The organism is Nocardioides taihuensis (assembly GCF_042657275.1).
In the GTDB taxonomy this organism is placed as follows: Bacteria; Actinomycetota; Actinomycetes; order Propionibacteriales; family Nocardioidaceae; genus Nocardioides; species Nocardioides taihuensis.
The window spans coordinates 224,448-280,067 of record NZ_JBHSKD010000007.1; the positions used below are offsets into that span (position 1 = coordinate 224,448).

Annotated in this window: 55 protein-coding genes (3 of these 55 only partly in view); 25 read left to right on the plus strand and 30 right to left on the minus strand. The window is 74.0% G+C overall.

All coding sequences use genetic code 11. The annotated features are described in order from the left end of the window. The 5 genes from ACFPGP_RS07070 to ACFPGP_RS07090 all read right to left on the minus strand — a co-directional run. A protein-coding gene (locus tag ACFPGP_RS07070; RefSeq protein ID WP_378588744.1) for an FAD-dependent oxidoreductase crosses the window boundary here: on the minus strand, positions 1-1,537 show its 5' portion. The gene continues 458 nt to the left of window position 1, outside the view; 1,537 of the gene's 1,995 nt are visible here — the first part of the coding sequence; it begins with the start codon at positions 1,535-1,537; the stop codon falls past the left edge of the window. Beyond that, positions 1,537-2,283 (minus strand): anti-sigma factor, encoded by a 747-nt coding sequence (locus tag ACFPGP_RS07075; RefSeq protein ID WP_378588746.1) that lies wholly within the window; start codon positions 2,281-2,283, stop codon positions 1,537-1,539. Before ACFPGP_RS07075 ends, ACFPGP_RS07070 begins: the two co-directional genes overlap by 1 nt. Continuing rightward, a complete protein-coding gene (sigK, locus tag ACFPGP_RS07080) occupies positions 2,280-2,882 on the minus strand; it encodes an ECF RNA polymerase sigma factor SigK (RefSeq protein ID WP_378588748.1) in 603 nt (200 codons plus the stop codon). Before sigK ends, ACFPGP_RS07075 begins: the two co-directional genes overlap by 4 nt. 42 nt (positions 2,883-2,924) lie before the next feature. Next, complete coding sequence (locus ACFPGP_RS07085) at positions 2,925-3,584, minus strand: fasciclin domain-containing protein (RefSeq protein WP_378588750.1); 660 nt, start codon at positions 3,582-3,584, stop codon at positions 2,925-2,927. 108 nt (positions 3,585-3,692) lie between these two features. Next, positions 3,693-5,228 (minus strand): molybdopterin-dependent oxidoreductase, encoded by a 1,536-nt coding sequence (locus ACFPGP_RS07090; protein WP_378588752.1) that lies wholly within the window; start codon positions 5,226-5,228, stop codon positions 3,693-3,695. 69 nt (positions 5,229-5,297) lie between these two features. On the opposite strand from ACFPGP_RS07090, the gene ACFPGP_RS07095 reads away from it, so the two are divergent. From ACFPGP_RS07095 to ACFPGP_RS07110, 4 genes are all read left to right on the plus strand, one after another. Then, complete coding sequence (locus ACFPGP_RS07095) at positions 5,298-6,065, plus strand: enoyl-CoA hydratase-related protein (protein WP_378588754.1); 768 nt, start codon at positions 5,298-5,300, stop codon at positions 6,063-6,065. Positions 6,066-6,162: 97 nt separating this feature from the next. After that, a complete protein-coding gene (locus ACFPGP_RS07100; protein WP_378588756.1) occupies positions 6,163-6,681 on the plus strand; it encodes a SigE family RNA polymerase sigma factor in 519 nt (172 codons plus the stop codon). Further along, entirely contained in the window at positions 6,678-7,949 is a 1,272-nt protein-coding gene (locus ACFPGP_RS07105) for a hypothetical protein (protein ID WP_378588758.1), read from the plus strand. Before ACFPGP_RS07100 ends, ACFPGP_RS07105 begins: the two co-directional genes overlap by 4 nt. A gap of 152 nt (positions 7,950-8,101) precedes the next feature. Further along, on the plus strand, positions 8,102-10,243 hold the full coding sequence (locus ACFPGP_RS07110) for a HelD family protein (RefSeq protein WP_378588760.1): 2,142 nt from the start codon (positions 8,102-8,104) through the stop codon (positions 10,241-10,243). Positions 10,244-10,469: 226 nt separating this feature from the next. Here the strand turns inward: ACFPGP_RS07110 and ACFPGP_RS07115 are convergent, their stop codons facing one another. Both ACFPGP_RS07115 and ACFPGP_RS07120 read right to left on the minus strand, forming a co-directional pair. Further along, entirely contained in the window at positions 10,470-10,883 is a 414-nt protein-coding gene (locus ACFPGP_RS07115) for a hypothetical protein (RefSeq protein WP_378588762.1), read from the minus strand. Continuing rightward, entirely contained in the window at positions 10,880-11,230 is a 351-nt protein-coding gene (locus tag ACFPGP_RS07120) for a VOC family protein (protein WP_378588764.1), read from the minus strand. Before ACFPGP_RS07120 ends, ACFPGP_RS07115 begins: the two co-directional genes overlap by 4 nt. 66 nt (positions 11,231-11,296) lie before the next feature. Here ACFPGP_RS07120 and ACFPGP_RS07125 point away from each other — a divergent pair, with 66 nt between their 5' ends. Genes ACFPGP_RS07125 through ACFPGP_RS07135 form a run of 3 tightly spaced genes read left to right on the plus strand, consistent with a single transcriptional unit; the run spans position 11,297 to position 15,324 of the window. Further along, entirely contained in the window at positions 11,297-12,889 is a 1,593-nt protein-coding gene (locus ACFPGP_RS07125; RefSeq protein WP_378588766.1) for a glycoside hydrolase family 5 protein, read from the plus strand. Positions 12,890-12,905: 16 nt separating this feature from the next. After that, positions 12,906-14,813, plus strand: coding sequence for an anthranilate synthase family protein (locus tag ACFPGP_RS07130; RefSeq protein WP_378588768.1), 1,908 nt, complete (start codon positions 12,906-12,908; stop codon positions 14,811-14,813). Between the two features lies 1 nt (position 14,814). Next, a complete protein-coding gene (locus ACFPGP_RS07135) occupies positions 14,815-15,324 on the plus strand; it encodes a GNAT family N-acetyltransferase (RefSeq protein WP_378588769.1) in 510 nt (169 codons plus the stop codon). Here ACFPGP_RS07135 and ACFPGP_RS07140 read toward each other — a convergent pair. The 3 genes from ACFPGP_RS07140 to ACFPGP_RS07150 are packed head-to-tail and all read right to left on the minus strand — an operon-like array spanning position 15,302 to position 17,449. Then, positions 15,302-15,814, minus strand: coding sequence for a GNAT family N-acetyltransferase (locus ACFPGP_RS07140; protein ID WP_378588771.1), 513 nt, complete (start codon positions 15,812-15,814; stop codon positions 15,302-15,304). The two genes, ACFPGP_RS07135 and ACFPGP_RS07140, sit on opposite strands and share 23 nt — an antisense overlap. A gap of 9 nt (positions 15,815-15,823) precedes the next feature. After that, positions 15,824-17,257 (minus strand): flavin monoamine oxidase family protein, encoded by a 1,434-nt coding sequence (locus ACFPGP_RS07145; protein WP_378588773.1) that lies wholly within the window; start codon positions 17,255-17,257, stop codon positions 15,824-15,826. A 60-nt stretch (positions 17,258-17,317) separates the two neighbouring features. Beyond that, positions 17,318-17,449: a hypothetical protein gene (locus ACFPGP_RS07150; protein ID WP_378588775.1), complete on the minus strand. Its 132-nt coding sequence runs from the start codon at positions 17,447-17,449 to the stop codon at positions 17,318-17,320. Positions 17,450-17,620: 171 nt separating this feature from the next. Between ACFPGP_RS07150 and ACFPGP_RS07155 the strand changes: the two genes are divergently transcribed. Further along, a complete protein-coding gene (locus ACFPGP_RS07155; protein ID WP_378588777.1) occupies positions 17,621-18,208 on the plus strand; it encodes an anthranilate synthase component II in 588 nt (195 codons plus the stop codon). Further along, positions 18,205-19,521 (plus strand): anthranilate synthase component I family protein, encoded by a 1,317-nt coding sequence (locus ACFPGP_RS07160; RefSeq protein ID WP_378588779.1) that lies wholly within the window; start codon positions 18,205-18,207, stop codon positions 19,519-19,521. The genes ACFPGP_RS07155 and ACFPGP_RS07160 overlap by 4 nt, the downstream gene beginning before the upstream one ends. On the opposite strand, the gene ACFPGP_RS07165 is transcribed toward ACFPGP_RS07160, so the two are convergent. The 6 genes from ACFPGP_RS07165 to ACFPGP_RS07190 all read right to left on the minus strand — a co-directional run bounded on the left by ACFPGP_RS07165 (position 19,514) and on the right by ACFPGP_RS07190 (position 25,017). Then, positions 19,514-20,926, minus strand: a complete 1,413-nt coding sequence (locus tag ACFPGP_RS07165) for a HAMP domain-containing sensor histidine kinase (RefSeq protein ID WP_378588780.1) — start codon at positions 20,924-20,926, stop codon at positions 19,514-19,516. The two genes, ACFPGP_RS07160 and ACFPGP_RS07165, sit on opposite strands and share 8 nt — an antisense overlap. Beyond that, entirely contained in the window at positions 20,923-21,642 is a 720-nt protein-coding gene (locus ACFPGP_RS07170) for a response regulator transcription factor (RefSeq protein WP_378588782.1), read from the minus strand. Before ACFPGP_RS07170 ends, ACFPGP_RS07165 begins: the two co-directional genes overlap by 4 nt. A 61-nt stretch (positions 21,643-21,703) precedes the next feature. Continuing rightward, entirely contained in the window at positions 21,704-22,570 is an 867-nt protein-coding gene (locus ACFPGP_RS07175; RefSeq protein WP_378588784.1) for a fructosamine kinase family protein, read from the minus strand. Beyond that, positions 22,567-23,082 carry a low molecular weight protein-tyrosine-phosphatase gene (locus ACFPGP_RS07180; protein WP_378588786.1) on the minus strand — a complete coding sequence of 172 codons (516 nt, stop codon included), beginning with the start codon at positions 23,080-23,082 and terminating at the stop codon, positions 22,567-22,569. Before ACFPGP_RS07180 ends, ACFPGP_RS07175 begins: the two co-directional genes overlap by 4 nt. A gap of 11 nt (positions 23,083-23,093) precedes the next feature. After that, a complete protein-coding gene (locus tag ACFPGP_RS07185) occupies positions 23,094-23,483 on the minus strand; it encodes a phage holin family protein (protein WP_378588788.1) in 390 nt (129 codons plus the stop codon). Positions 23,484-23,547: 64 nt separating this feature from the next. Further along, entirely contained in the window at positions 23,548-25,017 is a 1,470-nt protein-coding gene (locus ACFPGP_RS07190; protein ID WP_378588789.1) for a carotenoid oxygenase family protein, read from the minus strand. Positions 25,018-25,079: 62 nt separating this feature from the next. Here ACFPGP_RS07190 and ACFPGP_RS07195 point away from each other — a divergent pair, with 62 nt between their 5' ends. From ACFPGP_RS07195 to hisC, 3 genes are all read left to right on the plus strand, one after another. After that, entirely contained in the window at positions 25,080-25,712 is a 633-nt protein-coding gene (locus ACFPGP_RS07195; protein WP_378588791.1) for a TetR/AcrR family transcriptional regulator, read from the plus strand. Positions 25,713-25,778: 66 nt separating this feature from the next. Beyond that, positions 25,779-26,345 (plus strand): VanZ family protein, encoded by a 567-nt coding sequence (locus ACFPGP_RS07200; RefSeq protein ID WP_378588793.1) that lies wholly within the window; start codon positions 25,779-25,781, stop codon positions 26,343-26,345. A 55-nt stretch (positions 26,346-26,400) separates the two neighbouring features. Further along, positions 26,401-27,468: a histidinol-phosphate transaminase gene (hisC, locus tag ACFPGP_RS07205; RefSeq protein ID WP_378588795.1), complete on the plus strand. Its 1,068-nt coding sequence runs from the start codon at positions 26,401-26,403 to the stop codon at positions 27,466-27,468. Here hisC and ACFPGP_RS07210 read toward each other — a convergent pair. After that, the gene (locus ACFPGP_RS07210; protein ID WP_378588796.1) at positions 27,440-28,744 is read right to left on the minus strand and encodes an MFS transporter; all 1,305 of its coding nucleotides are present in this window, start codon (positions 28,742-28,744) and stop codon (positions 27,440-27,442) included. The genes hisC and ACFPGP_RS07210 overlap by 29 nt on opposite strands. After that, a complete protein-coding gene (locus ACFPGP_RS07215) occupies positions 28,741-29,313 on the minus strand; it encodes an ArsR/SmtB family transcription factor (protein ID WP_378588798.1) in 573 nt (190 codons plus the stop codon). The genes ACFPGP_RS07210 and ACFPGP_RS07215 overlap by 4 nt, the downstream gene beginning before the upstream one ends. Here ACFPGP_RS07215 and ACFPGP_RS07220 point away from each other — a divergent pair. Further along, positions 29,312-29,560 carry a hypothetical protein gene (locus ACFPGP_RS07220; protein ID WP_378588800.1) on the plus strand — a complete coding sequence of 83 codons (249 nt, stop codon included), beginning with the start codon at positions 29,312-29,314 and terminating at the stop codon, positions 29,558-29,560. The two genes, ACFPGP_RS07215 and ACFPGP_RS07220, sit on opposite strands and share 2 nt — an antisense overlap. 7 nt (positions 29,561-29,567) lie before the next feature. Here ACFPGP_RS07220 and ACFPGP_RS07225 read toward each other — a convergent pair whose 3' ends face one another. Next, positions 29,568-30,023, minus strand: a complete 456-nt coding sequence (locus ACFPGP_RS07225) for a DUF4383 domain-containing protein (RefSeq protein ID WP_378588802.1) — start codon at positions 30,021-30,023, stop codon at positions 29,568-29,570. 102 nt (positions 30,024-30,125) lie between these two features. On the opposite strand from ACFPGP_RS07225, the gene ACFPGP_RS07230 reads away from it, so the two are divergent. Together ACFPGP_RS07230 and ACFPGP_RS07235 are read left to right on the plus strand one after the other, a co-directional pair. Further along, entirely contained in the window at positions 30,126-31,052 is a 927-nt protein-coding gene (locus ACFPGP_RS07230) for a cation diffusion facilitator family transporter (protein ID WP_378588804.1), read from the plus strand. A 66-nt stretch (positions 31,053-31,118) separates the two neighbouring features. Then, positions 31,119-31,742, plus strand: coding sequence for a DUF6318 family protein (locus tag ACFPGP_RS07235; protein WP_378588806.1), 624 nt, complete (start codon positions 31,119-31,121; stop codon positions 31,740-31,742). A gap of 61 nt (positions 31,743-31,803) precedes the next feature. Here ACFPGP_RS07235 and ACFPGP_RS07240 read toward each other — a convergent pair whose 3' ends face one another. Beyond that, on the minus strand, positions 31,804-32,289 hold the full coding sequence (locus tag ACFPGP_RS07240) for an SRPBCC family protein (protein ID WP_378588807.1): 486 nt from the start codon (positions 32,287-32,289) through the stop codon (positions 31,804-31,806). Between the two features lie 237 nt (positions 32,290-32,526). On the opposite strand from ACFPGP_RS07240, the gene pdhA reads away from it, so the two are divergent. From pdhA to ACFPGP_RS07260, 4 genes are read left to right on the plus strand one after another with little or no spacing between them, the layout of a single operon-like run. Continuing rightward, positions 32,527-33,660, plus strand: a complete 1,134-nt coding sequence (gene pdhA / locus ACFPGP_RS07245; protein WP_465263252.1) for a pyruvate dehydrogenase (acetyl-transferring) E1 component subunit alpha — start codon at positions 32,527-32,529, stop codon at positions 33,658-33,660. After that, positions 33,660-34,640 (plus strand): alpha-ketoacid dehydrogenase subunit beta, encoded by a 981-nt coding sequence (locus tag ACFPGP_RS07250; protein ID WP_378588810.1) that lies wholly within the window; start codon positions 33,660-33,662, stop codon positions 34,638-34,640. The genes pdhA and ACFPGP_RS07250 overlap by 1 nt, the downstream gene beginning before the upstream one ends. Positions 34,641-34,651: 11 nt before the next feature. After that, positions 34,652-36,094, plus strand: coding sequence for a dihydrolipoamide acetyltransferase family protein (locus ACFPGP_RS07255; protein ID WP_378588812.1), 1,443 nt, complete (start codon positions 34,652-34,654; stop codon positions 36,092-36,094). A gap of 44 nt (positions 36,095-36,138) precedes the next feature. After that, positions 36,139-37,353 (plus strand): serine/threonine-protein kinase, encoded by a 1,215-nt coding sequence (locus ACFPGP_RS07260; RefSeq protein ID WP_378588814.1) that lies wholly within the window; start codon positions 36,139-36,141, stop codon positions 37,351-37,353. Here the strand turns inward: ACFPGP_RS07260 and ACFPGP_RS07265 are convergent. Together ACFPGP_RS07265 and ACFPGP_RS07270 are read right to left on the minus strand one after the other, a co-directional pair. Further along, entirely contained in the window at positions 37,319-38,182 is an 864-nt protein-coding gene (locus tag ACFPGP_RS07265; RefSeq protein WP_378588816.1) for an SDR family oxidoreductase, read from the minus strand. The two genes, ACFPGP_RS07260 and ACFPGP_RS07265, sit on opposite strands and share 35 nt — an antisense overlap. 150 nt (positions 38,183-38,332) lie before the next feature. Further along, positions 38,333-39,832, minus strand: coding sequence for a carboxyl transferase domain-containing protein (locus ACFPGP_RS07270; RefSeq protein ID WP_378588817.1), 1,500 nt, complete (start codon positions 39,830-39,832; stop codon positions 38,333-38,335). 130 nt (positions 39,833-39,962) lie between these two features. Between ACFPGP_RS07270 and ACFPGP_RS07275 the strand changes: the two genes are divergently transcribed. Further along, positions 39,963-41,501 carry an OFA family MFS transporter gene (locus ACFPGP_RS07275; RefSeq protein WP_378588819.1) on the plus strand — a complete coding sequence of 513 codons (1,539 nt, stop codon included), beginning with the start codon at positions 39,963-39,965 and terminating at the stop codon, positions 41,499-41,501. 3 nt (positions 41,502-41,504) lie between these two features. Here ACFPGP_RS07275 and ACFPGP_RS07280 read toward each other — a convergent pair whose 3' ends face one another. The 5 genes from ACFPGP_RS07280 to ACFPGP_RS07300 form a co-directional block, all read right to left on the minus strand. Beyond that, entirely contained in the window at positions 41,505-42,509 is a 1,005-nt protein-coding gene (locus ACFPGP_RS07280; protein ID WP_378588820.1) for an NAD-dependent epimerase/dehydratase family protein, read from the minus strand. 195 nt (positions 42,510-42,704) lie between these two features. Further along, entirely contained in the window at positions 42,705-44,219 is a 1,515-nt protein-coding gene (locus ACFPGP_RS07285) for a M1 family metallopeptidase (RefSeq protein ID WP_378588822.1), read from the minus strand. 10 nt (positions 44,220-44,229) lie between these two features. Beyond that, the gene (locus ACFPGP_RS07290; RefSeq protein ID WP_378588824.1) at positions 44,230-44,799 is read right to left on the minus strand and encodes an RNA polymerase sigma factor; all 570 of its coding nucleotides are present in this window, start codon (positions 44,797-44,799) and stop codon (positions 44,230-44,232) included. Positions 44,800-44,885: 86 nt separating this feature from the next. Continuing rightward, positions 44,886-45,695, minus strand: coding sequence for an ABC transporter permease (locus tag ACFPGP_RS07295; RefSeq protein ID WP_378588826.1), 810 nt, complete (start codon positions 45,693-45,695; stop codon positions 44,886-44,888). Continuing rightward, on the minus strand, positions 45,692-46,597 hold the full coding sequence (locus ACFPGP_RS07300; RefSeq protein WP_378588827.1) for an ABC transporter ATP-binding protein: 906 nt from the start codon (positions 46,595-46,597) through the stop codon (positions 45,692-45,694). Before ACFPGP_RS07300 ends, ACFPGP_RS07295 begins: the two co-directional genes overlap by 4 nt. A 126-nt stretch (positions 46,598-46,723) precedes the next feature. Between ACFPGP_RS07300 and ACFPGP_RS07305 the strand changes: the two genes are divergently transcribed. Next, entirely contained in the window at positions 46,724-48,214 is a 1,491-nt protein-coding gene (locus ACFPGP_RS07305; RefSeq protein WP_378588828.1) for a serine/threonine-protein kinase, read from the plus strand. A gap of 9 nt (positions 48,215-48,223) precedes the next feature. Here the strand turns inward: ACFPGP_RS07305 and ACFPGP_RS07310 are convergent, their stop codons facing one another. Then, a complete protein-coding gene (locus ACFPGP_RS07310; RefSeq protein ID WP_378588829.1) occupies positions 48,224-48,868 on the minus strand; it encodes a hypothetical protein in 645 nt (214 codons plus the stop codon). 59 nt (positions 48,869-48,927) lie between these two features. Here ACFPGP_RS07310 and paaN point away from each other — a divergent pair, with 59 nt between their 5' ends. From paaN to ACFPGP_RS07325, 3 genes are all read left to right on the plus strand, one after another. Then, positions 48,928-50,643: a phenylacetic acid degradation protein PaaN gene (gene paaN, locus ACFPGP_RS07315; RefSeq protein ID WP_378588831.1), complete on the plus strand. Its 1,716-nt coding sequence runs from the start codon at positions 48,928-48,930 to the stop codon at positions 50,641-50,643. 222 nt (positions 50,644-50,865) lie between these two features. Further along, on the plus strand, positions 50,866-52,350 hold the full coding sequence (locus ACFPGP_RS07320) for a DHA2 family efflux MFS transporter permease subunit (protein ID WP_378588832.1): 1,485 nt from the start codon (positions 50,866-50,868) through the stop codon (positions 52,348-52,350). 102 nt (positions 52,351-52,452) lie between these two features. Then, positions 52,453-53,943: an amidohydrolase gene (locus ACFPGP_RS07325; RefSeq protein WP_378588833.1), complete on the plus strand. Its 1,491-nt coding sequence runs from the start codon at positions 52,453-52,455 to the stop codon at positions 53,941-53,943. A 74-nt stretch (positions 53,944-54,017) separates the two neighbouring features. On the opposite strand, the gene ACFPGP_RS07330 is transcribed toward ACFPGP_RS07325, so the two are convergent. Further along, on the minus strand, positions 54,018-54,677 hold the full coding sequence (locus ACFPGP_RS07330; RefSeq protein WP_378588834.1) for a fasciclin domain-containing protein: 660 nt from the start codon (positions 54,675-54,677) through the stop codon (positions 54,018-54,020). A 154-nt stretch (positions 54,678-54,831) separates the two neighbouring features. Between ACFPGP_RS07330 and ACFPGP_RS07335 the strand changes: the two genes are divergently transcribed. After that, positions 54,832-55,620: the 5' portion of a DUF72 domain-containing protein gene (locus tag ACFPGP_RS07335; RefSeq protein ID WP_378588835.1), read on the plus strand. It continues 30 nt past the right edge of the window; only the first 789 of its 819 coding nucleotides appear in the window; the start codon lies at positions 54,832-54,834; its stop codon lies off the right edge, out of view. Continuing rightward, positions 55,611-55,620: the 3' end of a PucR family transcriptional regulator gene (locus ACFPGP_RS07340; protein ID WP_378588837.1), read on the minus strand. It continues 1,217 nt past the right edge of the window; 10 of the gene's 1,227 nt are visible here — the last part of the coding sequence; the start codon falls outside the window, past its right edge; it ends in the stop codon at positions 55,611-55,613. The two genes, ACFPGP_RS07335 and ACFPGP_RS07340, sit on opposite strands and share 40 nt — an antisense overlap.

The window sequence follows — 55,620 nt, forward strand, 5'->3', positions numbered from 1 at the left end:
CCCCGTCGAGGTCGATGTCGTGCCGGGCAAGGAAGGCCTCGACGTTGGCGCGGATGCTGCGCCCGGGGTCACCGAGGTGGTCGCGCGCCTCGAACCGGGCGAGCACGCCGTGGTCGGGCAGGTCGTCGAGGTCGACCAGCCAGGTGTGCGAGCGGTGGGTGAAGCTGCGCCGGAACGGCGTGCGGCGGGTGTGGCGGATCGTCGTCTCGTAGACGCCGGTCTCCGCCTCGACCGGGGGTGCCGGCCGCGCGGGGTCGTCGTCCCAGCCGAAGCCCAGCCGCTCGACGGCCGCCAGCCCCGAGCGCGCGCCGTCCTCGTGGAAGCCCCAGCCGTGGTAGGCGCCGGCGAAGGCGACGCGGTCGGTCGAGATCTCCGGCAGCCGCGCCTGCGCGGCGACCGACGCCGGGGTGTAGAGCGGGTGCTCGTACTCGCGCCGCGCGATGACGGTCGCGGGGTCGACGAGGTGCTCGCCGCCGAGGGTGACCAGGTAGTGGGTGTCGGTGCGGAGCCGCTGCAGCCGGGTCAGGTCGTAGGTGACGGTGACCTCGCCGGCGCGGGCGCGGACCGGGCGCCGGAAGTTCCAGGACGCCCAGGTGTTGCGGTTGCGCGGCAGCAGCGAGGTGTCGGTGTGCAGCAGCGCTGTGTTGGCCGAGTAGGGCAGCGCGGCCAGCACCTCCCGCTGCAGCGGCGTCGGCTCGGCGAGCAGCGCCAGGGCCTGGCCGGGGTGGGTGGCGACGACCACCCCGTCGTACACCTCCGTGGCGCCGTTGCCGTCGGTGACCTCGACGCCGTCGGGGGTCTCGACGACCGAGGTGACCTTGGTGCCCGGACGCGGGTCGGCGATGCCGGCGACGACGCGGCGCACGTACTCGTGCGAGCCGCCGGTCACCGTGCGCCAGGTCGGCGAGCCGAAGACCTGCAGCATCCCGTGGTGCTCGAGGAACGAGAACAGGTAGCGGGCGGGGTAGTCGAGCGCCACCGCCGGGTCGCACGACCACACCGCGGCCACGAGCGGCTCCATGAAGTGGCGCTCGAAGTACGGCGTGAACCCGCCGGCGCGCAGGAACTCGCGCAGGGTCTGGTCGTCGCTGGGGCCGGTCGAGCCGGCGCCGTCGGCGAGCAGCGCCCGCGCGCGGCGGTGGAACCGCGGGACCTCGGTCAGCATCCGCAGGTACGCCGGGTCGAGGAGGTGGCGTCGCGACGGGAAGACGCCGCGCCGGCCGAGCGCGCCGGCCCACTCGAGCCCGGTGCCCTCGTCGCTGGTCGACATCGACATCTCCGACTCCTGGGTCGGGACGCCGAGCTCGGCGAAGAGCCGCAGCAGGGTCGGGTAGGTGCGCCGGTTGTGCACGATGAACCCGGTGTCGATCGCCAGTGTGCGCCCGCCCTCGTCGACGAGGTGGGTGTCGGCGTGGCCGCCGAAGCGGTCGTCGGCCTCGTAGAGCGTCACGCCGGCCTGACGCCCGGCCACGTGGGCGGCCGTCAGCCCGGCGACGCCGGAGCCGATCACGGCCACCCGGCGGTGGTCGCCGCCCATCAGGCGTTCTCGAACGCGATCAGGGCGACGGTCTCACCCGTCGGCTTCTCCGATCCCCCGGCCGGCTCGACGGTGATCCCGGCCCCCGTCGCGGTGGCGGGGTCCCCCTCCAGCACCACGACGGCGTCCGGGTCGACCGGCATCAGCCCGGCGGGCACCATCCCCACCCCCTCGTGGTCGAGCCACAGCTCGTACACCTTGCCCTCCGGCGGCGGTGCCATGTCGCTGGTCTCGAGGACCGCCTGGTTGAGCGACTTCGACCGGACGAGGACGGCCTTCGAGCCGTCGGGGAACCGCTGCACGTACCGTTCGGCGTCCTGCGCCTGCAGGACCCGGTCGACGGCGCTCAGGACCGGCGCCTGCGAGGTCTCGTCCTGCCAGGGCTCCCAGACCGCTGCGCCGGCCGCGACGACGACCACGGCAGCAGCCGCGGCCACCAGGGCGGCGGGGCGAAACCTCGCGCGTCGCGGGGCCGCGGTCGTGGCCGTGGCCGTCACCGGCGGCGCCTCGGGCGGCAGCGGCCGCACGGTGGCGATGTCGGCGAGCACCCGGTCGCGCAGCCGCGCGGAGGGCTCGGTCGCGGTGATCTCGGCGAGCAGCGCAGTGGCCTCGCGGAGGCTGTCCACCTCGGCGCGGCAGTCGGTGCACCCGGCGAGGTGCTGCTCGAAGCGCGCGCGCTCGAGCTCGTCGAGCGCGTCGACGGCGTAGGCGCCGGTGAGGGCGTGGAGGTCGATCGGGGTGTTCACTGGCCCACTCCCATCGCGTCTCGCAGCCTGATGAGCCCGTCCCGGATACGGGTCTTGGCGGTGCCGACCGGTAGGTCCAGCATGCTCGCCACCTCCGTGTGTGTGTATCCCCCGAAGTAAGCCAGCTGCAGCGCCTCGCGCTGCACCGACGTGAGTGTCTCGAGCGCTCCGCGCACGCGCCGGGCCTCGAACGAGGCCTGGACTGCCTCCGCGGTCGCGTCGTGTGCGACCTGCTGGTTCTGCTGGTGGTAGGACACGTCCCGCCGCGAGGCAGCCTCGGCCGAGCGGACCCGGTCGACCGCCCGGCGGTGGGCGATCGTCAGGATCCACGACACCGCACTGCCCCGGTCGGGGTCGAAGCGGCTGGCCGTGCGCCAGACCTCGAGGAACGCCTCCTGGGCGACCTCCTCGGCCTGGGCCGGGTCACGCACGACCCGCAGCGCGAGCCCGAAGACCCGCGCCGTGGTCGCGTCGTACAGCTGGGCGAAGGCCTCCTGGTCGCCCAGCGCCGAGCGCTTGAGCAGACCGGCGAGGTCGGGCGCCGGCGACGCCCCCTCCTCCGAGGGGGCGCCGTCGGGCACGGGCCGGATGGGATCCACGGTCTTGATCCTTGCCGATGACCAGAACAGGTGACCAGCAGGTCACATGTTCGGCATCATCACCTTGTCGATGACGTAGACGGTGGCGTTGGCCGTCGGGATGTTGCCGCAGAGCACGGTCGCCTTCTCGTCGTCGATGGTCGCGGCCTCGCCGGAGCCGTTGATGACGAGCTTGTCGCCGGCCAGGGTCTCGAACTCACCGGAGAGCTGGTCGGGTGAGATCTGCTCGGGGACGACGTGGTGGGTCAGCACCGTTGACAGCGTCTTCTTGTCCTTGAGCAGCGCCTTGAGGTCGGCCGGGTCGATCTCGTCGAAGGCACCGTTGTAGGGCGCGAACACGGTCAGCGCCGGCGCCGAGTTGAGCGGCTCGACCAGGTCGGCGGCCGTGACGGCCTTGACCAGCGTGGCGAGCAGCGGGTTCGCCGAGGCGGCCGAGGCCACCGGGGCGGTCGCCATGCCGTCGAACGAGCCGTCACCGCTCGTGGGCACCTCGCCGCAGGCGTCGCCGTAGGTCTGGGCGGCCGGGGCCATCGCGTCGTCGGACGAGCCCGCGTCGTCGCTCATCCCGGCGTCGGACGAGGAGGTGTCCTCGTTGGCGCTCGAGGTCGGCTCGTCGTCGCCCCCGCAGGCGGCGAGACCGAGGGACAGGGTCAGCGCGAGGGCGGCGAGGCCGCCGGTGCGGGTGAGGGTCTTCGTCTTCATCGGAGGGAGCCTTCCGTCGTGGTGCATGTCGTGGAGCTTCAACAGGTGTTCGGGGCGGGTGCGGAGGCGGATTGGCCTGCGGCGCCAGAAATTTCCGGAGTCCCGGTCTCAGGAGACCCGGACGATGATGTCCTGCAGGCCGCTGGCGCCGTCCGGGAACGGCAGGGCGCGGGCCTCGGTCTGCGTGTAGCCGTCCTGCGTGGTCGCGCGCACGCTGAGGGTGTGCTCGCCGGGCTCGGCGCGCCACGGCAGGTACCACTGCTGCCAGTAGTCGTCGCCAACCGACGGGCCGAGCCGGGCCTCCTGCCAGGCGTCGCCGTCGACGCGCACCTCGACCTTGGCGATGCCGCGGTGCTGCGCCCACGCGACACCGCCGACGAAGGTGTCCCCGGCGTCGATCTCCTGGAACGACCTCGGGGTGTCGATCCGGCTGGCCGGCTTGATCGGCGCGTCCACGGCCCAGTCGCGGTCCGTCCAGTACGCCGTCGCCTCGTCGTAGGTCGTCAGCGTCATGTGGGTCATCCACTTGCAGGCGCTGATGAACCCGTAGAGCCCGGGCACCACCATCCGCACGGGGAAGCCGTGCTCGCGCGGCAGTGGTCCGCCGTTCATGCCGATCGCGACCATCGCGTCGCGCCCGTCGGCGGCCAGCTCCAGCGGCACGCTGATGGTCATGCCGTCCACGTCGGTGCAGTAGATCTGGTCGGCCCGGTCGCCGACGCCCGCCTGGTCGAGCAGGTCGGTGAGGCGGACGCCGAGCCAGCGGGCGCTGCCGACGTAGGGTCCGCCGACGTCGTTGGAGACACAGGTCAGCGTGATGTCGCGCTCGATGAGGGGCATCGCCGCGAGCTCGTCGAAGGTGAAGGTGAGCTCCCGGTCCACGTCGCCGTCGATGGCCAGGGTGTAGCCGTCGACGTCGACCACGGGCAGCGTCAGCCGGGTGTCGACGCGGTAGAAGTCGTCGACCGGGGTGCGGAACGCGCTGATCCCGGCGACCTTCTCCTCCAGGCCGGCGGGGAAGGGCCCGGCCGGGTCCTGTGCCGCCGGGAGCACCACGTCGGAGATCGCGGTGCGGGCGCGGGTGATGAGGCGCCCGGCGGCGCCCATCGCGACCGCGCCGGCCGCGAGGGAGCCCGCGGCCACGAGCACGCCGCGGCGGGTCGGCGACCCGGCGGCCCCATGCCCCGCCGGGTCGCCGACCTCCGCCCCGTCCCCTCGGGGTGTGGCCGCGCGGGCCAGACAGGTCAGCGCGCCCACCCCTGCCACGGCCGTCGCCAACGCCGGCACGACGTCGACGGGGCCGGTCGCGGGCTGGGTGAGGGCGGCCGCCGCGGCCGCCGCCACGAGCACGAGCAGCAGCCCCGCACCCAGCGCGAGGCGCCGCCGGGCGAGCAGCCCCGCCGCGGCAGCGAGCACGAGGGTCCCGACCAGCACCGAGCCGGTCAGCACCGCCTTGTCGTTGCTCCCGAACTGACGGATCGCCCACTCCTTGAGCGGCGTCGGGGTCAGGTCGATCACCGTCGAGCCCACCGCGAGCACCGGCGAGGAGGCCGGGTCGAGCAGCGAGGCGACGAGGTGTCCGGCGGCCATCCCGACAACCGTCGCGAGGACGCCGAACCCGGCCCACATCAGTCGGTTGCGCATGGGGGTGGTTCGGAACGGAGGCCGGATCGGATCGTGGGTCGACCCGGAGGTTGCGGCAGGATGACGCCCATGAGCACGTCCTCCGACGCCCCCGCCGAGCTGGTCCACCACGAGGTGGAGGGCCCGGTCGCCACGATCACCCTCGACTCCCCGCACAACCGCAACGCGCTGTCGCGCCAGCTGGTCACCGAGCTCTTCGAGCGGCTCGAGCGGGCCGCGGCCGACGACGCCGTGCGGGTGCTGCGGCTCACCTCGGCCGACCGGGTCTTCTGCTCCGGGGCCGACCTCTCCGAGGCCACCACGGTCGGCATGGAGGAGGGGGCCCGGCGGATCGTCGAGCTCCAGCGACTGATCTGCACGCTGCCCAAGCCGGTGGTGGTCGAGCTCAAGGGCGCCGTCCGCGCGGGCGGGATCGGCATCGTGGCCGCGGCCGACGTCGCGATCGCCGCCGAGGAGGCGACCTTCGCGCTCACCGAGGTGAAGCTCGGCCTGGCCGCCGCGATCATCTCGCTGACCGTGCACCACCGGATGGACCCGCGCTCGGCGGCCCTGACCACGCTCGGCGGCGAGGTCTTCTCCGGCGCCGACGCGGCGTCGTACGGCCTGGTGACGCGGGCGGTGCCGGCGAGCGACCTGGCTGCCGAGGTGGACCGGGTCTGCGCCTCGCTGGCGACCGGCGCGCCGCAGGGTCTCCGTGAGTCGAAGGCGATCCTCAACCGCGAGCTGGTGGCCCGGATCGACGCGCACGGCGAGGAGATGGCGGCGCTGAGCGCCCGGTTGTTCGCCTCCGACGAGGCGCGGGAGGCGATGACCGCCTTCCTGAGCCGCGGGAAGTAGGCGGAGCTGCCCCCGCCGGGCAACCTTCCCCGGTCACCGGGTGGTCCGTACGGGCGTGACCACCTTGCTGGATCCGGCTGCCCATGTGGGGGGACGTGTGACCTTGTCTGACGACACCGCCGGGCGGTCGACGTTCGACGACTTCGTGGCCACGCGCTCCAGCAGCCTCCTGCGCACCGCCTACCTGCTGACCCGCGACCACGCCCTGGCCGAGGACCTCCTGCAGACGGCGCTGACCAAGGCGTGGTTCGCCTGGAGCCGGATCGAGGGCCACCCGGACCCCTACGTCCGCAAGATCCTGGTCAACACCTACGCCTCGTGGTGGCGGCGGAAGTGGAACGGCGAGCGCCCCACCGAGGACCTCCCGGAGGTGGTGCACTCCCACGTGGACCTCGACGCCGCGGCGAGCGACACCGCCCACGACCTGTGGGACGCGATGGGGCGCCTGCCCCGGCGGCAGCGCGCGGTGGTCGTGCTGCGCTACTTCGAGGACCTCACCGAGGTCGAGACGGCGGCACTGCTCGGGATCAGCATCGGCACCGTCAAGAGCCAGGCCAGCAAGGCCCTCGCCAAGCTGCGCATCGATCCCGCCCTGAGCGAGGAGGACGCCCGATGAGCACGATCAGCGACCTGCGCGAGACCCTGGACCGGCACGCCGAGGACCTCGTCGACACCGGACTGACCGGACGTGCGGGCGCGGTGCGCCGGCAGGTCCGCGTGGCGCGGCGCCGCCGGGCCGCGACCGCGATCGTCGCTGCTGCGGTCGCGCTCGGCGGCACCGTCACGGCGGTCGGCCTCGCGGAGGGCCGGAGCAGCACGCCGCAGCCGGCCAGCGAGCTCGGCGGGCACGCCGTACCCGCGCAGCTCACCTCGCTGGGCTACACCTACGCCTACACCGACGGCGTCGCCGGCGCTGAGAGTGCGACCCTGAGCCTGCCCGCGACCAACGCCCCGCGACTCGTCTCCTGGGCCGCGTCGGGCGACGGGCTCGAGCTCACCGGCCCCCGGCACGACGCGTGGAGCTCGGGCGCGACCCACTTCGACGACTTCGCGTTCGTGGCGGCAGGTGACCACCCGACGTTCACGGCGTCCGGCGACGACGTCGCGCTCGCGGTCTACGAGCTGACCGACGCCGCCCCGGAGGGCGTGACGCGCGACGGGATCACGTTCCGCCAGCAGGTCGCCGGGCAGTCGCTGCTCGACGCGGCCGTCGCAGACTCGGGAGCCGCCCGTGCCTCGGCCGACATCGAGGGGGCCGGGGCCGGGCGGTTGACCGTCGCCTACTTCTGCACGGGCGGTGGCGACGGGACGACCGTCCACGTGTCGGTGGCCGGGATGCCGGCAGCCTCGACGGCCGGCTGCACGGACGACACCTTCGACCCGGGTGGGATCGACGGACGGCGTTCCCTGTCCTGGACCCCGCCGCCGGGTGGCACGGGGCAGGTCCGGGTCTGGGCCACGCGGGGACCCGACGGTCCCGAGGTCGTCGACCCCGACCTGCGGCTCGGCGTCGGGATCTACGGTCCCGCCGAGTCCACGGAGCGGACGGCGGGGGTGTCGCTGCCGGCGCTCACCGAGCGCGACGGCCACGTCTGGCAGCTGGTCGACGTCGAGACGTCCGCGCCGGGCGCCCGGAAACTTGCCGTCACCGCGCCCGGGCAGGACGTCGTGGCGCAGGCCCTGCTCACCGGCGTGCCCGTGGGCACCCACGGTCAGCTGCACTCGGGCAGCCGGCGACTCTCGTGGGTGCTGGCGGACGACGAGCAGACCGGACGGGTCCCCGGCGTGCTGCGTGCGGACGACCCTGCGCTGAGGCTCGAGCTCGTCGGACCCGCTGGTCCCGACGCCCGGATGGCGTTCGCGCTCTACTCCCAGCTCGGATAGGGCCCGGAAAGGGGCAGTACTGGTCCTCCGGCCCACCACTCCGGGGTAGGCTTGAGGACTTGTCTGTCCGTCGGGGGAAGCTGGGAAGGCAGTTGTCAGAGCCGTTGTCTGAGGGAGTCGCCGAGCGCGAGGTCGCTCGGGAGCAGCAGTTCGTGGATCGGGTCTACCGCCAGCTGGAGCGGTCGGCCACGGCCGCGCAGGCGATCGCCCGGGAGGGGCACGCGCGCGGGGGGCTGGGCCACGAGGGTGGCCTCGTGGAGCGCGACGCGATGGTCTTCCAGGCCGCGCGCCGGATCGCGCAGCTCGACGCCGCGCACGAGGGGCTGGTCTTCGGCCGTCTCGACCTGCGCGAGGAGGTCGACCCGGAGCCGCGCTACGTGGGCCGGATCGGGCTGCGCGACGAGCACCGCGACGCCCTGCTGATCGACTGGCGGGCGCCCGCGGCCGCGGTCTTCTACCAGGCCACGGCGGCCGAGCCCCACGACGTCGTACGGCGCCGCGTGCTGCGCTGCACCGGCCCCCAGGTCGTGGGGGTCGAGGACGAGCTGCTCGACGCCACGGTCGAGACCGACCTGCCGGTGGTGGGCGAGGGCGCGCTGATGGCGCAGCTCTCGCGGGCCCGCGACCGCTCGATGCACTCGATCGTGGCCACGATCCAGGCCGAGCAGGACCGGGCGATCCGCGCGCCCGGCAAGGGCGTCACCTCGATCAGCGGCGGTCCCGGCACCGGCAAGACGGTGGTGGCGCTGCACCGCGCGGCGTACCTGCTCTACACCGACCGCCGTCGCTACGAGGGTGGCGGCGTGCTCGTGGTCGGTCCGAGCGGCGTCTTCATGCGCTACATCGAGCGCGTCCTGCCGTCGCTCGGCGAGACCGCGGTCGCGCTGCGCTCGCTCGGCGAGGTCGTCGACGGCGTGCGCGCCACGCGTCACGACGAGCCGGCGGTCGCCGACGTCAAGGGCTCGGCCCGCATGGCCGAGGTGCTGCGGCGCACGGCGCGCCAGCAGGCGCCGGGCAGCCCGTCGTCCTTCCGCATCTTCTGGCGCGACGACGTGATCGTGCTCGACCGGGGTGTGCTCGGGCGCCTGCGCCGCCAGCTGATGTCGCAGGGCCGCCGCAACCGCCAGCTGACCCGGGTCGCGCCGACGCTGCTCGACGCGATGTGGCGCCAGGTGCGTGGTGAGCGGGGCCGCGAGCGCGGGCGCGAGGCGTTCGACGACGAGATGCTGTCGAACCAGGACTTCGTCGACTTCGCGGTCTCCTGGTGGCCGCCGCTCGACGCGCTCACCGTGCTCGGCTGGCTGCGCGACCCCGAGCTGCTGGCCCGCGTCGCCGACGGCGTGCTCAGCGCCGAGGACCAGCGGCTGATCGGCAAGTCGTGGGGCGACGACACCGGCGCACCGCTGGCGCTCTCGGTCGAGGACGTCGCGCTGCTCGACGAGCTGCGCTACGCGCTCGGGGACGTGCCCGTCCAGCAGGACGACTCGCTGCACGACCCGCTCGCGGCGCTCGAGGGTGCCGTCGACCTGCAGGAGCTGACCACGGCCTCCGACCGCGAGTACGCACCGACCGGGCGCGCGTGGACCCCGCCCACCCACCGGATCGAGGACGACGGCTTCGCGCACGTGCTCATCGACGAGGCGCAGGACCTCACGCCCATGCAGTGGCGGATGGTGGGCCGGCGCGGCCGCACCGCGTCGTGGACGATCGTCGGTGACCCCGCCCAGTCGTCGTGGCCGGTGCCCGAGGAGGCTGCCGCCGCGCGGGCCGAGGCGCTCGAGGGCAAGCCGCTGCACGAGTTCCACCTCTCGACCAACTACCGCAACTCCTCCGAGATCTACGCCCACGCCGCGGCGTACGCCGAGCGGGCCGGCCTCGACGCCGACCTGCCGACCGCCGTGCGCTCGACCGGCGTCGAGCCGATCGAGGTCACCGACGTGACCGACCTCGAGGCCGCGACCCGCGAGGCCGTGGTGTCGATCGCGGGCCAGGTGCGCGGCACGGTCGGGATCGTGGTGCCGGTGGCCCGCCGCTCCGAGGTGAACGCCTGGCTGGCCTCGTGGCCCGAGCTCGCCGACGACGCCCCCGGCGCCCGCGAGGCGGTCGACTCCTCGACGAGTCCGTCGGGCGACGACCGCGTCGTCGTGCTCACCGGCGTCGACACCAAGGGCCTCGAGTTCGACGGCATCGTGGTCGTGCGCCCGCAGGAGATCGAGGACGAGTCGGCCACCGGCCGCGCCACGCTCTACGTCGTGCTGACCCGTGCCACGCAGCTGCTGACGACGATCAGCTGACGGCCGTGAGATTCGCCGCCCAGGCGGTGAATCTCACGGTTGTGAAGCGAAGCTTCGCTCGGGAACCGTGAATTTCGTACGCCGCGACCGCGTTGCTGCTGCTCCATCACGGGATGCAGGCGGAGCCTCGCGTCCCTCGCCGAGCTCGGCACGGGGAGTGCAGGTCGACCTGCACACCGTGGTGGAACAGCACTCCGACGAGACAGCCTCCGACCCGGCCCACCGATCAGCTGACCGCGGCGTCGCGCACCGCGCGCAGCATCCGTCGTACGGCGACCACGTGCGCGCGGCTGGAGATCACCAGCAGCCGGTACGCCGCGCCCGCCGGGCCCGGGAAGTCGGCCCAGGTCTGCGCCGCGAGCACGGTGAGGTCGGGGCCCGCGGGGCGCACCTCGAAGACCAGCCGGTAGCGCGAGAACCGGTGCCGCCCGGCGAGCACGAGACGGGAGCCGGGCTCCTCCTCGACCACCGCGAAGCCGCCGGGAGGGTGGGTCCCGAGCACCCGCGTGAGCCGCGAGGCGTGGCCACCTGCGAGCCGGTCCGCGTAGCGCCGGAGCGAGACCCAGACCCGGTCGGGCGGTGCGGCGACCACGGTCCGGTGCTCGTCGACGAACGCGGGGAGGTCGGCGTCCGGGCTCATGCGAGGTGCTGCGTGACGTTGACGACCGTGCCGCTGGGGTCGCGCACGAAGAACCGTCGCAGTCCCCACTCCTCGGTCGTCAGCGGGTGCACGATCTCGAGGCCGGCGGCGACCGCCCGGGCGTGCACCTCGTCGACGTCGTCCACCTCGATCGAGACGTCCGGGTGCTCCGGAGCCGTCGCGTCGGGGCCCATCACGCTGAGCTGCACCGCGCGGTCGTCGGTGCCGAAGAAGAGGATCCAGTCGAGGCCGGGGCTCTCCTCGAGACCGATCACCCCGGCGTAGAACGCCCGGCTGGCCGCGAAGTCATCGGAGCGGATGTTGGGCTTGATGCGCCTGACCCCCATGGAGCGACTCTAGGCCCCGTCGGCGTCCTCAGGCTGTTGACAGGAACACGTTCTAGGATGCGGCCCGTGTCCCGCGCCCTCGCCGTCGTCGTCGCGCTCGTCGCGACCCTGCTGACCCTGACCGAGCCACCCGCCGCGACCGCCGCGCCGGCCGCGAGCGGCCCGGCCGCCGCCACCAGCACCGCCACCGGCACCGCCGCCCCGGCCGCGACCGCCCCCACCCGGACGAACCGGCCGCACCGGCTGCAGCGGCTGCACACCACGCACGGCGAGCACGCCGCGATCGTGAACGAGAAGGGCGCGCAGGTGCTGCTGCGCGGGGTGAACGTCAACCAGCTCGGTGAGTACTTCCAGGCCAACCCCGACCTCGCGCCGACGATCCCGCTCACCCGGCGCGACTTCCACGACATCGCGGCCGTCGGCTTCAACAGCGTGCGGCTGCTGGTGAGCTGGTCGCGGCTGGAGCCGACGCCGGGCGCGTACGACACGGCCTACGTGGCCGAGATCCGCCAGGCGGTCCGCTGGGCAGCCGAGCGCGGCCTCTACGTCGTGCTCGACATGCACCAGGACGCCTACGGCATCGCCGTGGACACCCCGCTCGGCGAGACCTGCCCGTCCGGCACGCACCCCGCCAACGGCTGGGACGGCGCGCCGGCCTGGGCGACGATCACCGACGGCGCCTCGACCTGCACCCCGTCCCAGCGCGAGCTGGCACCTGCGGTGATGCACGCGTGGCAGAACTTCTACGACGACACCGACGGCGTTCAGACCCACCTGGTGCAGACGTGGGGCCGGCTGGCGCAGGACTTCGCGCGCAACAGCACGGTGGCCGGCTTCGACCTGCTCAACGAGCCCGGGTTCGGGCTCGACACGGCCGCGAACGCCACCACCGACCTCGGCCGGTTCTACCACCGCGCGATCCGGGCGGTCCGCCAGGGCGAGCGCGCGGGCGGCGGCTACTCGCACCCGATCTTCTTCGAGCCGAACGTCATGTGGTCGGCCTTCGGCAGCTGGGGCACGCCGGCGCCGGGCTTCACCCGCGACCGCAACATCGTCTTCGCACCTCACATCTACGCCGAGTCGCTGTCGCCCAACTCCATCGAGAGCGGCTTCTCCTCCGCGGCGACCGCGGCGGCCAGGTACGACGCACCCGTGTGGTCGGGGGAGTGGGGGTTCTTCCCCGACCAGCCGGCGGACGCCGCGGACCAGATCCGGAGGTACGCCAGGTCCGAGGACGCGCGCGGCGTCGGCGGCGCCTGGTGGAGCTGGAAGCAGGCGTGCGGCGACCCGCACGTCGTCAGCCAGCCGGGGGGCGAGCCGGCCGCGATCTCCCCGAGCCTCAACCGCTACTCCTGCCCCGAGCAGGTCGTCTCCCCGATCGACCCGGCGTTCGGCGACGTGCTCTCGCGTCCGACGGCGCGCGCGGTGCCCGGACGGATCGACCTGCTCGCGACCGGCGGCCGGCACGGGGCGCTCGACCTGCGCGGCACCCGCACCCGCGACGCGGCCCGGTGCTCGCTGCGCGTGTTCGTGCCCGCCCGCCTCGCCGACGAGAAGGTCACCGTCGACGGGGTACGGCGCCTCGACCGCCAGCACCGGTCGGGCAACGTCGTGCTGCGCGGCTGCGTCGCGGACAAGTTCCGGCTGCGGATCGGCTGACAACTAGGCTCTGCGCATGGCGACGCCCTCCTCTGCCCGGGACGCGATCGAGGCGGTCCAGGCGCACGAGGCGTGGGCGATCATCCGGCGCTCCACCCGCGCGGGCGACCGCGACACCGTCGGCCTGGTCGGCGGCCGGCGGCGCGTCGTGGAGTCGCTGCTCGACGTCCCGCTCGAGGAGGGCCGACCCGAGGCCGGCCACATCGCCGACCGCCTGCTGGCGGTGCCGTTCCGGCAGGTACGCGAACGCGGCTTCGAGGCGCACGACGACGGCACGCCGCTGGTGGTCGTGGAGGTCGAGACCGAGCAGGAGTTCACCGTCGCCGAGGTGGTCGACGCGATCGACGACGACGGCGTCGAGCTGGCCGACCGCGGCGGCTTCGAGACCGACGACGAGGAGTACGGCAAGCTCGTCGCGTCGGTGATCAGCGACGAGATCGGGCACGGCGAGGGCGCCAACCTGGTGATCGGGCGGCACTACCGCGCGCAGGTCGCGGACTGGGGTGCGGACAAGGCGCTGGCCGTCTTCAAGCGGCTGCTCGAGCGCGAGCGCGGCGCCTACTGGACCTACGTCTTCTTCACCGGTGACCGCTACCTGATCGGCGCCAGCCCCGAGCGGCACGTGTCGATCCACGGCGGCGACGTGCGGATGAACCCGATCAGCGGCACCTTCCGGATCCCGCGCGAGGGCGCGGTGAAGCCGCGGCTGCTGGAGTTCCTCTCCGACGAGAAGGAGATCTACGAGCTCTTCATGGTGGTCGACGAGGAGCTCAAGATGATGTGCGACATCTGCACCGAGGGCGGCCAGGTGCTCGGCCCGTTCCTCAAGCCGATGAGCCACCTCGTGCACACCGAGTACCTGCTCGCCGGCCGCACCACCCGCGACCCGCGCGAGGTCCTGCGCGACACGATGTACGCCGCGACCGTCACCGGCAGCCCGGTCGAGAACGCCTGCCGGCTGATCAAGCGGTACGAGCCCACCGGCCGCGGCTACTACGGCGCGGCGCTCGCGGTGCTCGGCCGCGACGACGAGGGCCAGCCGGTGCTCGACAGCCCGATCGTGATCCGCACCGCCGACGTCGACCTCGACGGTCGGCTCACCGTGACCGCCGGGGCCACCCTGGTGCGCGACAGCGACCCGGCGTACGAGGTGGCCGAGACGCACGCCAAGGCAGGCGGGATCCTGAGCGCCTTCGGGCTGGTGCCGCTCGCGCCCGCGCCGACCACCGACGTCGCCGAGCTGGTGACCGACGAGGACGTGCTGATCGCGCTCAACGCCCGCAACCGCCGGCTCTCGACGTTCTGGCTGACCGACCAGGGCGGCTCGCCGCCCGACCCGTCGCTGGCGGGCAAGCGCGTCGTCGTGCTCGACGGCGAGGACGACTTCGTCAACATGCTGTGCCACGTGCTGCGCGTGCTCGGCATGGAGAGCGACGTCGTGCGCCACGACGACTACGTCGACGGCTGCCTCGACGGCTACGACCTCGTGGTCGTCGGCCCCGGCCCGGGCGACCCGCGCGACGGCGACGACCCGAAGATGCAGGTGCTGCGCCGGGTGGTCGGGCAGCTGCTCGCGGAGGAGCGGCCGTTCCTCGCGGTGTGCCTGGGGCACCAGGCGCTGTGCCACGCGCTCGGGGTGCCGCTGGCCTTCAAGGACATCGTCTTCCAGGGCACGCAGTCGCCGGTGTCGATCGGGGGCCGCACCGAGCGGGTCGGCTTCTACAACACCTTCGTCGGCCGGGTCGGCGACGGCGAGGCACTGCCCGACGGGGTCACCGTCGAGGCGGATCCCGCCACCGGTGACGTGCACCTGCTGCGCGGGCCGCACTACCGCGGCATCCAGTTCCACGCCGAGTCGATCCTCACCGAGCGCGGCCAGGACCTCGTGCACGACCTGGTGCGCGACCTGCTGGCGGGCGGCTGACGTGGCCGAGACCTCGATCCGGCTGCGCCCGGCCACGACCGACGACGTCGGGCTGCTGCGCCGGATGCTGACCGAGCCGGACTTCTTGGGCCCCGACTGGTCGGGCTTCTCCGACGCCGGACGGCTCGAGCGCCGTCTGGCGACCGAGGGGCTGCTCGCCGACGACGGCGGGATGCTGGTGGTCGAGGTGGACGGCGTCGCGGTCGGCCAGGTGTCGTGGCACGCGGTGAGCCACGGTGGCCCGGCGACCGTGTGGAACATCGGGGTCGCGCTCGCCCCCGAGGCCCGCGGTCGCGGCACCGGGACCCGGGCCCAGGCCATGATCGCCGAGTACCTGTTCGCGCACACGACGGCGCCGCGCGTCGAGGCGGGCGCCCGCGCCGACAACGTCGCGGAGTGCCGGGCGCTGGAGAAGGCCGGCTTCACCCGCGAGGGCACGCTCCGCTCGGCGCAGTTCAAGGACGGCGCCTGGCGCGACGTCGCGGTCTTCAGCCGGATCCGCGACGACTGAGCGGGAGCTCGTAGCGCAGCAGCACGGGGCGGGGCGGGAACGTGCTGCGGCTGCGTTCGCCGGTCGCGACCCAGCCGAGCCGCTCGTAGAACCGGCGGCCGCGGGCGTTGCCCTCGAACACCCGCAGCCACGCGACCTCCACGCCCGCGTCGCGCATCCGGGCGAGCAGGGCGTCGTGCGCCGCCTGCGCCACCCCGCTGCCCCAGCGCTCGACCGCGACGCCGAGGTGGAACAGCTCGTCGCCGCGCGACGCGGCGAACCCGACCAGCGCGCCGTCCTCCTCGACGACGGAGCAGTCGATGCCCGGTGTACCGAGCTCCTCGACCCAGCGCCGCGCCACCTCGTCGCGCGGGAACGGGTGCTCGTCCTGGGGGAAGACGTCGACCAGCGCGGCCACGGCGCCCGGCTGCTGGACCGCCACCACGGCCGGCACGTCTGCCGCGGTCATCGGGCGGAGGGTCACCTCGGACGGCGGGTGCTGCGGGGTCACCCGGGAACGCTAGCCCCCGGGGAAGAGCGAGCGTGCCACCTCGGCCGCCGCGCGCCGCCCGCTCCCGACGGCGCCGTCGAGGTAGCCGAACGACGCGAGGCTGGTGTGCTCTCCGGCGAAGTGGATGCCGCCCTCCGGGGTGGGCAGCAGGTCGGCGAACCGGGTGTACTGCCCGGGGCCGAACGCAGCGTACGAACCGCCCGACCAGGGGTCCGCGGTCCAGTCGTCGAGCCAGAAGCGCCCGCCCAGCGCTCCCTCCAGGCCCGGAGCCACCCGCGCGAGCACCGCGGCCGCTGCCGCCGGCACCTCGCCGGTGGCGGCGCCGTGCGCGGAGGAGGCGGCGAGCCACGGGTCCGGGCTGAAGAACGTGAGCAGGCCGGCCGAGCCGGACTGGGCGCGCGAGGTGTCCCACGCCGCGGTCGGAGGGGCGTCGGTGACCAGGAGCCCCGGCCAGGCCGGGTCGGCGTCCGGCTGCCGGGTCAGCTGGGCGAGCAGCTTGCGGTGCGTCCCCATCGGGACCTGCTCGATCGCCTCGAGCCGGCGGGCGGACAGCCCGGCGCCGGTCAGGTCGACCCGGCGCAGCGGCGGCAGCGGCGTGGCCAGCACCACGCGGTCGGCGACGAGGGGCTTCCCGGCGCCGGTGGCGACGTCGTACCGCCCGTCGGGCCGGCGCCGCACCGCGGTCAGCGGGGTCCCGAGGTGGACGCAGCCCTCCGGCAGCCGGGCGGCCAGCCCGGTGGCGAGCTGGTCGTTGCCGCCCGCGACGTGGAAGGTCTCCACCACCCCGCCCCGCGCGACGTCACCGAACGTGGCCTCCTCGGACGCCGTCTCGTTGCCGAAGGCGAAGGCGCCGGTCTCACCGGGGTCCGGCAGGCCGACGAACATGTGGTGGAGCGAGAGCGCGGACAGCCGGTCGGTCGGGAGGCCGAGGTTGAGGGTGACCATGAGGTCGAGCGCGCGACCCAGGCGCGAGCCGCGGCCGCCGTCGACGTGGGTGTCGAGCCAGTCGCGTGCCGACATCTCGTCGAGCTCCGCGCGCCGCCGCCCGCGCGCGGGGTCGTCGTCGTGGGGGGCGAGGACGGCGGCGTGCTGCGCGGCCAGCGTGGCCAGCACGGGGGAGAGGCCGGTGACCTCGTCCAGCGCCACGACCTCCCCGCCGAGGCGCGCGGCGCCGGGCACCACCGTGGCAGGGCGCCGGCTCTCGAGCTCCAGGCCCAGCTCCGCCACCAGGCCGAGCACGTGGTCCTGCCCGGTCTCGAGCAGCTCCCCGCCGTGCTCGCCGACCTGCCCGTCCGCCCAGCCGTGCGCCGACCAGCAGCGCCCGCCCACCCGGTCGCGGGCCTCGAGCACCGTGACCCGGGCCGGCCCCGAGAGACGGTCGGCGCAGCTGAGCCCGGCCAGGCCCGCGCCGACCACGACGACGTGGGGACGGGTGTCGGCCATCCGGTGAGTCTCACCGGCCCGGGCCCGCGCGTCGAGGCCTCGGCCCGGTGGTCTGGCCGGTCAGCGGTGCGTGCGCCGCTCCCGCACCCGGGCCAGGGCGGCCTGGATGCGGGCCTGGTTCTCCGGCTTGCGCGACTCGTCGTACACCTTCTTGGCGACGCCGGCCAGGACAGCGGTCCTCATCAGCTTCATGCCCTCCCGGTACCTCGAACGGCCCGCGCCATGCCCGCGACAGACGTCACCCGCCGACGACGCCGTCCGCGAGCGCCCGGTGCGAGCGCGCACTCCTCGATGCCGAGCCAGAACCGCTCCGGCCCGGTGCCGGGCCGGGCACGCCGGACCGGTCGCCGCTAGGTTGTGCGCGTGCCCGCGCGCGACGTCGTCGTCGTCGACCACCACGACTCCTACACGTGGAACCTCGTGCACCTCGTCGCCGAGGTGACCGGTGCCCTGCCGACCGTGGTCCAGCACGACGAGGTGGCGGTGGAGCAGGTGCTCGAGCACGACTTCGTGGTGCTGTCGCCGGGGCCCGGGACGCCGGTCGACGAGCACGACTTCGCCGTCGGGAGCGAGGTGCTGCGGGCGGGGACGCGTCCGGTGCTCGGGGTGTGCCTGGGCATGCAGGGGCTCGTGACGACCTACGGCGGGAAGGTCGACCGCGTGCTGCCGGCGCACGGCACGGTCGCGCGGATCAGCCACGACGGCCGCGGCGTGTTCCGCGGGCTGCCGCAGTACTTCGCCGGCGTGCGCTACCACTCGCTCGCGGTGCTCGACCTGCCCGACGTCCTCGAGACGACGGCGGCCTGCGCCGGGCCGGGCGAGGACGACCCGTGGGTGGTGATGGGCGTGCGCCACCGCGACCTTCCGCAGGAGGGCGTGCAGTTCCACCCCGAGTCGGTCCTGTCCGAGCACGGCGCCCGCATCGTGGCCAACTTCCTGGACCTCCCGTGAGCCCGGCGACCCGCGACTTCGAGCCAGGCGCAGGAGACCCCGTCGCGTTCTTCCGCGAGGTCGCCGGCCGCCACCCGCGCTGCTTCTGGCTCGACGGCGGCGGCGCCCGCGAGTGGTCGGGGCGCCGCTCGCTCATCGGCTGGCTCGACGCCGAGGACGAGTCGCTGACCTACGACGCCGCCCGCCGCGAGGTCACCCGCCACGCCGGCGGGCGGTCGGAGGTCGTCGGGGACGACGTCTTCGCGGTGCTCGAGGAGGCGGTCGCGGCCAGCGGTCCGCGGGCCCACTGGTTCGGCTACCTCGGGTACGCGGCGCGGCCCGACCTGCCCGCGCGCACCGGCGGCGGCCTCCCCGACGCGGTGTGGATGCGGGCGCGGCACGTGCGGATGTTCGAGCACCCCTCGACGGGCGCGTCCGGCGAGGGGGCCGGGACGCCCCCTCCCCGGCGGGGGTCGGCGGCCTCGCCACCGGGCGGGGTGCCGGGCGAGGTGCCGGGTGACTACGCGACGGCGTTCGAGCGCGTGCAGGAGCACCTGCACGCCGGCAACACCTACGAGGTCAACCTCACCTACCGCGTCGACCTGCCGCGCGACGGGGTCGCCGACCTCGACCCGGTGACGGCGTACCTCCGACTCCGCGCGCTCAACCCGGCGCCGTACGCCGGCTTCCTCCAGCACGACGTGCGCGGTCACCGGGCGTGGCTGCTGAGCTCGTCACCGGAGCGGTACGCCGTGGTCGGCTCCGACCGCGTGCTCGAGACCAAGCCGATCAAGGGCACCACGCCACGGGGCGCCACGCCGGCCGAGGACGAGCAGCGGCGCCACGAGCTCGCCGCCGAGCCGCGGTTCCGCGCCGAGAACCTGATGATCGTGGACCTGCTCCGCAACGACCTCTCGATGGTCTGCGAGCCGGGGACCGTCGAGGTGCCCGCGCTGATGACCGTCGAGTCCTACGAGAACGTGCACCAGCTGGTGTCCACCGTCCGCGGCCGGCTGCGCGCCGAGGTGACCACGGTCGGGGCGCTGCGTGCGCTCTTCCCGGCCGGCTCGATGACGGGAGCCCCCAAGCTGCGCACGATGCAGGTGATCGAGGAGGTCGAGGGAACGCCGCGCGGCGTCTACTCCGGAGCCTTCGGCTGGGTCGCGGGCGACGGCCGGGCCGACCTCGGCGTGGTGATCCGCAGCCTGGTCACCGCCGGCGACGGCACCTGGTGGCTGGGCACCGGCGGCGGGATCACCGTGCAGTCGGACGTCGCGAGCGAGTACGACGAGTCGCTGTGGAAGGCGGACCGGCTGCGGGCCGTCTTCAGCTGACGCCGGCCGGGGCGTCCACCGACCCGGGGATCGTCACGGTCATCCGGGTGCCGCCCGCGGGCGAGGCCGAGGGGACGACCGCGCCGGCGTGCCGGCCGACGACCTGGTCGACGATCGCCAGCCCGAGGCCCGAGCCCGGCATCGCCCGCGACTCGTCCGAGCGCCAGAAGCGCTCGAAGACGTGGTCGCGGTCCTCCGGCGCGATGCCCGGACCCTCGTCGTCGACGACCAGCGCACCGTCGGCGAGCCGTACCCGCACGGTGCCGCCCTCGGGGCTCCACTTGGCGGCGTTGTCGAGCAGGTTGGTGACCGCCCGCTCGAGCGAGGACGCCTCGCCGACCACCCACCAGGGGTCGAGGTCGACCTCGAACGTGACACCGGGCGCCCGCCGGCGTACCCGGCCGACCGCCCGGTCGACGACCTCGCTGAGGTCGACCGGCTCGACGACCAGCGGGACCGGCTCGTCGCGCGCGAGCTCGACCAGGTCGCCGATCAGGGTGGTCAGCTCCTCGATCTGCGCCCGCACGTCGTCGAGCAGCTCGGCGCGGGCACGCGGCTCGAGGTCGGGCAGGTCGCCGCGGTCGGCCTGGGTGAGCAGGTCGATGTTGGTGCGCAGCGACGTCAGCGGCGTGCGGAGCTCGTGCCCGGCGTCGGCGACGAGCTGGCGCTGCCGGTCGCGCGACGCGCCGAGCGCGGTGAGCATGTGGTTGAAGGAGATCGCGAGGCGGGCGATCTCGTCGTCGCCCTCGACGCGCAGCGGCCGGAGGTCCTCGGTGCGGGCGATGTCCTCGACCGACGCCGTGAGCCGGCGGACCGGCCGCAGGCCGTTGCGGGCCACCGCCCAGCCGACGGCGCCGGCGATGATCACCCCGACCACGCCGAAGAAGAGCATCACCGCGCCGAGCTTGGCCAGCACCTTCTCCTGCGGGCCGAGCGACTGCGCGATGACGAGCGCCTGTCCCGGCTGGTCGCCCGGCACGGTCACCACCCGGTACCGGGCTCCGTCAGCCGCGATGATCGTGCGCAGGCTCGACGGCGACTGGCCGGTCGCGACGTGGTACTCGGGCTCACCCAGCACCAGCTCGGGGCCGTCGTCGGCGAGCGAGATGACCTGGCCGCTGCTGGTGAGGAAGGCGATCCGGACGTCGGCGGCGCCGAGCGCCCACGACGGGACCCGGGGAGTCGTCGTAGCGAGGTTGGAGAGGGCCGGGAGCGAGGCCGCCCGCTCCGCCCGCTCGGTCAGCGACTCGTCGAGAGTCTCCTGCATCTGCATCCGCACCGTCACGTAGACCGCGAGCGCGGCGAACGCCATCGCCACGCCGACGCTGAACGTGGTCAGCAGGATCACCCGGCCGGCCAGCGACCGCTTGTAGTGCCAGCGCGGGAGGAGGGTGGGGGGGTTCACGACTCCTGCTTCAGCACGTACCCGACCCCGCGCACGGTGTGCAGCAGCCGGGGCTCGCCGTCGGCCTCGGTCTTGCGGCGCACGTAGCCGACGTACACCTCGAGCGAGTTGGCCGTGGTCGGGAAGTCGTAGCCCCAGACCTCCTCGAGGATGAACGAGCGTTCGAGCACACGTCGGGGCCGGCGCAGGAACAGCTCGAGCAGCGTGAACTCGGTGCGGGTCAGCTCGATCGTCCGGTCGCCCCGGCGCACCTCGCGGGTGGCGAGGTCCATCGAGAGGTCGGCGAAGGTGAGGACCTCGTCGTCCGCACCGTCGGCGGGCACGACCCGGCGCAGGAGGGCGCGCAGCCGGGCGAGCAGCTCGGCGAGGGCGAAGGGCTTGGTGAGGTAGTCGTCGGCGCCGGCGTCGAGCCCCTCGACCCGGTCGCCCACGGCGTCGCGGGCGGTGAGCACCAGGATCGGGACGTCGTTGCCGGCGGTGCGCAGGGCGCGGGTGGCCTCGAGCCCGTCGAGGCGCGGCATCATCACGTCCATCACGACGACGTCGGGGTCGGTGCCCGCGATCACGGCCAGGGCCTCGGCGCCGTCGCCGGCCAGGACGACGTCGTAGCCGTTGAACTCCAGCGACCGGCGCAGCGACTCACGCACGGCCTTGTCGTCGTCGACGACGAGCACCCGTGAGCGGGGCGTGCTCCCCGTCGTCCCTGCAGCGTCCACGGGGCCACTGTGCCAGCCGAGGCTGAGCGGTCACTGAGAACGCCGCGCGTCGCGCCGGCGCTCAGGCGAAGCGGGCGGCCGCGGCGGCGGCGCGGGCGGCGTACCCCCCACCGAACATCGCGGCGTGCACGAGCAACGGGAAGAGCTGGTGCAGGGGCACCCGCTCCTCCCAGTCGTCGGCCAGCGGCGCCACCTCGCGGTAGGCGTCGATGACGCGGGGCAGGTGGGGGAGGCCGAAGAGCGACAGCATCGCGAGGTCGGCCTCGCGGTGCCCGCCGTACGCCGCCGGGTCGATGACGCGGATCGTGCCGTCGAGGGCCCAGAGCACGTTGCCGTTCCAGAGGTCGCCGTGCAGCCGCGACGGCGGCTCGTCGGGCAGCAGGTCGGGCAGGCGCCCGATCACCGACTCCACGGTGTGGGCCTCCTGCTCGCTGGCGTGGCCGCGGTCGCGCGCGAGCTTGAGGTAGGGCAGCACGCGGCGGGTCGCCCAGAACTCCGCCCAGGTCGGGGCGGTGCGGTTGGGCAGCGGGAGGCGGCCGATGAAGCCGTCGTGCTCACCGCCGTACGACGGGGCGCCGGCGTCGTGGGTGACGGCGAGGGCCCGGCCGAAGGCGACGGCCGCGTCGACCGTGGTCTTGCCCGGCTCGATCCACCGGAGGATCAGGCACTCGCGGTCGTGCGCGAGCACGTCGGGCACCGCGACCCCGCCGGCCGCGGTGGCCTCAGCGAGCCAGCGCAGCCCGCGCACCTCGGCGTCGAAGAACCCGTCCGGCGCCTGGTGGTGCGACTTGAGCAGGGCGGTCGTGCCGTCGCTGAGACGGAGCCGCGTCGCGGTCGAGATGTCGCCGCCGGCGACGGGCGCCGTGGCGACCACCGAGGAGCCGAGGAGCTCCTCGGCGCGCCTGGCGACCAGCGGCAGGCGGGTCATGGGCGCGCGAGCTCCTGTCCGACCTGGGCCACGATCTCCGTGGCGGTGCGCTCGACCATGCGCAGGACCTCCTCGAACCCGGCAGGTCCACCGTAGTACGGGTCCGGGACCTCCGCCCCCGGCTGGACCGGGTCGAAGTCGCGGAAGAGCCGCACGCGGCCCTCGTCGACGTCGCCGTCGCGGCCCCCGACGTCGGCCAGGTTCTGCTCGTCCATGGCCAGCAGCAGGTCGTACGACGCGCGCCAGGTCGCGTCGTACTGCCGGGCCCGGTGGCGGCTCGGGTCGTAGCCGGCCGCGGCCAGGGTGGCCGCCGCCCGGTGGTCCATCGGGTCGCCCAGGTGCCAGCCGCCGGTGCCGCACGAGTCCACCTCGACCCGGTCGTCGAGCCCGGCGTCGGCGAGTCGCTCCTGCAGCACCACGTCGGCCATGGGCGAGCGGCAGATGTTGCCGAGGCAGACCACGCCGATGCGGTAGCGGCCGGGCTCGCGGGGCGGGGGCAGGGTCGGGGTCATGGGGGCGGCCGTCAGTCGTCGAGACCGAGGACGCCGTCGACCACCCAGTCGACGACCGTGATCACGATGGCGCCGCCGACGGCGGTCCAGAACCCGTCGACGTGGAAGCCGATGCCGACCAGGTCGGCGATCCAGGCCACGAACAGCAGCATCAGGGCGTTCACGACGAAGAGGAACAGGCCGAGCGTGAGGATGATGAACGGGATCGACAGGATCGTCATCACCGGCTTCACGAACGCGGTCACCACGCCCATGATCAGGGCCACGACGAGCAGCGGCAGGATCTTCTCGGTCAGCTCCGGCCGGCCCGACGTGGGGCCGGTGAAGTAGATGCCGTCGAAGAGCCAGGCCGCCACCGCGATCGCGATCGCGTTGCTGACCACCCAGGCGAGGACCCTCACCCGGTCAGCCTAGGGGGCAGGCATGTATGCCTTGGCGTGAGTTTCGCCGCCCAGGCGGTGAATCTCACGCGCCCGCCTCCGCCGGCGCCCAGTTCCCGTGGAAGCCCGCCGGCACGCGGGCGGGGAGGTGCACGGCCGCGACGTCCTCGAGGGTCTGGGCGTCGAGCACGCGCAGGTCGCTGGCGCCGCGGTCACGGTCGAAGACGTAGCCGAGCAGCAGGCCGTCGTCCTCGGCGCTGCCGTCCGGGTGCGGCACGAAGCAGAACTCGCTGGTCTCGCGGCCGGCGCCGAGACGGCGCTCGACGGTGGTGCCCGCGTCGAGGTCGTGCTTGAGCACGGAGTCGCCGAGCACGGCGTCGGCGAAACCGACGCCCCACCCGTAGCGGTAGGCGCGGCCGGTACGGCGCTCGTCGTGGCGCGGGAACTCCTGGGAGCGCTCGTCGAGCCCGCGCTCGGAGGCGCGGCCGGTGCGCAGGTCGAGGGTGAAGCGGGTCAGCACCGCCGGGCCCTCGTTGGGGCCGGTGTGGTCGGTGGCGAACATCCGCGGGTGCTTGACCACGTCGACGACCACCGCGTCGCCGTCCTCGAACGCGTTGAGGGTGTGGAAGACGTAGCAGGGGTCGATCTCGAACCACCGGACGTCGCTGCCGTCGCCGTCGCGGGGGAGCAGGCCGATCCGCGCGGGGTAGTCGGGGTCCCACGAGTAGGGCAGCACGGCCGGGCCCTTCGACGCGCCGCGGGCCATCCGGGCCACGATCGGCTCGGGCAGCGGGTTGCGGCCGATCACGCGGTTGATCGCCGCGCCGACGAACGGCCGGGCCAGCCGCGGCGCGCCCTCGGTCACCATGCCGGTGTCGAAGGTGACGGGAAGGTCGAGGACGACGACGTACCGCTCGGTGAGCGCGCAGTCGTGGATCATCGGGCTGCCGTGCACCTGCACCGCGACGCTGCGGCGAACGCGGCCCTCGGTGTCGAGCACCGTGTAGTCGACGCGGTTGCCGCGGGTCCAGGAGTAGGAGACGGCGTGCAGCTCGCCGGTCGCGGGGTCCTCGTGGGGGTGGGCGGTGTAGCCGCCGGGCAGCGTGCCGCCGAAGTCGCAGGCCCCGACGGTGTCGAGCTCGTCGGTCAGCTCGTACGGCGGGCTGCCGGCCTCGACCAGGGCGAAGGTCCGGCCCGCGTGCCCGAGCACGTTGGTGTTGGCCGCGAAGTCGCGGGCAGGCGGGGTGCCGCGCACCGGCTCGCCGAGCTCGTCGGCGACAGCGGCGGAGCGGACCCAGCGGTTGCGGTACCACTGCGCCCGACCGTCACGCAGGCGGACGCCGTGCACCATCCCCTCGCCGAGGAACCAGTGGTAGCGCTCGCCCGGATCGTGCAGCGGGTTGGGCCCGATCCGCAGGTAGCGGCCGTCGAGGTGCGCCGGCAGGGTGCCCGTGACCTCGAGGTCGGTGGCGGTCAGCTCCTCGGAGACCGGCGCGAAGTTGCCGGTGAGGTAGCGGTTGGCAGTGGTGGTCGGGCGCTGCTCGGCGATGGTCATGGTGCGGCCTCCATAACGGCGTTATCGGTCGACCATAACGTCGTTATGGCACGATGGCAACCATGACCTCCCCGACCGGTGCCCCGGCCGACACCCCGACCGGCATCCCGGCCGACGCCGCCACCGGGGTGCGCCGACGCCTGGTCGAGGAGGCCGCCCGCCTGCTCGGCGAGGAGGGGCCCTCGGCCCTGACGACCCGCCGGCTCGCGGCCGGTGCGGAGACCTCGACGATGGCGGTCTACACCCACTTCGGCGGGATGCCGGCGCTCGTGCGCGAGGTCGCGGCGGAGGGCTTCCGCCGGCTGATCGCGCACGTCGACGAGGTCGAGCCGACCGACGACCCGGTGGACGACCTGCGGCGGATGGCCGCGGCGTACCGGGCGAACGCGCTGGAGAACCCGCACCTGTACGCCGTGATGTTCGGCTCGGCCTCGCTCGGCGGCTTCCGGCCCCACGAGGGCGACCTCGACGAGGGGGCGGCGGCGTTCGAGCAGCTCGTGGCCGGCGTGCGGCGGGCGGTCGAGGCCGGGGTGCTCCGGGCGCAGGACCCGGCCGACGTGGCCGGCCAGTTCTGGGCCGCACTGCACGGCTACACGATGCTCGAGCTCGCGCACATGCAGCACGTCGTCCCCGACCCGGAGCACCATCTGCTGTGGCCGATGCTCGGCCACCTGCTCGAGGCGCACCGGGCCTGACCCGGTCCGTCCCGGGTGCGGTCGGCGGTTCCCGTCGCGGGGGCGGGCGTCGGTAGCGTCGTCGTCGTGTTCCCGGTCGGTGGCGTGGGCGTCATGCTGCTGGGCGCCCTGGTCAGCGGTCTGGTGGCGTTCGGCGTCGCCGCGCTGCTCGCGCGCCGGGTCGGGTGGGTGGCGGCCGGTGCCCCGGTGGCGCTGGCCTGGTCGCTGGTCGTGATCGCGCTGGTGACGCTGATCCCGGCGAACGGCGCGCCCGGCGTGGTGCCGGCCGAGGGGCGGCTCGCCAGCTGCTCGTGGGACATCGGCGGTCCGGCGCCCGAGGGCTTCTGGATCTTCGCCGGCGGCCAGCGGACGCTCAACGTGCTGCTCTTCGTGCCGTCCGGGATCCTGCTCGTGGTCGCCGCCGCCCGCTGGGGGTGGCGGGCGCTGGTGCTGGTGCCGCTCGGGGTCGCCGTGCTCGCACTCTTGTCGGTCGGCCTCGAGCTCGTGCAGCTCGAGCTCGCCCGCCTCGACCGCGCCTGTGACGTCACCGACGTGGTCGACAACGTCACCGGGGCGGTGATCGGCGTGGTGATCGGCGTCGGGATCGCCATGCTGGTGCGGCCGTGGCGCGCCGACCGTCGGCGCCGGCGCTAGCAAGGGCCGACCGGGCCCGAGACGGTCTGCGGCGGAGTCGGGCTAGGGTCCGGCCATGACCGCGCCGCAGCCTCGTCCGAACGTCGCCGAGATCCCGCCGTACGTCGCCGGCAAGCCGCCGGTGCCGCGGCCCGGGCTGACGTCGTACAAGCTGTCGTCGAACGAGAACCCCTACCCGCCGCTGCCCGGCGTGGTGGAGGCGGCGATGACGGCGGTGGAGCGGGTGAACCGCTACCCCGACATGGGCAACACCGAGCTGTACGACGCGCTCGCCGCGCGGCTCCGGGTGCCGACCGACCACCTCGCGCTGGCGACCGGGTCGGTGGCGCTGATCTACCAGCTCGTGCAGGCGTTCTGCGACCCGGGTGACGAGGTGGTCTTCGCGTGGCGGTCGTTCGAGGCCTACCCGATCGCGGTCGCCGCAGCTGCCGCGACGGCGGTCAAGGTGCCGGTGCTCGCCGACGGGCGGCACGACCTCGACGCGATGGCCGACGCGGTCACCGAGCGCACCCGCGTGGTCCTGGTCTGCACACCCAACAACCCGACGGGGCCGGCCGTGACCCAGGCCGAGCTCGACGCCTTCCTGGCGAGGATCCCGCCGCAGGTGCTGGTCGTCGTCGACGAGGCGTACGTCGAGTTCGTGCGGATGGACGACCCCGTCGACGGCCTCGTGACCCACGCGCGGCACGAGAACGCCGTGCTGACCCGCACCTTCTCCAAGGCCTACGGGCTCGCCGGCCTGCGGGTCGGGTACGCCGTGGCGCCGCCGTCCGTCGCGGGCGCGCTGCGCGCGGTCTCGCTGCCGTTCGGCGTCTCCTCGGTGGCGCAGGCCGCGGCCGTGGCCTCCCTGGAGCGCGAGCCCGCGCTGCTCGAGCGGGTCGCGGCCCTGGTGGCCGAGCGCGACCGCGTCGTCGCCGGGCTGGCCGACGCCGGCTGCCCGGTGCCCGAGCCGCAGGGGAACTTCGTGTGGTTCGAGCTCGGCGAGCGGACCCTGGAGTTCGCCGCGGCCGCCGACGAGGTCGGCATCGTGGTACGCCCGTTCGCCGGCGAGGGCGCGCGGGTCTCGATCGGGGAGACCGAGGCGAACGACCGGCTCATCGAGCTGGCTCGCCGCTGGCGCTGACGGACGGGTCCACCGCCTCTTCGCCGGGCTCGACTTCGGGCGCCGGACGGTCGTCCATCTCCCGCCAGCGCGGGTCGATCGCGGGCAGCATGGTCGCGGCGAAGTAGGCGATGCCGAGGGCGAGCATCGCAGTGGTCAGCCCGGTGTGCCCGATCAGGACACCGCCCAGCACGCCGCCGAGGGGCATCAGCGCGAAGCACATCGCCGTCGTCAGCGAGGTCACCCGTCCGACGAGCGGGGGCGGGATGCGCTCGAAGATGACCGCCCCGAGGATGGGGTTCAGGAAGCCGGACGCGAAGCCGCCCGCCAGGGCGACGGCGATCACGATCCAGATCGGGATGTCCCAGGCCATCACCACGAAGCGGGGAAGGCCGACGACGAGGAAGGCCACGAGATAGGTGCGGTAGCGGGGCATCCGGTCGCCCCACGCCGCAGCGCAGATCGCGCCGAGGGCCGCCGAGCCCCCGAAGACCGCGAACAGCAGGCCGATCACGGCCGCGCCGCCGCCGTACTCCAGGGCCCACACGGGGACCAGCACCGTCCCCCACGCGATGTCGAGCAGGTTGGTGATCGCGACCATGACCGCGATGCCGAGCAGCACCCGGTCTCCGCGCAGGAAGCGCCAGCCCTCGTGGAGCTGCTCGCGGTACGGCGCGGTGTCCTCCTCGCCGGTGCGGACCACGGCGTCACCGACGCGCCGGCACGACCAGAGCAGGACCAGCGCCGAGAGGCCGAAGCTCACGGCGTCGACGACGATCGCGTTCGCCGCGCCGATGGTCGAGACCAGCCCGCCCGCGAACGCGGCGCCGAGCATGGTCGACGTGCGCTCGACCGTGGTGTGCAGGCCGGTCGCGCGCTCCATCGGGACGCCGGTGTGGTCGACGATGGCCGGCACCAGCGCGCCCTTGGCGCTGTCACCGGGCCCGCGCAGCGCGCCCGCCACCGCGACCAGCGCCAGGAACCCGCCGAAGGACAGGTGGCCCGCCGCGTGGAGCAGGGGGATCGCGCCGACGACCGGCATGCTGAGGACGTCGCACGCGACTGCGACCCGGCGCGGACCGAGGCGGTCGATCACCGGCCCGCCCAGCACCTTGAGCACCACCATCGGGAGCAGCTCGGCGAGGGCGACCAGACCGGTCTTCGTCGCGCTGCCGGTCGTGGTCAGCACGAACCACGGCAGCGCGATCATCGACACCCGCGTGCCGGTCAGCGAGATCGCCTCGGCGGTCAGCCAGCCGTAGAGCGGGCGCCGGCGGTGGGTGGTGGGGGCGCTCACGACAGCCGCCCCGGCAGGGGGAAGGCCTGGACCTGGAGGCAGTACGCCGCGCCCTCCGGGTCGTCGTCCGTCGTCTCCGGGAAGTCCTGGATCTCCTCGACCAGCCGCTCGAGGAGCGCCCGGGCCTGCTCGGGCCGCACCTGCAGCACCCAGTCGCTGATCATCGAGACGTCCTGCCACGCCTGCGGCAGCGACGACTGCTCGTCGAGTGCCCGGCGCACCTTGCCGTCGTAGACGTCCGCGACGGCGTGCAGGTACGAGCCGTACAGGTCGTGCACCGGGTCGTCGGGCGCGAGGCCCTCCGCGGACGTGCGGGTGGCGCGGTGCGAGGCGCGCCACCAGCGCTCGCGGCCGTTGCCGCGCTCGGTGTCCTCCTCGATGAAGCCGTGCTGCGCGAGCTGGCGCAGGTGGTAGGACGTCGCCCCGCTGTTGAGGCCGAGCCGCTGCGCCAGCATGGTCGCGGTGGCCGGGCCCTCGACACGGAGCATCCCGAGCGCCTCGAGCCGCACCGGGTGGGCGAGCACCTTCAGCCCGGCGGCGTCCGGCGTGATCGACGGTGTGATCTCCATGGCAGCACCGTACAACTGCAAAGAGATGTTTGCAAATGTTTCTTTGCAGTTCTTCCGGGTATCGCTCCGCAGGGCTACCCCCGCGACCTCGACGCGATCCCGGGCCTTCGGCGGCAGCACGGACGTCGAGCAGATCGAGCAGCACTACTTCCGCCTGCAGACCGACGTGAACCCCACGGGCATCGTCCTGCAGGGGCCGGACCCGGCCGTGTGGCAGGAGCCGCACGACCGGGCCCGACGGGGCTGAGCGTCAGTCAGCGACGCCGGCGGGCCTCGTCGCGACCCAGCACGACGCCGAGAGCGACCATGCCGAGGCCGAGCACCAGGTGCAGCCAGTTGTCCGCGGAGTTCACCGGGACGAAGTTGGCCGCGCTGTCGTGGCCGACGACCAGGCCGTAGACCCACAGGACGAGGTAGACCACCCCGCCGCCGATCAGGTAGCTGCGGGCGCTGTCTCGCCGCCGGGCGAGCGCCAGGCCGGCCACGCCGAACAGCAGGTGCACGAGGTTGTGCAGCACCGAGACGTCGAAGATCCCGAGCAGCTGGGCCCCGGACCGGTGGCCCAGGAGCTCCAGCTGGCCGAAGTGGGTGGTGATGCCGGGGATGAAGCCGGCGATCCCGACGACCAGGAACACCGCGCCGACGACGGCGGCGGCGGTCTGGGCGTGGGTGCGACCCGTGGTGGTCGCGTGAGCGAAGCGCGTGGTCATGGTGTGTCTCCTCCGAGCAGGGGTCAGGAGGCACCCGGTACCCCCGTCCCGGGGTCCGATTCCGGCGATCACCTGTCGCCAAGGACACCTAGGCTGAGAGGCATGGGCCACGACCACGGGCGCGCCGGCGGCCACGCGGCCGGGCGCGCCGAGGACCGCGGCCGCCTGCGGATCGTGCTCGCGGTCACCGCCACCGTCATGGTCGTCGAGCTGGTCGGTGCGTGGGTCGCCGGCTCGCTCGCGCTGCTCGCCGACGCGGGGCACATGGCCACCGACGCCGCGGCCGTGGTGCTCGCGCTGGGCGCGTCGTACGTCGCGACGCGGCCGGCGGGGAAGCGCTCGACGTTCGGCTGGCACCGGGTCGAGATCCTCGCGGCGCTGGTGAACGCGCTGGTGCTGCTGGCGGTGTGCGTCTACCTGGCCTGGGCGGGCGTGCAGCGGCTCCTGGACCCGCCGACGGTCGAGGCCGGCCCGATGGTGGCCTTCGCGGCCGTCGGCCTGCTGGCCAACGCCGTGTCGATGCTGGTGCTGAACCGGTCGGACACCGGGTCGCTCAACCTCCGTGCGGCCAGCCTCGAGGTCGCCGCCGACCTGCTGGGATCGGTGCTCACCGTGCTGGCCGGCCTCCTGATCGCGGTGGCGGGGTGGCAGCGGGCCGACCCGCTCGCCTCACTGGTGATCGCGGCGCTGATCCTGCCGCGCGCGATCTCGCTGCTGCACGACGCGGCGGCGGTGCTGCTCGAGATCGCCCCACGCGGGCTCGACCTCGACCAGGTGGCCACGCGCCTCGGCGAGCTGCCGGGGGTCCTCGAGGTGCACGACCTGCACGCCTGGACCATCACCAGCGGCCTGTCGTCGCTGTCGGCCCACGTCACGGTCGACGACGAGACGCTCGCCCGTGACGGCGTCGGAGCCGTGCTCGACCGGCTCTGCGCGGTCACCACCGACGACTTCGGCATCGCGCACGCGACGTTCCAGGTCGAGCCGCCCGCCCACCGCGAGCACGAGGACCTCGGCGAGGCGCACTGAAGGCTCGCCGTGCCGGCGTCGTCGATCCGGGACACCGGACGCGGCGCGGTTGCTAGGTTGCCCGCCATGGCGAGCACCGGGGTCCGTCATGCCCGCACCGTCCTCGCGACCGGGGTCGCGCTCCTGGTCGTGCTCACCGGGTGCAGGCGGGGCTCGGAAGAGCCGGAGGTCGAGCCGTCCGGCGCCGCACCCTCCTTCGACCCGCTCGCCTTCGACGAGCCCGAGATGCCGGTGGTCGACGGACACGGCGAGCGACGGGCCGACGTCGAGAAGGCGGTGCAGTACTTCGCCGACGCCTGGACCTACGGGCTGCGCACCGGGTACTCCCAGCCCTTCAACAAGGTCTGCTCGAGCACCTCGAAGGGCTGCGACGAGGTGCGCGACGAGCTCGTCGCGCTCTCGGAGTCGGGCCACCACGTCGAGATGGACCCCGTCGAGGCGGAGGTCGTGCGGATCTCCCCGCTGCGGCAGCACCACTTCCCGGGCACCCGGCTGGTCGCGACGATCGCCCCGGTGGTCGTGGAGGTCTCGCTCCCCGAGCGCGTCGAGCGCGACGCCGACAACCAGGAGGTGGGCCGGGACGCGGCGGAGGAGCGACGGATCGGGCTGGTCTTCGTCTCCGAGCCGGCGTACCACGGCTGGGTCGTCTACCGGTGGTACGACCCCGAGCTCGCCGCCGAGGCGGCCTGAGCCGGACGAGGCCCGCTCGACCTCGCTGCGCAGCTCGAGCACCCGCGCGCCGTCCTCCTGCTCACGCGTCGGCTCCCTCGCCGGACGCGGCGCGGGCGTCGGCCTCGGCGGCCTCCTTGAGCCGCACCAGCGTCGCCTCGATGCCCTTGCGGTTGCGCTCGGGGAAGCCGGCCGCCTTCATCGCCGCGGCCCACACGGCGTTGTAGCGCGAGGCGTCCCAGGTCTCCGTGACCCGGGTGCCGCCGCCCTCGGCCGCGGGCAGCTCCTCGAGCTCGTAGCGCCACCGGTGCGCCCCGAGGTGCTTCCAGGCGATCCGGCGGCCCTCCTCGAACTCCACGACCAAGTTGTGGATCTTGTACGGCGCGCCGAGCCGCATGTCCATGGAGAAGTGCGAGCCGAGCTCGAGGCGCTCGGGGCCGGAGACCGAGCCGCGCACCGTTCCGGAGCCGTCGATCCGCGGGTGCTGGCGCGGGTCGGCGACGATGTCGAAGACGACCGACGCGGGGGCGTCGACGACGGTGCTGGCGGAGACGACGAGGGAGCCCATGCGTCCGAGGCTAGGCCCGTCGACCAACCACCCGGGGCGATTGGCGAGGGGTGGGACGGCCCCGGTAACCTCGCAGGGGCCACCGCGTGTGGTGCCGGTCACAGGGTGCACCACCCCCGCGCCGTGCATCGGCTCGCCTCCGGCGCCGGCGGTCACCCCGTCCGGGCCGGCGACCAGAAGGAGTGCAGGTTGACCAGTACAGGCTCCGGTCCGGGCTTCGGCCCCGATCTCGTGGAGGTGTTCGGGCCGTCCCAGCAGGACGGCGGCCCCGAGCTCGTCCAGCTGCTCACCCCCGAGGGCGAGCGCGTCGAGCACCCCGAGTTCAGCTTCGGTGACGGCATGTCCGCCGACGAGGAGGCCGAGACCATCCGCGGCTTCTACCGCGACATGGTGCTCACCCGCCGCATCGACACCGAGGCCACGGCGCTCCAGCGCCACGGCGAGCTCGGCATCTGGGCGCAGCTGCTCGGCCAGGAGGCCGCGCAGATCGGCGCCGGTCGTGCGCTGCGGCCGCAGGACTACGTCTTCCCGACCTACCGCGAGCACGGCGTCGCCTACTGCAGGGGCGTCGACCCGCTCAGCCTGCTCGGGCTCTTCCGCGGCGTGGACCAGGGCTCCTGGGACCCCGCGGACAACAACTTCGGCCTCTACACGATCGTGATCGGCGCGCAGACGCTCCACGCCACCGGCTACGCGATGGGCATGCAGCGCGACGGCGTCGTCGGCACCGGCGACCCCGACCGCGACGCCGCGGTGATCGCGCACTTCGGTGACGGCGCCTCGAGCCAGGGCGACGTCAACGAGGCGTTCATCTTCGCCGCGTCCTACAACGCCCCGGTCGTCTTCTTCTGCCAGAACAACCAGTGGGCGATCTCCGAGCCGATCGAGCGCCAGACTCGGATCCCGCTCTACCAGCGGGCCCTCGGCTTCGGCTTCCCCGGCGTCCGCGTCGACGGCAACGACGTCCTCGCGACGTACGCCGTGACCCAGGCGGCGCTGCAGCGCGCCCGCGAGGGCCAGGGCCCGACGCTCGTGGAGGCCTACACCTACCGGATGGGCGCGCACACCACGACCGACGACCCGACCCGCTACCGCCTCTCCGACGACGTCGAGCACTGGAAGCTCAAGGACCCGATCGCGCGCGTGCAGGTCTACCTCAAGCGCAACGGTCTCGCCGACGAGGCGTTCTTCGAGGCCGTCCAGGATGAGGCCAACGACCTCGGCCACCACCTGCGCGAGGGCTGCAAGGCGCTGCCCGACCCCGCCCCGCTGAGCATGTTCGACCACGTCTACGCCGAGGAGACCGAGGAGCTGCGCGCCCAGCGCGAGGGCTTCGCGGCGTACCTCGACACCTTCGAGGGGGCGCGCTGATGACCACCAGGATCACGTTGGCCAAGGGCCTCAACATGGGGCTGCGCAAGGCCATGGAGAACGACCCCCGGGTCCTGATCATGGGTGAGGACGTCGGCAAGCTCGGCGGCGTCTTCCGGATCACCGACGGCCTGCAGAAGGACTTCGGCGAGGACCGCGTCATCGACTCGCCCCTCGCGGAGTCCGGCATCGTCGGCACCGCGGTCGGCATGGCGCTGCGAGGCTACCGCCCGGTCGTGGAGATCCAGTTCGACGGCTTCGTCTACCCGGCGTACGACCAGATCGTCTGCCAGGTCGCGAAGATGCACTACCGCAGCCGCGGCCGCTCGAAGATGCCGATCGTCATCCGGATCCCGTTCGGCGGCGGCATCGGCGCGGTCGAGCACCACAGCGAGTCCCCGGAGGCGCAGTTCGCGCACACCCCGGGCCTCAAGGTCGTCGCCTGCTCCAACCCGGTCGACGGCTACTGGATGATCCAGCAGGCCATCGCCAGCGACGACCCGGTGATCTTCCTCGAGCCCAAGCGGCAGTACCACGCCGACAAGGCCGACCTCGACGAGACGGCGACGCCCGACCCGCTGTTCGCCTCGCGGGTCGTGCGCGCCGGCAGCGACTGCACCGTCCTCGCCTACGGTCCGATGGTGAAGACCGCGATGGCCGCGGCCGAGGCCGCCTCGACCGACGGCACGTCGCTCGAGGTCATCGACCTGCGCACGCTGTCGCCGCTCGACATGGCGCCGGTCCACGAGTCGGTGCGTCGCACCGGGCGCGCCGTCGTCACCCACGAGGCGCACGTCAACCTCGGCATGGGTGCCGAGGTCGCGAGCCGGATCACCGAGGAGTGCTTCTACTCGCTCGAGGCCCCGGTGCTGCGCGTCGGTGGCTTCGACACGCCGTACCCGCCGTCGCGGATCGAGGAGGACTTCCTCCCCGACCTCGACCGGCTGCTCGACGCCGTCGACCGTTCGCTCGCGTTCTGAGAGGCCTGCACATGGCTGAGTACCTGCTGCCCGACGTCGGCGAGGGCCTGACCGAGGCGGAGATCGTCTCGTGGAAGGTCAAGGTCGGCGACGTCGTCGACATCAACGACATCGTCGTCGAGATCGAGACCGCGAAGTCCCTGGTGGAGCTGCCGTCGCCGTACGCCGGCACCGTCACCGCGCTGCTCGTGCCCGAGGGCGAGACCGTCCCGGTCGGCACGCCGATCATCGCGATCGGCGACCCGAGCCAGACGCCGGACGAGCCCGCGACCGCGGCGCCCGCCGGCGAGATGGAGATCGACCTCTCCAACCCCGCGGCCAGCGGTGGTGGCGAGGGCGAGAGCCTGGTGGGCCGCAACAAGGCCGACCGGGGCCCGGTGCGCCGCGCCCGTCGCGGTGCCGCGTCGCCGAGCTCCGACGCCGGCGCCAACACGCTGCTGCAGGTCCAGGGCGCCTTCGCGCCCGGTGGCGCGCAGAGCGGCGAGGTGCTCGCGGCCGACGAGCCCGCGGTGCCGGCGACGTCCGCCCGTCCGGCCGAGGCTCCCGGCGACGTGCGCGTGCTGGCCAAGCCGCCGGTGCGCAAGCTGGCCAAGGACCTCGGCGTCGACCTGACCACGCTCACCCCGTCGGGCCCGAACGGGTCCGTCACGCGGGAGGACGTGCAGGCGGCCGCGGGCGGTGGTGTCGGGGTCTCGACTGGCTCGACCGCCGTGGTTGCGGCGCCTGCCTTCTTCGGCGGTGGCGAGCGCGAGCGGCGCGAGCCGATCAAGGGCGTGCGCAAGATGATGGCCCAGGCCATGGTCGACAGCGCGTTCACGGCGCCGCACGTCACCGAGTGGGTGACCATCGACGTCACCGCGACGATGGAGTTCGTCGAGCGGCTCAAGGGTCGTCGCGAGTTCCGTGACGTCAGGGTGTCGCCGTTGCTGGTGCTCGCGCGTGCGGTGATGCTCGCGATGCGGCGCACGCCCGAGATCAACTCGACGTGGGACGAGGCGGCCCAGGAGGTCGTCTACAAGGGCTACGTCAACCTCGGCATCGCCGCGGCCACGCCGCGCGGGCTGGTCGTCCCCAACGTCAAGGACGCCCACGACCTCTCGCTGGTCGAGCTCGCGGAGGCGCTGGGCCAGCTCACCGCAACGGCTCGCGAGGGCCGCACGCAGCCGGCCGAGATGAGCGGCGGCACGTTCACGATCACCAACGTGGGCGTGTTCGGCGTCGACTCCGGGACGCCGATCATCAACCCCGGTGAGTCGGCGATCCTGTGCTTCGGCGCCGTGAAGAAGCAGCCGTGGGTGGTCACCCGCGACGGTGTCGACGAGATCGTGCCGCGCCAGGTGACCACGCTCGCGCTGTCGTTCGACCACCGGCACATCGACGGCGAGAAGGGCTCGCAGTTCCTGGCCGACGTGGCCGGGATCCTGGAGGACCCGGCCTCGGCCCTGCTGTTCTGAGCAACGCTGGTTGACCGCTCCGTGCCCGGGGTAGACCCCCGGGCGTGGATCGGATCGGGCCGTACCGCGTCGTCCGCCGTCTCGGGGGCGGGGCGATGGGTGAGGTGCTGGAGGCCGTGGACGACCGCCTCCAGCGCCCGGTCGCGCTCAAGGTGATCGCCGCGCACCTCGCGGCCGACCCGGCCTTCCGGTCGCGGTTCGAGCGCGAGGCGCGGGCGCTGGCGGCGCTGGACTCGCCGTACGTCGTGCGGGTGCACGCCACCGGCGAGGACGACGGTCGCCTGTGGACCGCCACGGCGCTGGTGCCCGACGGCGACCTCGGCTCGTGGCTCGCGCGGCACGGACCCCTCGGCGTCGACGCGGCGCTGGAGGTGGTCGAGCAGGTCGCCGCCGGCCTCGCCGACGTGCACGCCGCCGGACTGGTGCACCGCGACGTCAAGCCCGGCAACGTGCTGCTCGACCGCACGGGCGGCGAGCCCCGGGCGCTGCTCGGCGACTTCGGGGTGGCGGGGTGGCTCGCGCCCCACCAGACCCGCACCCGCGCGGGCTCGCTCGGCACCCCGGCGTACATGGCACCCGAGCTGCACACCGGCGGGGTCGCGGGCGTCGCCTCCGACGTCTACGCGCTCGGGTGCGTGCTGGTGGCGGCGCTCACCGGGCGGCCGCCGTACTCCGGCGCGACCGACTACGCCGTCGCCCGCGCCCACGTCGAACGACCAGTGCCGCAGCTGCGCCTGCCCGGGCCGCGCGGCGTCGCCGTCGACCGGGTGCTGCGGCGGTCGCTGGCCAAGCGGCCCGGGGCGCGCCACGCCTCGGCGGCCGAGCTGCGGGCCGACCTGCTGCGCGCACGGGCGCTCCCGGACAGCGCGGTGGGCGGTCGGGGCTGGGTCGCCGCGGCGGTGCTCGCGGCGCTGCTCGTCGGAGGTGCCGGCACGGCGTACGCGCTCACCCGGCCCGCAGACCCGGGGTCGCCCACCGTCGCCGGCGAGCCGTCGCCGACCCCGACCCCCGTGGCCCGCGACGTCGCGGTCACCACGCTGACCCGCGCCCTCGCCGCCCGGATGGAGCCGCCGCAGGCGGCGTGCGTCGCCGAGGCGTGGGTGGGCCGGGCCGGGCTGCAGGAGATGGCGGCAGCGGGGTTCTTCGACGGGCAGTGGCGCTACGTCGACCGGCCACGCAGCGCGATGACGCCGGCGATCCGGGCGGCGGCGACGCTGGCGGCGCTCACCTGCGCCGACGCATCGCCCTCACCTTCGTGACCACCCCGGCCAGCCTGTCCATGATCCCCAGCACGATCGGCGGCACGTCCATCCCGGCGGGCGCGAGCGGGTGGAGCAGCGCGTCGGTGCCGCCGTCGACGAACACCACGCTGCCCACCACCAGGCTCGCCGCGTCGGAGAGCAGGAAGGCGATCGTCGCCGCGACCTCCTCCGGCCGGCCCGCACGCCCCAGCGCGCTCGGGTAGGCGTCGGCGAAGACCCCGAGCCGAGGGTCCTCGCGCAGCCGGTCGGTCATGGGGGTGGCGATCAGGCCGGGCGCCACGGCGTTGAGCCGGATGCCGGCCCCGGCCCACTCCGCCTTCACGCCCTCGCGCCGTGCCCAGTAGGCCAGCGCCGCCTTGGTCGCCGGGTAGACCATCACCGCGTCGACCTCGGCGGCGGCCGCGCGCGCGGCGTCCTCGTCGTCCTTCAGGCAGGCGCCCGCGACCTCGCTCGTCCAGCCGGGCTGGCAGGTGATCGAGTTGGACGCCAGCAGCACCACCGCTCCGCCCCCGGACGCCGTCATCGCCTCGCGCAGGCCCCGGGCCAGCGCAACCGCGCCGAAGAAGTTCACCGACGCCACCAGCGCCGGGTCGACGCCCGTGAGCCCGGCGATGCCCGCGCACGGCACCACGCCGTGCACCACCCCGCCGGTCGCGGCCAGCGCCCCGGCCACGGCGTCCGCGCGGCCGCGGGCCGTCGACAGGTCGGCGACCACGTCGGCGTCGCGCAGGTCGACGGTCACCACCCGGTGCCCCTGCTCGCGCAGCAGTGCGGTCGTCGCCGCCCCGATCCCGGAGGCCGCGCCACTCACGACGTACGTCGACATGGCCGCAACCTAGTGGCCAGCCGGGAGGGCGAGGGGGCGTCTCACGTGCGCTGGAGCGATAGGTGCACATGCACCTATCGCTCCAGCGCAGCAGCAGGCACCCAGCCGCTGGGCCGGCAGACGGCCTGACCCGCGGCGCGGCCGGCGCCCTCAGGCGTAGCGACGGGCGCGCTCGCCCGGGGTGCCCGGCCCGCGGGCCAGCAGTGACGACAGCTCGTGCTCGAGCACCAGCCCGACCCGCTGGCAGAAGGCCTCGGCCTCGTCCGCGGCGTCGGGCCGCTCGGTGACGATCCGGTCGACGATGCCGCGGCGGTAGAGGTCGAGGGCGCGCACGTGCTGGGCGCGGGCCATCTGCGGCGCGTGGTCGGTGTCGCGGTGCACGATCGCACTCGCCCCCTCCGGGGGCAGCGGCGACAGCCAGGCGTGCTGCGCGGCGATCACGCGGTCGGCCGGCAGGAGGGCGAGCGCCCCGCCGCCGTTGCCCTCGCCGAGCATCAGGCACAGCGTGGGCGCGTCCAGCGTGACCAGGTCGGAGAGGCAGCGGGCGATCTCACCGGCCAGCCCGCCGTTCTCGGCGTCCGGGGAGAGGGCGGCGCCGGGCGTGTCGATCACCGTGACCAGCGGCAGGCCGAGCTCGGAGGCGAGCCGCATCCCGCGGCGGGCCTCGCGCAGCGCCTCGGGACCCATCGGGTGGTCGACGGTCTGGCCGCGGCGGTCCTGGCCCAGGAAGACGCACGGCGCCCGCCCGAAGCGCGCCAGCCCGATCAGCAGGCCGGGGTCGGCCTCGCCCTGGCCGGTGCCGTTGAGGGGTACGACGTCGGCCGCGGCGTACTTGAGCAGCCGGCGCACCCCGGGCCGGTCGGGCCGGCGCGAGGAGGTCACGCAGTCCCAGGCGTCGACGTCCGCGAGCGACGCCGGGTCGGGCTCGGGCGGCTCGGGCGTCACCGGGATGCCGTGCCGCGGCGCGAGCAGGATCGTGAGCGCCCGGTCGAGGATGTCGGCGATCTGCTCCGGTGCCACGACGGCGTCGATGATGCCGTGGGCGTAGAGGTTCTCGGCCGTCTGCACCCCGGGCGGGAACGGCCGGCCGTAGAGGGCCTCGTAGACCCGCGGCCCCAGGAAGCCCACCAGCGCGCCCGGCTCGGCGACCGTGACCTGGCCGAGCGAGCCCCACGACGCCATCACGCCGCCGGTGGTGGGGTGGCGCAGGTAGACGAGGTAGGGCAGCCCGGCGTGCTTGTGCGCGGCGACGGCCTCGCTGATCCGCACCATCTGCACGAAGGCGGGGGTGCCCTCCTGCATCCGGGTCCCGCCCGAGACCGGCGCCGCGAGCAGGGGCAGACCCTCGGCGGTGGAGCGCTCGACGGCGGCGACGATGCGGTCCGCCGACGCCCGGCCGATCGAGCCGGCGAGGAACCGGAACTCGCCGAGCACCACGGCCACCCGGCGCCCGCGCATCAGGCCCTCGCCGGTGATCACCGACTCGTCGACCCCGCTGCGCTCGGCGGCGGCGACCAGCTCCGCGGCGTACTCCTCGGAGACCTCGCCGCCCTCGAGGTCGCGCTCGGGCGGGACGTCCCACGACGACCACGACCCCGCGTCGAGCACGAGGTCGACGAGGTCGCGCGCACCGAGGCGATCCGAAGCCATGTCGGTCCACCCTACGGCGGCCCGGACCGCCCCTCCGGGCTCCGTCGGGTGGTTGAAACCGGTCGCTCCGGGGTACGACGTGACCCGGGTCACCTCAGGACCCGGCCGCCGCTCGGGAGGACACCACCGCATGGCCACGACCGCGTCACTGACCTCCGTCCTCGATCGCGAACGCACGATCGCGGGCCCGGGCTACAACCGGTGGCTGGTGCCGCCGGCAGCGCTGGCGGTCCACCTGTGCATCGGCCAGGTCTACGCGACCAGCGTCTACAAGGCCTCGCTCGTCGACCACTTCGACACCTCGCTGACCGCGGTCGGCGTGATCTTCTCGATCGCGATCGTGATGCTCGGCCTGTCCGCGGCGGTCTTCGGCACCTGGGTCGACACCGGCGGCCCGCGCCGCGCGATGGCGACGGCTGCAGTCTTCTGGTCGGCCGGCTTCGTGGTCGGTGCGATCGGCATCGTCACCAGCCAGCTGTGGCTGGTCTACCTCGGGTACGGCGTGATCGGCGGCATCGGGCTCGGCATCGGCTACATCTCGCCGGTCTCGACGCTCATCAAGTGGTTTCCCGACCGGCCGGGGCTCGCGACCGGCATGGCGATCATGGGCTTCGGCGGCGGGGCGATGCTGGCCAGCCCGCTCTCCTCCAAGCTGCTCGGCGTCTACGACAGCGACTACGACCCGATCACCGCGATCGCGAGCGGCACCGCCGTGGCGCAGATGTTCCTCACCCTCGCGGTCGTCTACCTCGTGGTGATGCTGTTCGGGGCCTGGCTGATCCGGGTGCCCCCGGAGGGGTGGGCGCCCGAGGGCTTCGACCCGGCCCAGGTCGAGCAGAAGGCGATGGTCAGCACCCGCAACGTCTCGGCGAAAAACGCGATCCGGACGCCGCAGTTCTGGCTGCTGTGGACCGTGCTCTTCTGCAACGTGACCGCCGGCATCGGGATCCTCGAGCAGGCCGCCTACATGATCCAGGACTTCTTCCGCGAGGGCGGCGAGACCGCCGTCGCCGCGGCGGCCGCTGCCGGCTTCGTCAGCGTGCTGTCGCTGTTCAACATGGCGGGGCGGTTCGGGTGGTCGTCGCTGTCGGACGTGATCGGGCGCAAGAACATCTACGTGCTCTACCTCGGCGCCGGCATCGGGCTCTACCTCCTGCTGGCGTTCGTCGGCCCGACCAGCACGGCGCTCTTCGTGCTCTTCGCCGGCCTGATCATCAGCTTCTACGGCGGCGGCTTCGCCACCGTGCCGGCGTACCTGCGCGACCTCTTCGGCACCTACCAGGTCGGCGCGATCCACGGGCGGTTGCTGACGGCGTGGTCAGCCGCGGGAGTGGCCGGACCGCTGATCGTCAACGGCATCCTCGACACGCAGGGCGAGCCGGGATCACTGACCGCCGGCGACTACCGGCCGGCGCTGATCACCATGGTCTGCGTGCTCGCCGTCGGCTTCGTCGCCAACCTGATGGTGCGTCCGGTCGCCGAGCGCTACCTCGAGCCGGAGGACGGCGGCCACGCGTCGGCCGTGCCGCACGGGACGGAGACGTCGACCGCGCCCGAGGGCGCCAGCGCACCGCCGTCGTGGCTGCTGCCCGTGGCCTGGATCGTGGTCGGCGTGCCGCTGGCCTACGGCGTCTACGAGACGGTCGTGAAGGTCAAGGAGCTCTTCTGAGAGCTACCTCGGTCTGGCTTGTCGAGACCACGCGCCCAGCACCTCCGCCTCCTCGTCCCGGGTCAGCCCGGTGACGGTGGCGTCGGGGTGCTCGCGCAACCAGGCGAGCGTGTCGCGGGCGGTCTCTGCGAGGGGCCGGGTGACCAGCCCGGCGTCGTACGACGCGGTGACGTCGTGCGCCAACATCCCGGCGTACTCCGGGAGCGGCAGCCACACCGGCACGGACCGTGGGCCCGCCCACGGCTCGACCCGGTGCTCGGCCAGCGCGTCCTGGGGGACCCAGACCCACGCGGGCTCGACGCCGACGCCCCGCGCGACCTCGGCGAGGAAGTCGCCGCGGGTGGTGGGCGCGCTGGTGCCGTCGTAGGTGCCGGTGGTGCGGCGCTCGGCGGCGTCGACGATCCAGGCGGCGAGGTCGCGCACGTCGATCACCTGGACGACGTCGTCGGGGTCGCCGGGGGCGAGCACCTCGGCCCCGTCGGCTCCGTCGAGGCGCGCGGGCCAGTAGCTGAAGCGTCCGGTGGGGTCGCCCGGGCCGACGATCAGTCCGGGGCGTACGACGAACGCGGCCGCGGCGCCGTCGCGCACGGCGTCCTCGCAGGCGACCTTCATCGCGCCGTACAGCTCCGGGGAGGTGGCGGGGTCCTCGTCGGTGTGCACGGGGTCGTGCAGCGGCAGGCTGTCCGGCGTGCCGCCCGGCGTCGCCTCGTCGGTGTAGACGTTGATGGTCGAGACGAAGCTCCAGTGGGCCTCGGGGAACGCCGCCACGGCCGCCCGCACCCAGGAGGGGTGACGGGCGACGTCGACGACCGCGTCGGGGCGCGCGCCGGCCAGCGCCCGGGGCGGGTCCGGCTCGGCCGCCCGGTCCCACGCGACGTGCCGCGCACCGGCCGGGACGCCGCCCGACTCCCCGCGACAGGCACAGGTGACGTCGTGCCCGCGTCGCAGGCCCTCCTCGGCGACCGCTCGACTCAGGAAGACCGTCCCGCCCAGCACCAGCAGCTCCATGCCCCCGAGCCTCGCCGGGCCGGCGTGCCGGGACAAGGGGGCGCGGCCGGCTTCCGCTCAGGGCAGACGGGGTCCGACAGGCGAGTCACACCCGTCACTCTGGTTCGACTCCCGGACCGAAATGTCCGCTGTCGGATGGTTGTTTCCGTCCGGGAGTGCACAAATCGCTGGTTAACGTGCGTGTTGCCCTACCCCCTAGGGGTACGGCGGCGTCGTCGCGCCGAGCAGCCAGGCGTCGAAGGTGGGCGCGAGGTTGCGGCCCGACTCCTGCGACCACCAGCGCACGGCCTCGTCGTAGTCGGCGTTGCCGTTGTCGTGGGCGGCGGGCCACTCGCGGGCGAGGCGCCAGAAGAGCCGGTCGCCGAGGTCGCGGCGGATCACGTCCCACATCAGGGCCGGCGAGTAGTAGACGTTGCCCTCGGCGAAGGTGCTCGGGTCGTAGTCGGCCGGCGGGCCGGACTCGTTGCGCTGGCGCTGGTCGGCGCCGCTGGCGAGGTCGCGGAGCTGGGCGTCCGCGGAGTAGCCGTAGTGCTGCGCCTGCCAGAGGATCTGCAGGTACTGCGCCATGCCCTCGCTCAGCCACAGGTCCTTCCAGTCCGCCGGCGTGACCTGGTCGCCGTACCACTGGTGCACCATCTCGTGCAGCAGCACCTCCGGCGAGAGGTCGTAGTCCTCCTTGCCGACCGTGATCATCGTCTGGGTCTCCATGGCGCTGCGCGAGTCGACGACCACGAAGCCCAGCGACGAGAAGGGGTAGGGCCCGAGCCTGTCCTCGATCCAGGCGACCTCGTCGGCGGCGAGCCGCAACCGGCGCAGGATCGAGCGGTCGTCGCTCGGCCACCAGTAGGTCATCGGCACCCCCGAGGCGGAGCGGTCCTTCGTCATCGCGAAGTCGCCGATCGCCACCGTGACGAGGTACGACGACGCCGGCTCGTCGAGGTGCCAGCTCGAGGTGGTGGTGCCGCCGGACTCCTCCTGGGAGACCAGCTCGCCGTTGGCCACACCGACCCAGGGCGCGGGCGCGCGCACCGTGATGTCGTAGAGCGCCTTGTCCGACGGCTGGTCGTTCACGGCGTACCAGGAGTAGGCGCCGAACGGCTCCTGCATCGTCCAGACCCGGCCGTCGTCGGTGATCGTCCAGCCGAGCGTGCTGAAGTCGGCGCGCGTCGTCGGCGCCGCGACCGGGCGCGGGGTGCCGCCGTAGCGCAGCTCGAGCACGTAGCGCTGGTCGGCCTGCACCGGCGCCCGGACCACGAGGTCCTTGCCGCGCTCGTCGACCGCGACCCTGGCCCCGTCGAGGCGCGCCGACCGCACCGCGAGGGCGGCGCCGAAGTCGAGCTGGAAGTGCGGCGCGTCGTCGGTCGCGCGGAAGGTCAGCACCTCGGCGGCGTCGAGGGTGCGGGTCTGCGGGTTCCAGCCGAGGTCGAGCCCGTAGTGCAGCGCGTCGACCAGCGGGTCACCGACCTCGGGGTAGACCGAGTCCTCCACCGGCTGGCTCGTCCCCGCGTCGTACGACGGGTCCTCGGCCTGCGCGTCCTCCGACGGGTCGGGGACCGCGATCGAGGCGGTGCTGCCCGTGCGGCCGACCCCGCCGTCGGTGGGGCTGCCCGGCTGCGCCGCGACCGGGGTGTCCTCGGCGTCGGTGCAGCCGGCGAGCAGGACGGGCACGAGCGCGACGGCGGCGAGCCCCCGCGCCACCCGAAGAGTCATGGACCGGAACCTAGCCGTCGCCGCGCAGCAGCGGACGCACCAGACGACGACCGTGATGGATCTGTGCCTTGACCGTGCCCAGGGGGACGCCGACCTGCGCGGCGATCTCCTCGTAGGGCAGGCCGTAGACGTCGCGCAGCAGCAGCGGCTCGACGTACTGCGGGTGGTCGTGCTCGAGGGTCTCCATCGCCTCGAGCAGGTCGAGCCGCGTGCCGGCGATGACGCTGGTGGTGCGCGGGTCGGGCCGCTCCATCGGGAGCACGTCGCTCGGGGTCGCCTGGTTCTTCATCCGGCGGTAGGTGGTGCGGGCGGAATTCACCGCGACCACGTGCAGCCAGGTGGTGAAGCGGCCCCGGCCGCCCCACGAGCCGATCTTGGCGGCGACGTTCATCAACGCCTCCTGGCAGGCGTCCTCGGCGTCGCCCGAGTAGGGCAGGACGCCGCGGCAGACGTTGAGGGTCCGCGGGCGGACCTCCGTGAGCAGCAGCTCCAGCGCGTCGCGGTCGCCGTCGCGGGCGCGCCGCGCCAGCTCGTCCACCTCGTCCGGCGTGCGCTGCTCGGCGTACCTGTCCCCCGACATGCCTCGACCCTTCCCCGTACCGGCGGCCCGGCTGGCTGCCGGGATGCACGGTACGGGGAAGGGTGGGGCGGTCCGCAAGGGACTTGTCACTTCACCTCGGACCGCATCAGCATCGCGAGGCCGACGCTGAGCGGGACCACCAGCCACAGCAGGCTGGTCACCCCGAGCTGCGCCCACTCCTCGCCGGTCAGCGAGCCGTTGTAGAGCGCCCCCTGCGCCCAGTTGAAGTCGACCCACGGCTGCAGGTCCTTGAACCACTGCTGGCTCGCCGCGAGCAGCATGGCCAGCGGCGGGAGGACGAAGCCGTAGACGAAGTAGCCCACGATGGCGCCGGCGGAGTTGCGGATCAGCACGCCGAGCATGAAGCCGATCATCAGGCCGAGCACGTTGGCCAGGATGATCTGCGCCAGGTCGAGGACGGTGACGTCCCAGACCCGGTCGACGCCGGTGATCGCCGGGCCCACCAGGTTGCCGACGGCGCCGACCGCCATGGCCACGAGCATCGAGGCCACGCCGACGCCGACGGCGACGTACGCCTTGGCGCGGATCACGCGGCCGCGGTGCGGCACCAGGGTGAACGTCGTGAGCCCGCTGCGCTGGCTCCACTCCGAGGTGACCGAGAGGATCGCGATCACCGGCAGGATCACTGCCATCGGGAAGCCGATCGCGGTGGCGAAGGTGCTGTAGGTGAGCTCGGAGTCCGGCGCCCAGAGCAGCACGGCGCCGGTGGCGAGCACCGAGGCGATCCCGATGCTGGCCAGCAGCCAGAAGCCCGAGCGGGTGTCGAACGACTTGCGGAGCTCGACGGCCACGACCCGGGTCATGGGGATGGGCGCGGGCTCGCGTCGTACGGCGCCGCGGGTCTCGGTCTCGGCCGTCACGGCGAGGGTGGTCATGCTGCTGCTCCTTCTCGTTGGGTCTCGGCGGTGAGCTCGAGGAACATCTCCTCGAGCCCGGCGCCGTCGGCGGCGCGGAGCTCGACGAGGGGGACGCCGACCTCGTGGGCGACAGAGCCGACGAGCGCGGGGTCGGCCTCGACGCGCAGGGCGTCGGGGCCGTGGCTGGCGGTGGCGTGGGCGAGCCCGCGCCGCGCGAGGGCGGTGGCGAGCTCGCGGTGGTGGGGCGTGCGGACCAGCGTGCCGGCGGTGGCCAGCAGCTCGGCCTTGGTGCCCTGGGCGACGATCCGGCCCTGCCCGATCACGACGAGGTCGTCAGCGATGACCTCGATCTCGTGCAGCAGGTGGCTGGAGAGCAGCACCGTGGCGCCGCCGTCGGCGTAGTCGCGCAGCAGGTCGCGCATCCAGCGGATGCCGGCCGGGTCGAGGCCGTTGGCGGGCTCGTCGAGCACGAGCACCTCCGGCTCGCCCAGCAGGGCGGTGGCGATGCCGAGCCGCTGCCGCATGCCCAGGGAGTAGTGCCGCACCCGACGGGTGGCCTCGTCGGGCGTCAGGCTCACCAGGTCGAGCATCTCGTCGACCCGGCGGGCCGGCAGGCCCATGGTGCGCGCGGCGACGGTGAGGATCTCGCGCCCGGTGCGGCCGGCGTGCTGGGCCGAGGCGTCGAGCAGGACGCCGACCTCGAGGCCGGGGTTGGGCAGGTCGGAGAAGCGGCGACCGTTGACGGTCGCGCTGCCGGAGGTGGCCGGGGTGAGCCCGGTCAGGATCCGCAGCGTGGTGGACTTGCCGGCCCCGTTCGGGCCCAGGAAGCCGGTCACGCGACCGGGCTGCGCGGTGAAGGTGACGTCGTCGACGGCGAGGAAGCCGCCGAACGTCTTGGTCAGGGAGTCGATCTGGATCATGCCGCCCAGACTCGCGCCGGGGCGGGGTCGGGCACATCGGGGAAGGCGCTGATCCCGACACCGAGACCGACCCCTGCCCGCCTCGGGGTCGTCTCGGGGTCGACCCCGAGGTGCCATGATGCAGGCGTGCCGCACCCCTCTCGTCTCGGTCGCTACGCCGTGCGCCGACGCCTCGGCGCGGGCGGCTTCGCGACGGTGTGGCTGGCCTACGACGAGCACCTCGACTCCCCGGTGGCGATCAAGGTGCTCGCCGACAACTGGACCGAGGACCACCACGTGCGCCGCCGCTTCGTGGAGGAGGGGCGCTTCCTGCGCAAGGTCGAGTCCCCGCACGTCGTGCCGGTGTACGACGCCGGCGAGCTCGAGGACGGCCGCCCCTACCTGGTCATGGGGTACGCCGACCAGGGCACGCTCGCCGACCGGCTCGAGGTGGGCGGGCTGACCGTCGCCCAGGCGCTCGAGGTCGTCCGCGAGGTCGGCGACGGCCTGACCGCCCTGCACGAGCGCGGGCTGCTGCACCGCGACGTGAAGCCCGCCAACGTGCTCTTCCGCACCGTCGACCCGCGCGCCGGCTCCGACGAGAGCGAGCCGCGGGTGCGGGCGATGCTGGCCGACCTCGGCCTCGGCAAGGAGCTCGACGTGAGCTCGCGCCTGACCATGATCGCGGGCACGCCGTCGTACGTCGCTCCGGAGCAGGCGCGCGGCGAGCACCTCGACCCGCGGGCCGACCAGTACTCGCTCGCCGCGCTCACCCACCTGCTGCTGGCCGGGGTCCCGCCGTACCGCCACGCCTCGCTGGCCGCGGCCGCCGAACCGGGGCCGCCGCCCACGCTGTCGACCCCCGACCGGCGCTTCCCCCCGGCCGTCGAGGACGTCGTACGGCGGGGGCTCGCGGCCGACCGCGACGACCGCTGGCCCGACGTCGCGTCCTACGTCTCCGCCCTCGAGCGCGCCCTCGGCGACGAGGCCGCGCCGCCACCGCCGGGGGAGTGGCTGGCCCCCGACCCGCTCCTCACCCAGCCGGGCGCGCGGCCGACGCCGGAACCGCAGCTCGGCCCGCTGCCGGAGCCGGTGCCGCCCGCCCGACGCCGGCGCGGCCCGGTGCTGGCGACGGCCGCGGCGGTGCTCGCGCTGGCGGCGGGCGTGGTGGCGGGCTACCTCGTGGAGTCCGGGGAGGACCCCGACGTGACCGTCACCGACGAGCGGGGCTCGCTCGAGGTGACCGTGCCGCACGACTGGGCCGGCGTGGTGAGCCGCTCGGGGTGGCAGCCGCCGAACGGCGAGGGCGCGGACTTCCCGGCCGTGTCGGTGGGCAGCGCCGGCGACTGGCGCGACCCGGACGTCGACGGCCAGGGCGTCTTCGTCGGGGTGCTGCCCGGCTTCGAGGTGCCCGAGGACCTCCCGCAGCACCCCGAGTGTGCGAGCGCCGACAGCCCGGTCACCGAGGGCGGCGACCAGCCGTCGACGACGATCGTGCACGCCGACTGCCCGTCCGGCGTCACCGTGGAGCGCGTCGTCCAGGTGGCCGCGAACCGGCTGCTCTGGGTGCAGGTGCGCTCCGCCGACCGCGCGGCCGCGAACCAGGTGCTCGACTCGGTCACCACCCACGGCTTCTGAGCCGCGCGCCTACCCGACCCCGTCGGTGACCGTCCCCATCAGGTCGACGAGGCCCTCGCGGTCGACGAGCCGGCCGACGACCGCGATGTTGGCGAAGGCGTGGTCGGTGCCGTCGACCGAGATGAAGCGCTCGATCGCCAGCCGCCGGTGGCCCTCGAGCACGTAGGTGGAGGTGAACGTGTCGGGCGTCTGCGACTCGAGGTCGAACTCCTCGGTCCCGCTCGCGAGGTCCACGGCCTGGATGCGGTCCTGCAGGGCGCCGGCGATCGTGAGGTTCTGGTTGCCGACGAGCTTGACCCGCAGGAAGTAGGTGTAGTCGTTGTCGCCGTCCGGGCCGAGCGGCGGCGTCCACTTCCACTCGCCGAAGTTGCTGTTGGTGCGCTGCCACCCGTCGGGCACCGGCAGGCCGAGCACGAAGGGCCCCTGGCCGATCCGCTCGTCGTGGGTGGGCAGGCCGCGCTCCAGCGGCGGGTCGTCGGGGTCGGGGACGACCTCGACGGGAGGGTCGAACGGGTACGACGGCGAGGCGGCGGGCACCGGGGTCGCGGTGCCGCCGACGGCGGGCTCGTTCGTGGTCACCCGCGCCAGCGCGACGCCGGCGGCGAGCCCGAGGCCGGCGCACAGCACCGTCACCCCGACTCCCCGCCAGCCCATGCCGGGAGGGTAGCCCCACCGGAGTTGCACACCGGGGAGCCGGGGTGGAGGCTGCCCGCATGACCACCGACGTGACGACCCCGTCCGCCCCGGCCACGAGCCCCGCGGACCTCCTCGCCGCGCACCGCGACCGCCTCGACCAGGCCGTCGCCGCCTGCGCTGCGCGCACCTTCTACTCCGCCTTCGACGAGTCGCCCTCCCCGCGGGTGTACGGCGAGACCGCCGCGGCCGAGGGCAAGGCCGCGTTCGACACCTGGCTCGGCGGGGCGTTCCCGCTGGCGACGCCGGGCAGCGACGGCACCGTGGCGAGCGAGCGCTCGCCGTTCGGCTTCGACCTGGGGGTCGCCTACCCGCGGGTGCCGGCCACCGACGCGGCGGTCGACGAGCTCATGAGCGCGGCCCGGCGCGGCATGAGGGCCTGGCGCGACGCCGGGCCGGAGGGCCGGACCGGCGTCTGCCTCGAGGTCCTGGCGCGGCTGCACGGGCGGGTCTTCGAGCTCGCGAACGCGGTGCAGCACACCAGCGGGCAGGCGTTCGTGATGGCCTTCCAGGCCGGTGGTGCGCACGCGCTCGACCGGGCGCTCGAGGCCATCGCCTACGCCTGGACAGAGATGACCCGCACGCCCGCCACGGCGCTGTGGGAGAAGCCGGGTCGCGGCGAGCCGCTGCGGATGGAGAAGACCTTCACGGTCGTGCCGCGCGGCGTCGCGCTGGTGGTCGGCTGCCACACCTTCCCGACCTGGAACTCCTGGCCGGGGCTCTTCGCCTCCCTGGTGACCGGCAACCCGGTCGTGGTGAAGCCCCACCCGGGCGCGGTGCTGCCGCTCGCGATCACCGTGCAGGTCTGCCGCGAGGTGCTCGAGGAGTGCGGCTTCGACCCCGACCTGGTCACCCTGGCGGCCGAGGACCCCGCCGACCGGCTGGCCGCCGTGCTCGCCGTACGCCCGGAGGTGAGGCTCGTCGACTTCACCGGCGGCACCGCCTTCGGCGACTGGCTCGAGGCGAATGCGACCCAGGCCGTCGTCTTCACCGAGAAGGCCGGCGTGAACACCGTCGTGGTCGACTCGACCGACAGCTTCCGCGCGATGTGCCAGAACCTCGCCTTCTCGTTCTCGCTCTACACCGGCCAGATGTGCACGGCGCCGCAGAACGTCTACGTGCCGGCCGCCGGCATCGCGACCGACGAGGGCCACAAGACGGTGGCCGAGGTCGGCGCCGGCATCGGGGCCGCGCTCGACAAGCTGCTCGGGGACGACGCCCGCGCGGTCGAGCTGCTCGGCGGGGTCGTCGACACCGGTGTGCTCGAGCGGCTCGAGAGGGCGACGGGCCACGGCGAGGTGCTGGTGCCGTCGCGGGCGGTGACCCACCCGGCGTACGCCGACGCGACCGTGCGCACGCCGCTGCTCGTCGGGCTGACCGAGCACGACGCGGAGGTCTACGAGTCGGAGTGCTTCGGCCCCGTCGCCTACCTCATCGCGACGGCGTCCACCGATCGCTCGGTCGCGCTCTTCCGCGACACCGTGCAGCGCCGCGGCGCGATGACCGCGGCCGTCTACACGACCGACGAGCGCGTGCTCGACGACGTCCGCGAGGCTGCCCTCGACGCCGGCGTCGCCCTGTCGGAGAACCTCCTCGGCGGCGTCTTCGTCAACCAGTCCGCGGCCTACTCCGACTTCCACGGCACCGGCGCCAACCCCGCCGCCAACGCGTCCTACACCGACGGCGCGTACGTCGCCTCGCGGTTCCGGGTCGTGCAGTCCCGCCGCCACGTCTGAGGCGGTGAATTCACGGTAGTCCCCGACGAGTTGGCCCCCTTACCGATCGGTAACCCGGCCCTCTCGTCGGGGACTACCGCGCCGGCCGCCGATGAAATCGGTCGCGCCCTCGGGTCGTCCTTCGCGAAGATCGCAGATCGCTGACGCCTGATGTCGAAATCGGCGCCGCCCGTTCGTGGTGGGGGTGTACGGCAGATCCGGACACCCGAGGAGTTGACCACCGTGACCACTGCGCCGACCGAGCCCACCGAGGCCGCCGGGCTCTCGGCCCGCACCCGCTGGCTGGCCCTGTACGTGCTGTGCCTGGGCGACCTGATGATCGTCCTCGACTCGAGCATCGTGAACGTCGCGCTGCCCTCGATCCAGGCCGACCTCGGGTTCTCGCCGGAGGCGCTGGCCTGGGTGGTCAACGCCTACCTGCTGACCTTCGGCGGCTTCCTGCTGCTCTCGGGCCGCCTCGGCGACCTGCTGGGCAACAAGCGGGTCTTCACCGCCGGCGTCGTGTCGTTCACGGCCGCCTCCGTACTGTGCGGCCTCGCCCCGAGCGCCGAGCTGCTGGTCGCGGGCCGCGCGGTCCAGGGCCTCGGTGGCGCCGCGGTCTCCGCCGTCGCGCTGTCGCTGATCATGGGGCTCTTCTCCGACCCCGCCGAGCGGGCGAAGGCGATGGGCTTCTTCGGCTTCGTGATGTCCGGCGGCGGCGCGGTCGGCGTCCTGGCCGGCGGCGTGCTGACCGGGTTGCTCAGCTGGCACTGGATCTTCCTGGTCAACGTGCCGATCGGCATCGCGGTCTGGTTCGCCGCCCGCCGCGTGCTCCCCGCCGACGAGCAGGTGCCCGACGCCGGCCGCCTCGACGTCCCCGGCGCCGTGCTGGTCACCGCCTCCCTCATGCTCACGGTGTACGCCGTGGTCGGCGGGAACGACGCCGGCTGGACCTCCGCCCGCACCCTCGGCCTGCTCGCGGCCGGTGCGCTCCTGCTCGCCGTGTTCGTCGCCTACGAGGCCCGCACCGACCAGCCGCTGGTGCCGCTGCGGATGTTCGCGCTGCGCAACGTGGCGGTCTCGCAGGTGGTCGGCGTGCTCTGGGCCGCGGCGATGTTCGCCTGGTTCTTCCTGGCCGCCCTCTACCTCCAGCGGGTGCTCGGCTACTCGGCACTCGAGGTCGGCCTGGCCTTCGTGCCGACCAGCGTGGTGATGGCGTTCTGCTCACTGCGGGTCTCCGACCGGCTGGTGATGCGGTTCGGCATCCGCCCGCCCCTGGTGGCCGGCCTGACGCTGGCCGCCGTGAGCCTCGCGCTGTTCTCCCGGGCGCCGATCGACGGCTCGTTCGCCGTCGACGTGCTGCCCTCGATGCTGCTGCTCGGCGCCGGCGCGGGCATCGCGTTCAACCCGGTGCTGCTGGCCGCGATGGGCGACGTCGAGCCCCACGAGTCGGGCCTGGCCTCCGGCCTGGTGAACACCAGCTTCATGATGGGCGGCGCGCTCGGCCTGGCCGTGCTGGTCGCGATCTCCTCGGCGCGCACCACCGCCCTGGTCGAGGCCGGCACCGACCTGGTCGCCGCGGAGCTCGGCGGCTACCAGCTGGCCTTCGGCGTCGGCGCGGCCTGCGCGCTGCTGGCCGCCGTCGTCGGCGGGGCCTTCCTGCGGCCCCAGCCGATGGGAGCGCACGGCGCCCCGGTCGAGGAGGCCGCCGAGCCCGCCGCCCGCTGACCCGCACCCGACGGGTCGTGTGCCTGGCAGCACCCCCTCGGGTGGTCACGGGCACACGACCCGGAGGCGCGCCGTGACCGCGGCCCTCCTACGGTGGCCCGCATGACGTCGTTCCTCCTCCGCTCCGCGCGCGTGGTCGAGCTCGGCGAGGGCCCCGGGCACGACCTGCCGGTCGACGTGCTGGTCCGCGACGGTCGGGTCGTCGAGGTGGGCCCGGGGCTCGACCGGCCGGCCGGGCTCGAGGAGCACGACGCCGAGGGGCGCTGGCTGCTTCCGGGCCTGTGGGACCAGCACGTCCACCTCGGCCAGTGGACGGTCACCTCCCAGCGCCTCGACCTCGCGCCGACCCGGTCGGTGGAGGACGCCCTGGCGCTGGTCCGCGAGCGCCTCGTCGAGGTGCCCGGAGAGCCGCTCACCGGCTGGGGGCACCGCCTCTCCCGTTGGGACCGCGACCCCACGGTCGCCGAGCTCGACGCCGTCGCGCCCGACACCCCCGTCGTGCTGATCAGCGGCGACGGCCACCACGCCTGGCTGAACTCCACGGCGCTCGCCGCCCTCGCCCTCCCCTCACGTGACACCGTGGTCGCGGAGTCGGAGTGGTTCGCGGCGTACGGCCGCTTGGTCACCATCGTCGGCAACGACGGCACCTCACCGACCGCCTACCAGCGCACCATGGACGCCGCCGCGGCGATGGGCGTCACCGGGCTCGTCGACTTCGAGTTCTCCGGCGGGTACGGCGACTGGGCCGAGCGGTTCGCCGAGGGTGCGTGCACCGTGCGCGTGCGGTCCGCGACGTACGCCGACGGGCTCGACGCCGTCGTCGCCGCCGGCCTGCGCACCGGCGACGTCCTCCCCGGCTGCGACGAGCGGATCACCATGGGCCCGCTCAAGATCATCAGCGACGGCTCGCTCAACACCCGCACGGCCTGGTGCTGCGAGCCCTACGCCGACGGGTCCGGCACCGGCGCCGCCAACCAGACGACCGAGGAGCTCCACGACCTGCTGCGCCGGGCCCACGGCGCCGGCCTCGAGGTCGCCACCCACGCGATCGGCGACGCGGCGGTGCGCGAGGTCCTCGACGCGTACGCCGAGACGGGCGCCACCGGGTCGGTCGAGCACGCCCAGCTCGTGCTGCGCGACGACGTCGCGCGGATGGCCCGGCTCGGGGTGCGGGCCAGCGTGCAGCCCGCGCACCTCCTGGACGACCGCGACCCCACCGAGCGGGCGTGGCCCGGCCGGGGTGGCCGGTCGTTCGCGCTGCGGTGGATGCTCGACGAGGGCGTCGAGCTCGCGCTCGGCTCCGACGCCCCCGTCTCGCCCCTCGACCCGTGGCTGGCCGTCGCCGCGGCGGTGCACCGCAGTGCCGACGACCGCGAGGCCTGGCACCCCGAGCAGGCACTCACCCCGCGCGAGGCCCTGGCCGCGTCGGTCGACGGGCAGGGGACGGTGCGCCCCGGCTCGCGCGACGACCTGGTGCTGCTCGACGACGATCCGCTCCCCCGCGGCACACCGTCCGAGCAGGCCGCCCGCCTCCGGGGCACGACCGTGGCCGCGACCTGGGTCGCCGGCCGCCTCGTCCACGACGGACGCTGACACCCCGCCCCCGCGAGACCGTCGCGGGGGCGGGGTGCCGGCTGCCTGGTGCCGTGCTGACCGGAGTCAGCGGCTCACAGGTTGATCGGGCGCAGCACGCGGCTGATGCCGTGCGCGATCTGCTTGTTGCCCTTGTTGATGTCGACCTTGGCCGGGATGACCTTGGCGTTCGTGTCGTCCGTGTCGGCGTCCTGCAGCTTGATGCTGCCGCCGTCGGTCACGTTGACCGTCACGATCCCGCCGGAGGCCATGGTCAGCTCGGCACCGTCGGCGCCCGCGGCCTCCTTGGAGTTGATCGTGTCGCCTGCGACGACGTGGTAGAGCAGCACGGCCTCGATCGTGTCCACACCGAACGTGGCCACAGCGTCGAACGTGGCCTTCTCGGTCTCCGGCATGCTGCCGGCGACGTCCTTGACCAGGCGCATGAAGGCCTTGTCGGTCGGGATGAACGCCGTCACGCGCGTGTTGCCGTCGGCCAGCACGCCGACCGGGCTGTCGGGCTTCGCCCCCAGCACGGTCCGCACCGCGCGGTCGACGATGTCGAAGTCCCCGTGCTCCTTGTCGAACTTGTTGCCGTCGGCGTCCAGCACCTCGGCGAGGCTGGTGGTGCCGGGCGCCTTGGCGGCCGGGGCAGCAGTGGCAGAGGTGGCGCTCAGGCCGGCGAAGGCCGAGGCGGCGAGGGCCGCGCCCAGGCCGAGAGCGGTGGTCCGGGTGAAGCGAGTCGTGCGGTTCATCGAGTTTCCCTTCGGTGTCCGTGTGCTCGGATGTCCCAATGGGAGACGTCGGTCTCCCTCCCTGCCCTACGTTCGGAGCTGCTCCGGAACCGGATGGGACCCCGTCGCCTGGTCTGGACCACGCGCAGGACCGGCGCGGGGGTACACCGGGATCATGGCCGTGATCAGCGTCGGGACCTCGGGGTGGCGCTACGCCTGCTGGCGGGGTGACTTCTACCCCCGCGGGCTGCCGCAGCGGCGCGAGCTCGAGCACCTCGCGTCGCGGCTCACCGCGCTCGAGCTCAACAGCTCCTTCTACTCGCTCCAGCGCCCCACCACCTACCAGCGGATCGCCGGGGAGACGCCCGACGACTTCGTGGTGGCGGTCAAGGGCGGCCGCTACCTGACCCACCTGCGCCGGCTGCGCGACGTACGCGCTCCCCTGGCCAACTTCCTCGCCTCCGGCGTCCTCGCGCTCGGGCCGCGACTGGGGCCCTTGCTCTGGCAGCTCCCGCCCGACCTGCGGTACGACGAGCGGCTCGTCGCCGACTTCCTCGACCTGCTGCCCCGCACCACCGGCGCGGCCGCGGAGCTCGCCCGCGAGCACGACGACAAGCTCGCCGACGACCGTGCGCTCACCACCACCGACGCCGACCGCCCGCTGCGGCACGCGCTCGAGCCGCGCCACGCGTCGTTCGGCGAGCCCGAGGCGGTCGAGCTGCTCCGTGACCGCGGCGTGGCGCTCGTCGTCTCCGACAACCCCGGCGCCTGGCCGTGCTTCGACGAGGTCACCGCCGACCACGTCTACGTGCGGCTGCACGGCCACACCGAGCTCTACGCCAGCGGCTACTCCTCACGCTCGCTCGACGCGTGGGCCCGGCGCTGCCGGGCCTGGCGGGCCGACGGCCGCGACGTGCTGGTGTTCTTCGACAACGACGCGCGCGGCCGGGCGCCTCACGACGCC

Coding starts and splice junctions, on each gene's coding strand:
- ACFPGP_RS07085 (WP_378588750.1), bottom strand. CDS start 3,584: ATGAAGACGAAGACCCTCACCCGCACCGGCGGCCTCGCCGCCCTCGCG.
- ACFPGP_RS07090 (WP_378588752.1), bottom strand. CDS start 5,228: ATGCGCAACCGACTGATGTGGGCCGGGTTCGGCGTCCTCGCGACGGTT.
- ACFPGP_RS07095 (WP_378588754.1), top strand. CDS start 5,298: ATGAGCACGTCCTCCGACGCCCCCGCCGAGCTGGTCCACCACGAGGTG.
- ACFPGP_RS07105 (WP_378588758.1), top strand. CDS start 6,678: ATGAGCACGATCAGCGACCTGCGCGAGACCCTGGACCGGCACGCCGAG.
- ACFPGP_RS07115 (WP_378588762.1), bottom strand. CDS start 10,883: ATGAGCCCGGACGCCGACCTCCCCGCGTTCGTCGACGAGCACCGGACC.
- ACFPGP_RS07120 (WP_378588764.1), bottom strand. CDS start 11,230: ATGGGGGTCAGGCGCATCAAGCCCAACATCCGCTCCGATGACTTCGCG.
- ACFPGP_RS07130 (WP_378588768.1), top strand. CDS start 12,906: ATGGCGACGCCCTCCTCTGCCCGGGACGCGATCGAGGCGGTCCAGGCG.
- ACFPGP_RS07145 (WP_378588773.1), bottom strand. CDS start 17,257: ATGGCCGACACCCGTCCCCACGTCGTCGTGGTCGGCGCGGGCCTGGCC.
- ACFPGP_RS07150 (WP_378588775.1), bottom strand. CDS start 17,449: ATGAAGCTGATGAGGACCGCTGTCCTGGCCGGCGTCGCCAAGAAGGTG.
- ACFPGP_RS07175 (WP_378588784.1), bottom strand. CDS start 22,570: ATGACCCGCCTGCCGCTGGTCGCCAGGCGCGCCGAGGAGCTCCTCGGC.
- ACFPGP_RS07180 (WP_378588786.1), bottom strand. CDS start 23,082: ATGACCCCGACCCTGCCCCCGCCCCGCGAGCCCGGCCGCTACCGCATC.
- ACFPGP_RS07190 (WP_378588789.1), bottom strand. CDS start 25,017: ATGACCATCGCCGAGCAGCGCCCGACCACCACTGCCAACCGCTACCTC.
- ACFPGP_RS07195 (WP_378588791.1), top strand. CDS start 25,080: ATGACCTCCCCGACCGGTGCCCCGGCCGACACCCCGACCGGCATCCCG.
- hisC (WP_378588795.1), top strand. CDS start 26,401: ATGACCGCGCCGCAGCCTCGTCCGAACGTCGCCGAGATCCCGCCGTAC.
- ACFPGP_RS07220 (WP_378588800.1), top strand. CDS start 29,312: ATGGCAGCACCGTACAACTGCAAAGAGATGTTTGCAAATGTTTCTTTG.
- ACFPGP_RS07215 (WP_378588798.1), bottom strand. CDS start 29,313: ATGGAGATCACACCGTCGATCACGCCGGACGCCGCCGGGCTGAAGGTG.
- ACFPGP_RS07225 (WP_378588802.1), bottom strand. CDS start 30,023: ATGACCACGCGCTTCGCTCACGCGACCACCACGGGTCGCACCCACGCC.
- ACFPGP_RS07230 (WP_378588804.1), top strand. CDS start 30,126: ATGGGCCACGACCACGGGCGCGCCGGCGGCCACGCGGCCGGGCGCGCC.
- ACFPGP_RS07235 (WP_378588806.1), top strand. CDS start 31,119: ATGGCGAGCACCGGGGTCCGTCATGCCCGCACCGTCCTCGCGACCGGG.
- ACFPGP_RS07240 (WP_378588807.1), bottom strand. CDS start 32,289: ATGGGCTCCCTCGTCGTCTCCGCCAGCACCGTCGTCGACGCCCCCGCG.
- ACFPGP_RS07250 (WP_378588810.1), top strand. CDS start 33,660: ATGACCACCAGGATCACGTTGGCCAAGGGCCTCAACATGGGGCTGCGC.
- ACFPGP_RS07255 (WP_378588812.1), top strand. CDS start 34,652: ATGGCTGAGTACCTGCTGCCCGACGTCGGCGAGGGCCTGACCGAGGCG.
- ACFPGP_RS07265 (WP_378588816.1), bottom strand. CDS start 38,182: ATGTCGACGTACGTCGTGAGTGGCGCGGCCTCCGGGATCGGGGCGGCG.
- ACFPGP_RS07270 (WP_378588817.1), bottom strand. CDS start 39,832: ATGGCTTCGGATCGCCTCGGTGCGCGCGACCTCGTCGACCTCGTGCTC.
- ACFPGP_RS07275 (WP_378588819.1), top strand. CDS start 39,963: ATGGCCACGACCGCGTCACTGACCTCCGTCCTCGATCGCGAACGCACG.
- ACFPGP_RS07280 (WP_378588820.1), bottom strand. CDS start 42,509: ATGGAGCTGCTGGTGCTGGGCGGGACGGTCTTCCTGAGTCGAGCGGTC.
- ACFPGP_RS07285 (WP_378588822.1), bottom strand. CDS start 44,219: ATGACTCTTCGGGTGGCGCGGGGGCTCGCCGCCGTCGCGCTCGTGCCC.
- ACFPGP_RS07290 (WP_378588824.1), bottom strand. CDS start 44,799: ATGTCGGGGGACAGGTACGCCGAGCAGCGCACGCCGGACGAGGTGGAC.
- ACFPGP_RS07295 (WP_378588826.1), bottom strand. CDS start 45,695: ATGACCACCCTCGCCGTGACGGCCGAGACCGAGACCCGCGGCGCCGTA.
- ACFPGP_RS07300 (WP_378588827.1), bottom strand. CDS start 46,597: ATGATCCAGATCGACTCCCTGACCAAGACGTTCGGCGGCTTCCTCGCC.
- ACFPGP_RS07310 (WP_378588829.1), bottom strand. CDS start 48,868: ATGGGCTGGCGGGGAGTCGGGGTGACGGTGCTGTGCGCCGGCCTCGGG.
- paaN (WP_378588831.1), top strand. CDS start 48,928: ATGACCACCGACGTGACGACCCCGTCCGCCCCGGCCACGAGCCCCGCG.
- ACFPGP_RS07325 (WP_378588833.1), top strand. CDS start 52,453: ATGACGTCGTTCCTCCTCCGCTCCGCGCGCGTGGTCGAGCTCGGCGAG.
- ACFPGP_RS07330 (WP_378588834.1), bottom strand. CDS start 54,677: ATGAACCGCACGACTCGCTTCACCCGGACCACCGCTCTCGGCCTGGGC.